Origin of the sequence: Burkholderia sp. AU33803, from assembly GCF_002223095.1 — a bacterium.
Taxonomy (GTDB): domain Bacteria; phylum Pseudomonadota; class Gammaproteobacteria; order Burkholderiales; family Burkholderiaceae; genus Burkholderia.
This window is the reverse complement of the sequence record NZ_NKFJ01000005.1, coordinates 505,966-563,071: the sequence shown is the minus strand read 5'-3', so window position 1 is coordinate 563,071 and position 57,106 is coordinate 505,966. Positions and strand designations below refer to the sequence as shown.

The window sequence follows — 57,106 nt, the reverse complement described above, 5'->3', positions numbered from 1 at the left end:
AAACGCCGATGCTGACGAAGAGCACGCCGGAAGGCGCGCGCGACTACCTCGTGCCGTCGCGAGTGAACGCGGGCCAGTTCTTCGCGCTGCCGCAGTCGCCGCAGCTGTTCAAGCAGCTGCTGATGGTCGCGAACTTCGACCGTTACTACCAGATCACCAAGTGCTTCCGCGACGAAGACCTCCGTGCCGACCGTCAGCCGGAATTCACGCAGATCGACTGCGAAACGTCGTTCCTCGGCGAGCAGGAAATCCGTGACCTGTTCGAAGACATGATCCGTCACATCTTCAAGACGACGATCGACGTCGAGCTCGACGCGAAATTCCCGGTGATGCCGTACTCGGAAGCGATGGCGCGTTTCGGTTCGGACAAGCCGGACCTGCGCGTGCAGCTCGAATTCACCGAGCTGACCGACGCGATGAAGGACGTCGACTTCAAGGTGTTCAGCACGCCGGCCAACGCGAAGGACGGCCGTGTCGCGGCACTGCGCGTGCCGAAGGGCGGCGAGCTGTCGCGTGGCGACATCGACGGCTACACCGAGTTCGTGCGCATCTACGGCGCGAAGGGCCTTGCATGGATCAAGGTCAACGAGAAGGCGAAGGGCCGTGACGGCCTGCAGAGCCCGATCGTCAAGAACCTGCACGACGCATCGATCGCGGCGATCCTCGAGCGCACCGGCGCGCAAGACGGCGACATCATCTTCTTCGCGGCCGACCGCGCGAAGGTCGTCAACGACAGCCTCGGCGCGCTGCGCCTGAAGATCGGCCATTCCGAATTCGGCAAGGCGAACGGTCTCGTCCAGGCCGGCTGGAAGCCGCTGTGGGTCGTCGACTTCCCGATGTTCGAATACGACGACGAAGACGCGCGCTATGTCGCGGCTCACCACCCGTTCACCAGCCCGAAGGACGAGCATCTCGAGTACCTCGAGACGGATCCGGGCCGTTGCCTCGCGAAGGCCTACGACATGGTGCTGAACGGCTGGGAAATCGGCGGCGGCTCGGTGCGTATCCACCGCGAGGAAGTGCAGAGCAAGGTGTTCCGCGCGCTGAAGATCGGTGCGGAAGAAGCCCAGCTCAAGTTCGGCTTCCTGCTGGACGCGCTGCAGTACGGCGCGCCGCCGCACGGCGGTATCGCATTCGGTCTCGACCGCATCGTCACGATGATGGCCGGCGCCGATTCGATCCGCGACGTGATCGCGTTCCCGAAGACGCAGCGTGCGCAGGATCTGCTCACGCAAGCGCCGAGCCCGGTCGACGAGCGCCAGCTGCGCGAACTGCACATCCGTCTGCGTCAGCCGGAACAACCGAAGGCGTAACGCGCTTTCACACCCGGTCGTGTGTGCGGTCACGCGCACACGACACCCATGAAACAGGCGCAGCGATGCGCCTGTTTCGTTTTTTGCGGTACAGTCGCAGCACTTGCCGCCCGTTCGGAGCCTTTGCCCGGCGCGCGGCCCTGCGCTGCATGAAACAACGATGACGAAGCCGCCGAAAATCCCCGAATCCGTTCTTGTCGTGATCTACACGCCCGACCTCGATGTGCTCGTGATCAAGCGTGCCGACCAGCCCGATTTCTGGCAATCGGTGACCGGCTCGAAGGACACGCTCGACGAGCCGCTCGCGCTGACCGCCGCGCGCGAAGTGGCCGAGGAGACCGGCATCGCAGTCGGCACGCCGGACGTGCCGGCCAGCGCGCTCGTCGACTGGCGCCACAAGATCGAATACACGATCTATCCGCAATACCTGCACCGCTATGCCCCGGGCGTCACGCGCAATGTCGAGCACTGGTTCGGCCTGTGCGTGCCGCATCGCGTCGACGTGACGCTGTCGCCGCGCGAGCATGTCGACCATGCATGGTTGCCGTTCCGCGAGGCGGCCGCACGCTGTTTCTCGCCGTCGAACGCCGAGGCGATCCTGCAACTGCCCGCGCGCGTGGCACTGTCGCGCGCGCCGCACGGCTCGTCCGCATGACGGCGGAAGCCCGCAAGCGCTTTGCGCAATTGCGGCAGATGTTCCTGCAGGAACGCGGTTCCGCGTCGCGGCTCGCCTTCACGTCGGGCAATACCGTGCGATTGTGCGAGACCGGCGGCGAGTTCTTCCGGGCGCTGATCGAGCGGATCGATGCCGCCCGCGAGCAGGTGATGCTCGAAACCTACATCTTCTGCGACGACGCGGCCGGCCGGCCGGTGTCGGACGCATTGATCCGCGCGGCGCAGCGCGGCGTGCGGGTGCGCGTGATCACCGACGGCATCGGCACCGCACGCCTGCCGTTGTTCGATACGTGGGCGGCAGCCGGCGTCGAGCACTGCATCTACAACCGTTACCTGTTCGGCCGCTTCGGCTTTTCGCGCACGCATCGCAAGCTCGCGGTGATCGATCACGCGGTCGCGTTCTGCGGCGGCATCAACATCATCGACGACTACGCGCAGGGCGGCACGACGCTGCCGTTTCCGCGCTGGGATTTCGCGGTCGAGATGGCGGGGCCCGCGGTGTCCGACGTGCGCGCCGCGTTCGAACTGCAGTGGCACCGGATCTTGTTCGGCCACAAGCCGTATGCGCAATACGCGACCGGGCTGCATGGCGGCGAAGCATTTCCCGACATGTTCCGCCGCTGGATGCGCAGCCACCGGTGGATCAAGGCCGGCGCGCTGCGGGTCGTGACGGAGCCGAGCGTCGCGTTCGTCGCGCGCGACAACGTCGTGAACCGCCGCGCGATCGAGAAGGCGTATCTCGCTGCGATCGGCCAGGCCCGCCAGCGGATCCTGCTCGCCAATCCGTACTTCATGCCGGGGCGCAAGCTGCGCCGTGCGCTGACGGGCGCCGCGCGACGCGGTGTCGACGTGCGGATCCTGATCGGCCGCAAGGAATTCGCGGCCCTCGATACGGCCGTGCCGTTCCTCTATCACGCGCTGCTGCGCGCCGGCGTGCGCGTGGCCGAATACGACAAGACGATGCTGCACGGCAAGGTGGCCGTGATCGACGACAACTGGGCGACGGTCGGCTCGTCGAACCTGGACGCGCTGAGCCTGATGTTGAACAATGAGGCGAATGTCGTGCTGGTGCGCTACGATGCTGTCACGAACGAACTGCGCGACGCGATCGCGGCCGCGTTTGCCGACGGCCGGGAAATCGACCCCGCCCGGTTCGCCGCGCGCCCGCGCCTCGAGCGCATGCTGAACTGGCTCGCCTATACGGCGTATCGTCTCGTGATGAAGGCGCTGACGGTCGGTGGTTACGACTGACGAAGACTAAGCGTTCGCTTCAAAAAATCTGTCCGCACGTTCGTGCGGAAAAGCCGCTCCGGTCCCGCCGGAATCGCGCAAAATAGCGGCTCGGTTAGACACCGGTTTCTAATAATTTCCTTGTTTCGCGAGCGGCCGCACTCAATAATAGTACGGCCGTTCGATTTTATTCGAACCCCCGAACGGTTACAGAAATTGCTATGCGAAAAGGCGAACAGACGCGTGCCGCGATACTTGAAGCTGCTTTGGACCTCGCCAGCCGTGACGGGCTGGAGGGGCTGACGATCGGCCTGCTGGCCGAGCGCATGCAGATGAGCAAGAGCGGTGTGTTCGCGCACTTCGGATCGCGTGAGGACCTGCAGGTCGAGGTCGTCCGCGAGTATCACCATCGTTTCGAAAACGAGGTGTTCTTTCCGAGCCTGCGCGAGCCGCGAGGCTTGCCGCGCCTTCGGGCGATGCTGGCCCGCTGGACGGAGAAGCGCATCCAGGAGGTGACGACCGGGTGCATCTACATCAGCGGTGCGGTCGAGTACGACGACCGGCCTGACAGCCCCGTGCGCGAGCAGTTGATCGCAAGCGTGACGGCCTGGCGTGCCGCGATGCTGCGTGCCATTTCGCAGGCGAAGGAAGAAGGCCATCTGCGTGCGGATACGGATCCGGACCTGATGCTCTTCGAGTTGTACAGCTTCACGCTCGGCCTGCATCACGACGCACGCTTCCTGCATTCGCCGGACGCCGTGCGCCTCACGTGGGCCGCGCTGGAAAAGACGATTGTTTCGTATCAGAGCGAGAGCCGTTAGCGGCGCGTGATCCGCCCGCCAGGAGCTCGAGCCGTTTTGCCCACCTTTGGAGAGAGTCATGGGACAGTACGCCGCGCCGCTGCGCGACATGCAATTCGTGTTGCACGAGCTTCTGAACGTCGAAGCCGAAGTCAAGCAAATGCCCAAGCATGCGGACCTCGACGCCGACACGATCAACCAGGTCCTCGAGGAAGCGGGCAAGTTCTGCTCCGAGGTACTGTTCCCGCTGAACCAGGTCGGCGATCGCGAAGGCTGCACGTATGAAGGCGACGGCGTCGTGAAGACCCCGACCGGCTTCAAGGAAGCCTACCAGCAGTACGTCGAGGCCGGCTGGCCGGCGCTCGGCTGCGATCCGGACTACGGCGGCCAGGGCCTACCCGCGTTCGTGAACAACGCGCTCTACGAAATGCTGAACTCGGCGAACCAGGCCTGGACGATGTATCCGGGCCTGTCGCACGGCGCCTACGAGTGCCTGCACGCGCACGGCGCACCGGAACTGCAGCAGCGCTACCTGCCGAAGCTCGTGACGGGCGAATGGACGGGCACGATGTGCCTGACCGAGCCGCACTGCGGCACCGACCTCGGCATCCTGCGCACCAAGGCCGAACCCAACGCCGACGGCTCGTACTCGATCAGCGGCACGAAGATCTTCATCTCGAGCGGCGAGCACGACATGTCGAAGAACATCATCCACCTCGTGCTCGCGCGCCTGCCGGACGCGCCGCAGGGCACCAAGGGGATCTCGCTGTTCATCGTGCCGAAGTTCATCCCCGACGCAGCGGGCGAGCCGGGCGAGCGCAACGGCATCAAGTGCGGCTCGATCGAGCACAAGATGGGCATCCACGGCAACTCGACGTGCGTGATGAACCTCGACGGCGCGACGGGCTGGATGGTCGGCGAGCCGAACAAGGGCTTGAACGCGATGTTCGTGATGATGAATGCCGCGCGCCTCGGCGTCGGCATGCAGGGCCTCGGCCTCACGGAAGTCGCGTACCAGAATTCGCTCACGTATGCGAAGGAGCGCCTGCAGATGCGCTCGCTGACGGGCCCGAAGGCACCGGACAAGCCGGCCGACCCGATCATCGTGCACCCGGACGTGCGCCGCATGCTGCTCACGCAGAAGGCCTACGCCGAAGGCGCGCGCGCATTCACGTACTGGTCCGCGCTGCAGATCGACAAGGAGCTGTCGCACGCCGACGAAGCGGTGCGCAAGGAAGCGGCCGACCTCGTCGCGCTGCTCACGCCGATCATCAAGGCGTTCCTGACCGACAACGCGTTCGAGTCGACCAACCACGCGATGCAGATCTACGGCGGCCACGGCTTCATCTCCGAGTGGGGCATGGAGCAGTACGTGCGTGACGCGCGGATCAACATGATCTACGAAGGCACGAACTCGATCCAGTCGCTCGACCTGCTGGGCCGCAAGGTGCTCGGCGACATGGGCGCGAAGCTGAAGAAGTTCGGCAAGCTCGTCACGGAATTCGCGGAAGCCGAAGGCGTGAAGCCGGAAATGGCCGAGTTCATCAACCCGCTCGCCGACATCGGCGACAAGGTCCAGAAGCTGACGATGGAAATCGGCATGAAGGCGATGCAGAACCCGGACGAAGTCGGCGCGGCCGCCGTGCCGTACCTGCGCACCGTCGGCCATCTGGTGTTCTCGTACTTCTGGGCGCGCATGGCGCGTCTCGCACTCGACAAGGAAGCGTCGGGCGATCCGTTCTACAAGTCGAAGCTCGCCACCGCCCGCTTCTACTTCGCGCGCCTGCTGCCCGAGACGGCGTCGACGATCCGCGCGGCGCGCGCTGGTTCGAAGACGCTGATGGAAGTCGACGAATCGCTGTTCTGACGCGAGTCCGGGCGGTGCGCGCCGCGTGCCGTGCCGCCCGAACGCAACGGTTCCTGGTACTCACTTCGCCGTGCAGCCCCCACCTCCCGCGCTGCACGACACTATCCGGAGACATCCCGTGAGCAATTTCCTGATTCGCAAGGTCGCCGTGCTGGGCGCCGGCGTGATGGGCGCGCAGATCGCCGCGCACCTCATCAACGCGCGCGTGCCGGTGCTGCTGTTCGACCTGCCGGCCAAGGAAGGCCCGAAAAACGCGATCGCGCTGAAGGCGATCGAGAACCTGAAGAAGCTGTCGCCCGCGCCGTTCGGCGTGAAGGACGACGCGAAGTACCTCGAGGCAGCGAACTACGAAGACGACATCGCGAAACTCGCCGAGTGCGACGTCGTGATCGAGGCGATCGCCGAGCGGATGGACTGGAAGCACGACCTGTACAAGAAGGTCGCACCGCACATCGCGCCGAACGCGATCTTCGCGACCAACACGTCGGGCCTGTCGATCACGAAGCTGTCCGAAGGTTTCTCGGACGAGCTGAAGTCGCGCTTCTGCGGCGTGCACTTCTTCAACCCGCCGCGCTACATGCACCTGGTCGAACTGATCCCGACCGCGCACACGCGCCCGGAGATCCTCGACCAGCTCGAAACCTTCCTGACGAGCATCGTCGGCAAGGGTGTCGTGCGCGCGAAGGATACGCCGAACTTCATCGCGAACCGCGTCGGCATCTTTTCGATCCTCGCGGTGATCACCGAGGCCGCGAAGTTCGGCCTGCGCTTCGACGAAGTCGACGACCTGACGGGCAGCCGCCTCGGCCGCGCGAAGTCGGCGACGTTCCGCACCGCGGACGTGGTCGGCCTCGACACGATGGCGCACGTGATCAAGACGATGCAGGACAACCTCGCCGACGATCCGTTCTTCCCGGTCTACCAGACGCCTGCCGTGCTCGCCGAACTGGTGAAGCAGGGCGCGCTCGGTCAGAAGACGGGCGGCGGTTTCTACAAGAAGGAAGGCAAGGCGATCAAGGTGCTCGACGCAAAGACGGGCACCTACGTGGATTCGGGCGCGAAGGCGGACGAAACCGTCGGCCGCATCCTGAAGCGCCCGCCGGCGGAACGCCTGAAGCTGCTGCGTGAAACGGACCATCCGCACGCGCAGTTCCTGTGGTCGATCTTCCGCGACGTGTTCCACTACATCGGCGTGCATCTCGAATCGATCGCCGACAACGCGCGCGACGTCGACCTCGCGATCCGCTGGGGCTTCGGCTGGAACGAAGGCCCGTTCGAAGGCTGGCAGGCTGCCGGCTGGAAGCAGGTCGCCGAGTGGGTGCAGGAAGACATCGCGGCCGGCAAGGCGCTCGCGAACGTGCCGCTGCCGTCGTGGGTGCTCGAAGGCGCGGTTGCGGAAAAGGGTGGCGTGCACACGGCCGAAGGCTCGTGGGCGCCGACAGCGAAGCGCTTCGTGCCGCGTTCGGACCTCGCCGTCTACGACAAGCAGGTATTCCGCGCGCCGCTGCTCGGCGAAGCCGGTGCCGATCCGAAGACGTACGGCAAGACGCTGTTCGAGACCGATGCCGTGCGTGCCTGGGTCGACGACCGCGCGGGTGAAGACGACGTCGTGATCGTGTCGTTCAAGTCGAAGATGAACACGATCGGACCGAGCGTGATCGACGGCCTCGTGCAAGCCATCGAACTCGCGGAGAAGGACTACAAGGGCGTGGTGATCTGGCAACCGACGTCGCTGAAGCTCGGCACGCCGGGCGGCCCGTTCTCGGCCGGTGCGAACCTCGAAGAGGCGATGCCCGCGTTCATGATGGGCGGCGCGAAGGGCATCGAGCCGTTCGTGAAGAAGTTCCAGGAAGGCATGCTGCGCGTGAAGTACGCGAACGTGCCGGTCGTCGCAGCCGTGTCGGGCATCGCGCTCGGCGGCGGGTGCGAGCTGATGCTGCACAGCGCGAAGCGCGTCGTGCACGTCGAGAGCTACATCGGTCTCGTCGAAGTGGGCGTCGGCCTCGTGCCGGCGGGCGGCGGCCTGAAGGAAGCCGCGCTGCGCGCAGCGGATGCCGCAACGGCCGCGAACGCGACCACCGACATCCTGAAGTTCGTCACGAAGTCGTTCGAGAACGCGGCGATGGCGAAGGTGTCGGCGTCCGCGCACGATGCCCGTGCGATGGGCTACGTGAAGCCGTCCGACACGATCGTCTTCAACGTGTTCGAACTGCTCGACACCGCGAAGAAGGAAGCGCGTGCACTGGCCGCAACCGGCTACCGCGCACCGCTGCGCGCGAAGGACGTGCCGGTCGCCGGCCGTTCGGCGATCGCGACGATCAAGGCATCGCTCGTCAACATGCGTGACGGCCGCTTCATCAGCGACCACGACTACCTGATCGCGAGCCGCATCGCCGAGGCCGTGTGCGGCGGCGACGTCGAAGCCGGCAGCCTGGTCGACGAGCAGTGGCTGCTCGCGCTGGAGCGCCGTGCGTTCGTCGAGCTGCTCGGCACGCAGAAGACGCAGGAACGGATCATGGGCATGTTGCAGACCGGCAAGCCGGTGCGTAACTGAGCGAGCGGATAAGGCAAGGAGTCTCAAATGAGCAAACAATTGCAAGACGCATACATCGTCGCCGCCAGCCGCACGCCGATCGGCAAGGCCCCGCGCGGTGTCTTCAAGAACACGCGCCCGGACGAGCTGCTGGTCCACGCGCTCAAGTCGGCGGTGGCGCAGGTGCCCGGCTTCGACACGAAGCTGATCGAAGACGCGATCATCGGCTGCGCGATTCCGGAAGCCGAGCAGGGCCTGAACGTCGCGCGGATGGGCGCGCTGCTCGCGGGCCTGCCGCAGACGGTCGGCGGCGTGACGGTCAACCGCTTCTGCGCGTCGGGCATCACGGCGCTGGCGATGGCGGCCGACCGCATCCGCGTCGGCGAATCCGACGCGATCTTCGCGGGTGGCTGCGAATCGATGAGCATGGTGCCGATGATGGGCAACAAGCCGTCGATGTCGCCGCACATCTTCGATCGCAATGAAGACTTCGGCATCGCGTACGGGATGGGCCTGACGGCCGAGCGCGTCGCGGAGCAGTGGAAGGTGAGCCGCGAAGACCAGGACGCGTTCTCGGTCGAGTCGCACCGCAAGGCGCTTGCCGCCCAGCAGGCCGGCGAGTTCAACGACGAGATCGCCGCGTACACGATCACCGAGCGTTTCCCGAACCTCGCGACCGGTGAAGTCGACGTGAAGACGCGCGAGATCAAGCTCGACGAAGGTCCGCGCGCCGATACGTCGATCGAAGGCCTCGCGAAGCTGCGCACGGTGTTCGCGAACAAGGGCTCGGTCACGGCCGGCAACAGCTCGCAGACGTCGGACGGCGCGGGCGCGCTTCTGGTCGTGTCGGAGAAGGTGCTCAAGGAATTCAACCTGACGCCGCTCGCGCGCTTCGTGAGTTTCGCGGTGCGTGGCGTGCCGCCGGAAATCATGGGTATCGGCCCGAAGGAAGCGATTCCGGCCGCGCTGAAGGCCGCCGGCCTGAAGCAGGACGATCTCGACTGGATCGAGCTGAACGAAGCGTTCGCCGCGCAGTCGCTGGCGGTGATGCGCGATCTCGGCCTCGACCCGTCGAAGGTCAACCCGATGGGCGGCGCGATCGCACTCGGCCACCCGCTCGGCGCGACCGGCGCGATCCGCGCGGCGACCGTCGTGCACGGCCTGCGCCGCCGTAACCTGAAGTACGGGATGGTCACGATGTGCGTCGGCACCGGCATGGGTGCGGCGGGCATCATCGAACGCCTGTAAGCGGAGCACGACGACAAGCTGCGACGGTGCGCGGGCCACGAGCTCGCGCACCGTTTTTTCATTCCGATAGAGGAAAGTCAAAGGAGACGGTTGTGGCCGAAATTCAAGTGGAACGCGCCGACGGCGTGATGACGATCACGATCGCGCGCCCGGCGAAGAAGAATGCGCTGACGGCGGCGATGTACCAGACGATGGCCGACGCACTCGCCGAAGCGCAGGAAGACAAGGCGGTTCGCGTGATCCTGCTGCGCGGTGGCGACGGCAACTTCACCTCAGGGAACGATCTCGAGGATTTCCTGAAGTCGCCGCCGAAGGACGACACCGCGCCGGTGTTCCAGTTTCTCGCGCGGATCAGCAGCGCGAGCAAGCCGATCGTGGCCGCGGTGCCGGGCCTGGCGATCGGCGTCGGCGTGACGATGCTGCTGCACTGCGATCTGGTCTACGCGGCCGACACCGCGACGTTCTCGCTGCCGTTCACGCAGCTCGGGCTGTGCCCGGAAGCCGCGTCGAGCGTGCTGCTGCCGCGTCTGGCCGGCCATCAGGTCGCGGCCGAGAAGCTGCTGCTCGGCGAAGCGTTCGACGCGCTGGAAGCGCACCGGATCGGCATCGTCAACCGCGTGCTGCCGGCGGCCGAGCTCGACGCGTTCGCGGCGAAGCAGGCGGCAAAGCTCGCGGCGCTGCCGGCGGCATCGCTGCGTGTGACGAAGGCGCTGCTGAAGGATACGGGCGGCGTGGCGACGCAGGCGCGGATGGCCGAGGAAGCGGGCCACTTCGCCGCGATGCTGCGCGCGCCGGAAGCGCGCGAGGCGATGACGGCGTTCTTCGAGAAGCGCAAGCCGGATTTCCGTCAGTTCGACTGACCGTCTGACGGAGCAGGGCGCGCCGGCGGCGGATTGCCGGCGCGCTCCCGCGATCGCGATCAGGCCGTGCCGTAGTCGACGTGGCCGGTTTCGCGGCAGAAGCTGACGAGCCGCAAGCCGGCCGCTTTCGCGATCTCGATCGCGAGCGACGACGGTGCGGAGATCGTTGCCACCAGCGGGATGCCGACTCGTGCGGCCTTGCGCACGAGCTCGTAGCTCGCGCGGCTCGACAGGAACACGAAGCCGTCGGTCGCGTCGGCGCGCGACAGCACGAGCGAGCCGATCAGCTTGTCGAGTGCGTTGTGGCGGCCGACGTCCTCGAATGCCATCCGGATCGCCCCTGTTGCGTCGCACCACGCGGCCGCGTGCAGGCCGCCCGTGAGCCGCGTGAGCGCCTGGTGAACCGGCAGCGCCTGCGCCGCGCGCGTCAGCGCGTCGGGGGCGAGGCGTGCGAGAAAGCCCGTATCGGGCACGCGTTCGGGCGCGAGGTCGAGCAGGTCGATGCTTTCGATCCCGCAGACGCCGCAGCCGGTACGCCCCGCGAGCGCGCGGCGCCGGTCCTTCAGCGCGGCGAACGCCTGCTGGACGACCTCCAGGTGAACTTCCGCATGCGGCAGCGGCGCGTCGGCGTGCAGGATCACCTCGATGTCCTTGATGTCGCTGCCGCGCGCGACGATCCCCTCCGAGATCGCGAAACCGACCGCGAACGCTTCGAGGTCGCACGGCGTACACATCATCACCGCATGCGAGATGCCGTTGAAGACGAGCGCGACGGGCCATTCCTGGCCCACGTAGTCGTGTGCGGTTTCGACGGCACCGCCGCGCGTGCGGCGCACGGACAGTTCGATCGCGCCGCGCGGTTCGTCGCGCAAGTCGCCGGATTCGGTCGGATTCACGAGCACTCCCGTTGATTCGGCGCGCGGCCGGCGGCAATCGTATCCGCCACCCGCGCGCAGAGGTTCTAAAATACCCCAGGCAAGCCGGCCGCGCCGGTATCCGCCATATCAGGTCACGATCATGGGACTCAGCGACGCTCCACTGCTATTCGCCTTCGAACACGATTCGTCGGAAAACTTCACGTACATCCCGATGATCGTGCGTTTCAATCTCGACCGTTTCGGTCTGCGGATCTCACTGGAGCAGTGGCAGTTGCTGCCGCTCGAGGATCGCAAACTGCTCGCGCGCTTTCCGGCCGACGAGGACACCGCGATCGAGCCCAACTTCGATCACGCGCTGTTCGAAATGCTGCGTACGCACGCGGATCTGGAGCCCTCGTGGTTCCAGCCGGACGAGCAGCCGGCCTGGCGCGCCACCGACAGCGTGCCGGAGTCGCTTGTGCAGCAGAGCGCGCTGGCCGGGCTGATGGCGCCCGAGCTTGCACAGTGGCAGCGGCTCGCGCCGTTCCAGCGCTACGTGCTGGTGAAGCTGTCGCGCAAGCCGAAGCTGAACCACGATTTCCTGCCCGCGATGCGGGAGTTCGGGCTGACGGCCACGCACTGAGGCGGCCGAAGGCAAGGGGAAGCGCCGCCGCGCGGCGCTCGTCCGTCAGAGCGGCGGCAGTTGCCGCGGCTTGCGGTCGGAGCCGGTCGCGACGTAGGTGAGCGTCGCTTCGGTGACCTTCACGACCTCGCCCATCAGGCGCATGCGCTGTGCGTACACCTCGACGTCGACCGTGATCGACGTGTTGCCGGTACGCGTGATGGTCGCGTAGAAGCTCAGCAGATCGCCGACGAACACCGGCTGCTTGAACACGAACGAATTGACCGCGACCGTCGCGACGCGACCGTTCGCGCGCTGGCTCGCGGGGATCGAGCCGGCGATGTCGACCTGCGACATGATCCAGCCGCCGAATACGTCGCCGTGGACGTTCGCGTCGTGCGGTTGCGGGACGACGCGCAGCGCGGGCTGCTTTTGCGGGAGTTCGAGGGTCGAATCGGTCATGGCGGGGGCTTTCATCCTGTAATAAATACGCCGCCACGCGCAGGCCGGCCGGCGAGGGCGCCGGCAGCGGCGCGAAGCGGCTTCTGCGACAATACAACGTTCGCAAATTGTACGAGAAAGTGAGCGAGCCGGCCGCCGATGCGCGCGTCCGGCACCGCCGCCGATCCTTCCCCCATGCGCCGATTTCCTGCTTCCGGCGAGCCCGCGCCGGCTTCGACCGGGCCCCGCAACGACTGGCAAACCATCCGGTCGCTGCTGCCGTACCTGACCACCTACAAATGGCGCGTCGCGCTCGCGCTCGGCTGCCTGATCGGCGCGAAAGTCGCGAACCTCGGCGTGCCGGTCGTGATGAAGCGCATCGTCGACCACCTGTCCTACGTCCAGCAGATCACCGCGATCGGCCGCGCCGAACAGTCGGCCGGCATCGTGCTCGCGGGCGGGGTGGGGCTGCTGGTCGTCGCGTATGCGCTCGTGCGGCTGTCCACGTCGTTGTTTACCGAGCTGCGCGAGATCCTGTTCTCGAAGGTCACCGAGAGCGCGGTGCGCCAGGTCGCGCTGCAGGTGTTCCGGCACCTGCACGGGCTGTCGCTGCGGTTTCACCTGGAGCGCCAGACCGGCGGCATGTCGCGCGACATCGAGCGCGGCACGCGCGGCATCCAGCAGCTGATTTCGTATTCGCTGTACAGCATCCTGCCGACGCTCGTCGAGGTCGGGCTCGTGCTCGGCTTCTTCGTGGTCAAGTACGAGGCCTATTACGCGTACGTGACGTTCGCGGCGCTGGTCACGTACATCGTGTTCACGGTGAAGGTCACCAACTGGCGCACGCATTTCCGCCGCACGATGAACGAACTCGATTCGCGTGCGAACTCGCGGGCGATCGATTCGCTGATCAACTACGAGACGGTCAAGTATTTCGGCAACGAGGAGTGGGAAGCGCAGCGTTACGACGAGAACCTGAAGCGCTACCGGAAGGCCGCGATCCGTTCGCAGAATTCGCTGTCGGTGCTGAACTTCGGCCAGCAGGCGATCATCGGCACGGGGCTCGTGTTCATCCTGTGGCGCGCGACGCAGGGCGTGCTCGCGGGCAAGCTGACACTCGGCGACCTGGTCCTGATCAACACGTTCATGCTGCAGCTGTACATCCCGCTGAATTTTCTCGGCGTCGTCTATCGCGAGCTGAAGCAGAGCCTCACCGACATGGATCGCATGTTCGGGCTGCTGTCGGCCGCGAAGGAAGTGGCCGATTTGCCCGATGCTCGGCCGCTCGCGGTCGCCGGCGCGCAGGTGCGCTTCGAGCACGTGAATTTCGCGTACGAGCCGGCGCGGCAGATCCTGCACGACGTGTCGTTCACGATCGAAGCAGGGACGACGACCGCGGTGGTCGGCCATAGCGGCTCCGGGAAGTCGACGCTGTCGCGGCTGCTGTTCCGCTTCTACGATCTCGACCGGCAGGCGGGCGGGGCGATCCGGATCGACGGCCAGGACATCCGCGACGTCACGCAGGACTCGCTGCGCGCGTCGATCGGGATCGTGCCGCAGGACACCGTGCTGTTCAACGACTCGATCTACTACAACATCGCGTACGGCCGGCCCATCGCGACCCGCGACGAAGTGATCGCGGCCGCGCGTGCCGCGCACATCCACGATTTCATCGAAAGCCTGCCGAAGGGTTACGACACGCCGGTCGGCGAGCGCGGGCTGAAGCTGTCGGGCGGCGAGAAGCAGCGCGTCGCGATCGCGCGCACGCTGTTGAAGAACCCGCCGGTGCTGTTGTTCGACGAAGCGACGTCGGCGCTCGATTCGCGCTCGGAGCGCGCGATCCAGCACGAACTCGACCAGATCGCGCGGCATCGCACGACGCTCGTGATCGCGCACCGTCTGTCGACGGTCGTGCACGCGCAACAGATCCTCGTGATGGACCACGGGCGGATCGTCGAGCGCGGCACGCACGACGAACTCGTGCGCGCCGACGGGTTGTATGCGCAGATGTGGGCGCTGCAGCAGCAGCGCGCGGCGGCGGGCGGGGAAGAGGCGGAAGCCGCGTGAGCGGCGGGGCTGCGCGCGGGGTGGGCGCAGCAGGACGGGGCACGTTTGATGGGCGGGAGCCGGGCCGGCATGGCGGTCCGACACGCGCGGACCCTTTGATCGGCCAGGCCAACGCCGCCAGTTCGCCGGTCAGCCAGCTAGCCAACAAGTCAGTCAGCTGACCGGTCAGTTCGTCGATCAGCCCGACGACCCGTCAGCCGGTCACTCCGCGGCGCGCAGCCGCGCATCCAGCTCGCCGAGCTGCGCGGGAGTGCCGACGTTCTCCCAGATACCTTCATACAGTTCGCCGCTCGCGCGGCCGGCCTCGATCGCCGCGCGATAGTACGGCGTCAGCGCGCGCCGCGTGCCGGGCGCGAGATCGCGGAACATCCGCGTGTCGTATAGGCCGATGTTGCCGAACGTGAAGCGCGCGGCGCCGTCGAGCGCAAGGCGGCCATCGTCGCCGAGCGCGAAGTCGCCGGCCGGGTGGAACGGCGGGTTCGGCACCATCACGAGGTGCATCGCCGGCGCGTCGAGCGCGGCCATCCGGGCGGCGCGCGGCGCGAGCGACCGGTAGTCGAACGCGCAGTAGACATCGCCGCTGACCGCCGCGAACACGGCCGGCTGCCCGTCGCGTTCGAGCAGCGGCAACGCCTGCGCGATGCCGCCCGCGGTTTCCAGCGCTTCGCGTTCGGCCGAATACACGAGCCGCACGCCCCAGCGCGAACCGTCGCCGAGCGCAGCCTCGATTTGCTCGCCGAGCCACGCGTGGTTGATCACGATCGTCTCGATGCCTGCGCGGGCGAGCGCTTCGATCTGCCACACGATCAGCGGCTTGCCGCCCGCTTCGAGCAGCGGCTTCGGGCGGGTGTCGGTGAGCGGGCGCATCCGTTCGCCGCGCCCGGCGGCGAAGATCATCGCCGTGGTCAGGGTGTTGCTCATGTTCGGCCGGGTGTCAGGAGAGTCGGAACGGATCAGAACGTATAGCCGACGTCGGCCGGTGCGTTGCCCTCGAGCTCGTCGAGCAGCTTCGCGAACGGCACGAGCGGGCGATAGCGCAGCGCGACCTTGCGCGCGTACGCGATGAAGCGCGGCAGGTCGTTCAGGTAGTGCGGCTTGCCGTCACGGTAATTGATACGCGCGAACAGGCCGAGCACCTTGATGTGGCGCTGTAGCCCCATCCATTCGAGCTGGCGGTAGAACTCGCCGAAATCGGGGTCGACCGGCAGGCCGGCCTTTTTCGCCTTTTCCCAGTAGTACGCGAAGCAGTCGAGCTCGAACTCCTCGTCCCAGCTGATGAACGCGTCGCGCAGCAGCGACACGACGTCGTACGTCAGCGGCCCGTAGACGGCGTCCTGGAAATCGAGGATGCCCGGGTTGGGCTCGCACACCATCAGGTTGCGCGGCATGAAATCGCGCAGCATGAAACCCTGCGGCTGCGCGTGCGCGCTGGCGACCAGCAGCGCGAAGGTGCGGTCGAGCGTGCCGCGCATCGCGTCGGTGACCGGCTTGCCGAGGTGGCGGCCGACGAACCATTCGGGCATCAGCTCCATCTCGCGGCGCAGGAATGCCTCGTCGAACGGCGGCAGCACGTCGGGCTTCGACGTGAGCTGGAAGCGGATCAGCGCGTCGAGCGCCGCGCGCATCAGCGGTTTCGCGGCGGCCGGGTCGGCCGGATCGAGCACCGAGATGTACGACGTGCGGCCGAGATCGGTCACGAGCATGAAGCCCGCGTCGAAATCGTGGGCCAGCACGTCCGGCACGTGGTCGCCGGCCGCGGCGAGCAGTTGCGCGACCTGGACGAATTCACGGCACTTCTCGGGCGGCGGCGCGTCGACGGCGATCAGCGTGCCGCCGGCGCTCGTGGCCGACGCGACACGGAAATAGCGGCGGAAACTGGCGTCCGACGAGGCGGGCGCGAGGGTCGACAGGTCGAGCGCATAGCGTTCGGCGAGCGGGTGCAGCCACGCGGTGAGCGCTTCGAGGCGGGCGTCGGGCTGGGATGCGGCGGATGGGGGCGTCATGAAACTCGGCGGAGGGGGGAACGTCTTGCCATATAATATGGACAAACAATCTGGCAAGGTTGTCCTTAAAAATCAATCACTTAGGTGGATTTCCTCAGTGCTCAAAAAGGGTCATTTACCCACTTTTTACACACTGCTGTATCCTCCCAGTCTATCACCTATGGGGTAGCACATGGCATCTATATCAATCAAAACATCAAGTGTTGGTACAAAGTTTATCTATGTGCAAATCAGAATAAAAGGTGCTAGACCTCTTAATCAATCATTCAAGATTGATGAAAAAGAGATGAAATATGCAATCAATAAAAATAAAGCATATTTTGAAAAAAGAAGTGATATTGCTCAATGGATTAAAGACCATGAGGCAAGAATAAGAAATGATGAACCAGTTCTTAGAAAAAAAGTAGCTGGCACATTAATTATTGATGTTTTGCAGTCTTTCATTGTCTATAATGACAATGCACCTGAAAAAGAAAAAATCAATGATAGAGATATTAAAAGGTGCAATCAATTAGTTGGTGACTTTGAAGAAGAAGGGGTCACTATTGAAAGTTTGAATCCTAGACTTCTAAGAAGTTATCTTGAACAAAAGCAAGAGGCTGATTTAGCTAGTAACACAATTTACTTGTTATATCTTGCATTGAAAAAAGCAATGCTATGGCATAGTAGAAAAAATGACTATCCACAACATCTGTTTGAAGAAGTAAAGTGGAGTGGGTCATCAAATGAAAGAACTAGAAGATTGCAAGAAGGTGAGTATGAGCTACTTATGAATGGTTTTTCAAAAGCATTTAAAACTAAAAAGAAAAACCTTGAACTAAAAAGAGCAATTGATTTTGCACTTGAAACCTGTATGAGAGCAGGTGAAATGTTAAAGTTTGATTTTGCTGATGTGAACTTTGAAAAAAAGATGGTTCACATGAGGGCTGGTATTGTAAAGAATAATTCTGCTAGAACTATTCCACTCACACCACTAGCTTATAAAATTTTAAAAGATATTTTTGAAGAAGTTGGGCAAGATAGAAAAATCAAGCCATTTGGTAAAGATTGGTCTAGCAGTCAAATACTAGGTAACAAATTTAGAGTATTGACTGATGCAATTAAGCTTGAAGATTTTCACTATCATGATTTAAGACATGAAGCAATATCAAAACTCTATGAGAGAAATTTGAATTGGACTGATATTCAAATAGCAAGTGTAACAGGTCATAAAAATCTACAAATGCTCAAAAGATATGCTCATCTTAGAGGTGAGCTACTGGTTGAAGATTTGTGGAAAAATGAAGTAAAAGAAGAATCAAAAGAAGAAGTGAAGTAAATAAAAAGGCTACTGTAAATAGTAGCCTTTACTTTTTGTAACAAACTGTCAATTGACAATGAATTAATTATTCATATATTCCACTCAATAATATGAGAGAAATATATGAAAACTATAATAATATCGGCTTTTGCTTTGTTGTGGATTGTGCTTTATTTCATAACACCAAATGATATGAGAGACACAATATCATTTGTTATAAATACAATTGAAAGTGCATTTTTTTCTTTTGGTTGTTATTGCATCATACAAAGTAGAGCATCACAAATAAAAAAGCCAGTCAAATGACTGGCAAAAAATTAAAATCTATTTTTTGGTGAGGTCTTAACATTGGTGCTGATGATGGAATCAATGTAATCATGCTCATGAAGAATGCTCAATCTTTCTTGTAATTGAGCCATGAACATATTTGACCAACCTCTTTTTAACTTGCCTTTTTCATTTTTCTTTGCTAGCCTATTCAGTTGATTTTTCTTCACTCCAATTGGCATGGGTTGATTGAAAATAGGCTTCAATTCTTCTTTCACATATTCTTCTTGTTCACCAGCTATCCATTTAGCTAGTGCAACAATGCTGATTCCAATTTTTCCACCACTTTTCAAGTAACTAAAAGGAAGTCTATTTTGACTTCTAAGGTTAGCTTGTTGTCCTACACTTATACCAGTAATCAATTTTGCTTCATCTGGTGTAAGAATCATTCTTCCATTCAGATTGACACCTGCACTTTCAAGTGAGGTCACAATCATTTCAATTATTTCTTTCATAATGAAAAAAGGGACTACAAGAGTCCCTTAATGTGAATGTGTGGTGTTGCTTATGCAGTAGTGGCAGCAACAGGAGTTGCTTTTGCCTTGGGTGCTTTGGTGTTCTGGAAAATGTTATCAATCCATTGAACAAACTTGGGGTCATCTTTCAAGAGCTTTTGACCATCTTCATTCAAAGCTTTGATAAACTCATCTTTACCCAACTTCCACACATTCAGCCAATATTCTTTGGTGGGGCCTTGTGCTTTAACCAAGTCCCTGAATGCCCAAATTTCAAACTCAGAGTCATTGCCAGTCTTGGTCTTGCAAGGTGACACATGAACAATGGTTTTTTCTTCCAGCTTGGGAAGAACAATCAAACCTTCACTAGCAAGAAGATTGGTGAGAATTTGAGGGGCAATCTTTGCCTTTTTGATGGTGTCCACAATGGACTTAGCAGAGCTTTCAACCTTCTTGGTTTCTTCTGCTTGCTTTTGGGCAATGGCTGAAAGCTGTGCCAGTTCTTCACTGGTAGCAGTTCCATTGAGGAACTTCATTTTCAAGTCATTGATTTGCTCAACAGTCAATTCAGCCATTTCTAACCCCATAGAGTGATTGATAAGTGTGGTTGTTCATCAACCAACAAGACTAGTATAGCACAACAACAAAAGTGTGTGATTGAAAGATCGTATCATAGAAAAATACATCATTGATTTATCGTTCAATCTCCATATCTACATTTTTAGTTTGCTTCATATTTTGTTCAATTTCCTTAGCTTCTTCTTTGGCTAGTTGCTCCATCTGGCTAGTAAGCTGTCTATTGAGTTCAGCTATTTGGCATAGAACAGATAATTTTTCAGATTCACCCAATGAGTGAAGTTGAGCTAGTAAGTCAGTGAGTGAATTTCTAATCTGAGCAAGAGACACCCTAATTTGTTGAACACCACCACCACTAGAACTAGGCACATTGGCTGATGGTTTTTTACTGCTAGACTGCTTTTTCTTGAAGTTCTTGTAAGCATCATCAAATTTAGCAGACTTATCAAAGCTACCTAACTTATATGAGGCTACTGCTAAGTTAGCTTTGTTGAGTATGTTTTTATTGAGTTTATGCTCTTGTTTAAGCTGTGGTGTCACATAAGCCTTATTCTCAAAAACTTGATTTCCATATTTTTTGCCATTGGTTTTCTCAATAGTTTCACTAGTAAATAATTCTTTTCTAAGTGAGATTCTATCAATTTTAGAGTCAAAACCTTCTAATATATTAAGAGTGTTGTCAATATCTTTTGAAGTGAATAAATGTTTATCCTTCTTCTTTCTATCAGCAGTGATTCTTAGAACATCTTCAATTGAATATTGTTGAGAATTATCTTTGTAAGTTCTCATCTTCTTAATGCTAGATTGAGACAAGCCATGTTTATCAAGTAAATCTTTTTTCCAATTTTTCACATTTTCTTCAACTGAAATTTCGCTTTTAGCATTTCTAGTTTTTGTCTTAGCATCTTCAATTGAGGCATTAGGGTTATCAGCTAGATACTTTTCAATCTGAGCACTTCTAGTTGAAAAATCTTTTCTAACAGATTCATCAATTCCTTTAATATTAATGGCATAACCTTTACCATGCTCTAACTCATAACCTAATGACTTCATGCCTTGTGCAAGAGATTTCAAAAATGCTGATTCAGGTGCATTGTAGTCCTGTCTTACTTGGCTATCTTCCATTGAATAAAATTTACCATCTTTACCTTGCACATATTGTTGAGTGACTTCATGTGCATGAAGATTCATTTCATTGTTTCTGTTTGAATGATGAGTAAATTCAATGTATGAAATTGCTCTTGCTCTTTCAAAAGATTTCTTTTTTCCTTTTTGATTTCTATACTGCATTTTAGAGGCTACTACTTCCATGCCTGATGCAGTAGCCTTGTGAAACACATCTAGGATTTCCTTTTGATGTTGCTCATCAGCTAGGGCAAAAATGATTGAAACATCTTTTGGTGCTGTAAAAGTGTAGTCCACTCCATGCCTACAATTTCCAGCATTTTTAAGCATCTTTGAACCATCATTAGGATTGAAGCCATTCATCATTCTATTGTACTGTTTCATGGTGACTTCTTTTTCTTGAAGCTTTAATTTTTTATTGATTCCACCTTTTAAGATACCTATTGATTCAATATCTGAGTCACTAGACTTATAGTAGTCTTTTGTTTTTTCATCTTCAAGTGTGTTGTTTTTGAAGTAGTTTTCACTTTTAATATTGGTTGAGTTCATAAGTCTAAGTCATCAAAATCCTGATAAAGTTGTTGCTCTGTTTTTGTATTAACTGATTCAGTGGTTGATTTGGATTCTTCAATTGAATGAAAATCAACATTTCTATTGTCATCTTTTAAAACTGCCTGAGCCACTTCAACACCTTGATTGATGGTTGAAAGTGTGTGAGTTGAGTCGATGGCATCTAGGGCTAAATCTTTAACTATTGCTTCTTTGATTTCATCTTTCTCTTTTGGCGTTTCATGAGTAGTGGTTTGCTCTTTTGTTTGTGATTCAGGCTGTTGATTCATGCCAATCAATTGAGCCATGTTTGAATACTGAGTTTCAAGTTCAATAGATTTCTTTTCAGCCAGTTTTGCTTGTTCTTCTTTTGACATAGTTTCGTTTTTGAAAATGTCTTCAAGTTCTAATTGAAGTTTAGATAATGCTTTATAGGCATCATTGAATTTAGTATTAACAACAACTTCATTAAATTTCACATTCCATGTTTTATATTTCTTCTCATTTTTTAGTCTTTCAATTCTTTTCTTGCAAAATTGTTTGAATGGAATTAACACTCTTGCTGCAACTGGATTGGATACAGTTTTTAACATGATATATACACCTTTGCCATTTGCAGGAATTGGGCCAAGGTCATTTTGTAGAACATGAGGCTCAAAGGGAACAGACTTAGGAACTTTTTTGTAAGTAATGTTATGACCTTGTGAATTATCTGAGCGAGATACTTCACTATGTATTTCATTGTGTGGGCCAATATTATTCTTTATAACATCAAAGTCTTTGTCTGATGGTCTGCATAGTGGCTTATTTTGAAATGCACCTACAAAGTCTCTTTGTAGCTCAGTGTCCCCTGGTATTGATTCACTCATTTTGACCTGCCCCCGGTTTTAGTCCGGACTGCAGTTAGAGTCCGAGGTTAAAAACTGTTGCTTTGCATCGTGCGCCCGGGCGAACTGCACGGGTGTCAGATAACCGAGCGAACTATGAGGCCGCTCGGTGTTGTACTCGATACGCCATTCCTCAATCAGCCGCTTGGCGTGGCGCATTGACACGAACCAGTGCTCGTTCAGGCATTCATCTCGGAACCGCCCGTTGAAGCTCTCGATATAGGCATTTTCCACCGGCTTGCCAGGCCGAATGAACGACAGCGTGACACCGGCTTCGTAGGCCCATGCATCCAGCACCTTACCAGCGAACTCCGGCCCGTTGTCGACCGTGATGGATGCGGGTAAGCCTCGCATCTCCTTGAGCCGCTCGAGCACTTGCTGCACTCGTAAGCCCGGCAGCGAAGTATCGACCTCGATGGCCAAGCACTCGCGCGTGTAGTCGTCGACCACGTTCAGGCATCGAAACCGCCGACCATAGGCCAGCCCGTCAGAAACGAAGTCCATCGACCAGCTCTGATTCGGGCCTGTTGGTAACGGCAGCGGCGTGCGCTCGACAGCCGCAATACGCTTGCGTCGCCGCTTGCGCACGCTCAGTCCCGCCTTGCTGTACAGGCGCCAGATGCGCTTGTGGTTGGCGAAGCAACCATCCCGCTGCAACAGCACGTGAATCCGGCGATAACCGTAGCGGCGCTTCTGCGCGGCGATGGCCATCATCCGGCCAGTCAGCGCTTCGTCGTCAACTCGGCGGCGTGATTCGTAGTGGAACAGCGAGCGCGAAATCCCTACCAGCCCGCAGGCCCGGGTAACCCCCATGGCGCGTTCGGTCATCAATATCCGGACCGCTTCGCGCTTGGCCTGCGGGCTTGCTACTTTCGAGCCAGCAGGTCCTTCAGCGCGGCGTTGTCGAGCATTGATTCGGCCAACAGGCGCTTGAGCTTGTTGTTCTCCTGCTCCAGTTCCTTCAGGCGCTGCGCATCGGAGACCGTCATCCCGCCGAACTTCGCTTTCCAGTTGTAGTAGGTCGCTTCCGAGATGCCGTACTTGCGGCACAACTCCGCCGGCTTCAAGCCAGCTTCGGCTTCCTTCAAGATGCCGATGATTTGTTCTTCAGTGAATCGCTTTTTCATTGCCGTTCCTCTCTGGAACGGACTCTACACCGTCACCGTACTAAACGCGGGGGGCAGGTCAATTTGACCATATCTTTGTTGAAACAATTCAGTTCTAATGCCTGCACTTCTGCCTAAGTCTGGAAGATTCTTAAAATTCACTACATCTATGTATCTACCAAATGAATTAAACTCATCAAGTGTGTAATGGATTCCTGATAATTTATCAGTTTCATAGGCTTTCTTATATTCAGGGTCTAGAACTAGTTTGGAAGTGATGTTCACAAAACTAGCAATAACTGAACTAGCAATATCACCATAGGTCTGATGATTAGCCAGTGCTACAAATTGATACTTTGGTTTCTTGGCATATATCCATTCTTTAATGTCAAAATATTTAGTATTGTATTGCCATAAGTCTGCTAGCATTTTAAGTTTCACAACTGTTGAAACTGTTGATGCTAAAATAGACATTGTTGTTTTTGGGTTTGTCTCATCAATCAAGTAAGAAATTTGAGGGTAAAACTCATCAACTAACTTCTTTAATTTTGCTACTTGTTGATTTTCTAAAAATGTATCCATCCAATCTGAAATTGACCATTTGTCTTTAAATTTATCGACTACTTTTCTAGTGATTGCAATTAAGACATTCACTGCACCATCTTTGAAAAAGTCAGGTTTCTTTGGATTTGGAAAACCAGCAAATGAATACACAAAAAGATTGATTAGTAAATCTCTTTTTGCATCATTATCTGTCCAGATTAATTTTGCATAGTCAATAACTTTTGACTGACCAATCCAAGGGGCAATCAAAACAACTGGTACATTTGCATTTAGCAAGTCCTCAATAAATTCTAGTTTTGGGTCATGCAAGATACATTTTTCTAACATATTTACCCAATGCTCTAAGAATCTTTTGATGAAGACTGTTTTACCTGAGCCAGCTTCACCAACAACAAAAAAGCCAAGTTCTGCTGTTTTGTTATCAAGAACTAAATCAACTCCATCAGTATCTTTTTCTAAAATGACAATACCTTTGCTAGTGTCACCTTGATACTTTTTATATTCTTCTAGTCCATCATTTCTAACATAATAATTTGAGCCATCTTTTTTTATTTCAACAAGATTGCTTGGTTTGTTTATCTTATCAGCTACAAACCATGACAAAGAAGCTATGGCACTTATGTAAGTTCCAATCGCAGTTGTGACAGATTTATACTCACCACTAGCCTTTAAAATTTGTGGTTTTGTGAGTAAAGTTTTGACAGATTCTAGTAGTGGATAGTGCATAATATCTTGCAAAACATAGCCACTAGTTAATAGTAAAATCATTGATGAAACAGAAAAATAAATTAAAAAATCATCAAGATAAGTTCTATATTGTTCTGGTGAAAGTTGATTGTCTGTCTTTCTGGACCTCAGTTTATAAACTCGTTCTTTTTCCATAAAATCACCTCACAAAAATTAATTTTTTTGTTGTGGTGAGATTGACTTTACTGCATCAATTACTGCTCTCATGTTTGAATTTAATGTGTAAAGTGCTTCCTTATATTTTGCCAAATCATCTTTCATTTGATTAATATCTTGGTTGCCAAGTGATAGCAAATTGATACTTTCCTCAATGTTTTTTATTGGGTCTTTTTTGCCACTGAGGTTTAAATATTGGTCTAATGCTTCTTCAACTAATGCTCTTTTTGACTGTCCATCTTTGAGCATTTTTTGCTCGATGGCTTTCATCATATAGGGTAAAACATCAACACTTAATCTTTGAGTATTCATAAATTTCTCCTCTTGTTTTTATTGTTATTGTGAGATAGATTTGTGTACAAATACATTTACTATTTGCTTGTATAAAAATAAGACTTGGTAATAAATGTACTTGTACATTAACTAATATATTGATTTTGTTTGGTTTGTCAATGTACAAAAATTTATTTTGTACATAAGTTTGTACACTCAATGTACAAACATAAAAACCTTGCCCTAGCAAGGTTCCCCAACTTTGCTGATACTGAAAGTATCAGCGTCTTGTCTGCTAAAAAATAGCCTTTGTTGATGTACACTTTTTATTTGGGTGTGAAGGACATAAAAAGAGCCACTAGTTTTTTGCTAGTGGCTTGTATTTTTTACTCTGCTTTTGATTGGCTAAGTGTTTCATCTATTGAATTATTTAGATGGGTTTGCATGGGTGTTGATGAATCAATCTGATGTGCTTGTAGTGCATTAGAATTAATTTGTTTTAGAGTGTCTTTTATCTCACTCTTACTCATGTTTTGCTTACCAAGTTGGCTAGAAACTGATTGATAAATTTCACCAGTTTTGCCTAAACTTGTTCTTGAAATTGAGCCATTTTCTTTGGTTGCTATGCTTTTAGCAATTGCACTTGCACCAGAAGAATAGGCTGTATCAAATGAAGAAATTGTTGCAGAGTTTGAAGCTTTTACCATGTCAGATTTAGACATGAAGGGGTCATTTCTGATAGCAGAAGCTAGGGTAGTTGAGTATTCTTTTCCTGCTTCTGTATGTGAGCCTCCTAGTGCATTGTGTGATTCATTTACAAGTGCCTCAAAGCCTTGAACATCATTTTTTTTCTCCTCATTATTTGGCTGACTGGCAACTAACGATGAGTCTTTAAATGCCTCACCTAGTTCACTAGAAGCATCAGAAATATTGGCTAGTGAATCATCAATTTTTCTCTCTGAAAATTTATTTTGTGCTTCACTCATTGCAGAACTTTCACCACCTGAGCCTTTCTTTTCGCTTGAAGTTGTGAATGAATCTTCCATTGAATCAGCAAAATCATTTACACCTTTTGAACCAGTTTTTGAGCGATTAGCAATGTTACTTGCTGTGTTGGCTGCATTGGTTGTTTGTGATGTAGCAATCACACCAGCAGCAGCAATTTTTTCACTTGATTCACCATAGCCACCACTAGAACCACCAATCCAACTGAGTAATTCATCTGCAAACTTATGCATGTATGACAATGTATGTTTAATAAGAACAAACATTGTTAGCATGTATAAAAGTGGTTCAGCTAATATTCCAATGACTGCACTTATTGATGTTCCTCCTGCTTGTGACATTGAAAAAATATTAGTGTAAATAGTATTTAAAAATTGACTCATCACATTTAAAATTACAATTGATGTAGCCAAGCCAAATATCATAAGAACTGGTCTTAATGTAAGACTGAGTAGCATTTTTGCACCATTGCTTGTGCTTCCTAAAAGTGCATTTCCATGAGGAATTAAGAGTGTAACTATCCATAATGGGCCTACAATTACAGCACCTACAATTGTTCCTATTAAAGCTAAATCCATACCAAACCACATCAAAAATGGTGTGTATGGCAACACATAAGATAATGTAAATCCTAATATAAATAACATTATTACTATTGGTGACATAAGTATCATTTTTAGTGCTGCAAATTTGCCTACCCATATAGCACCAGCAGTTACAGCTATCATGGTAGTGAAAATCCAATCTCCTAATCTTCTCATTTGCATGATTGGATTCTCATTATCTTGAATAGCAAAATTAGTGAGTGAGCTTCCAATTGCTTGAATTGGTTTTTGTAAATCAAAGCCACTTTTTACCCAACCCATAAAGCCACCAATTTCAGTTTGCTTTTCAACTCCATAGTCACCATTTGCAAGTGAACCACCTGTTAAATCTTGAAAGGCAGTCATGTATTTATCAGATAGTTCATCTGATAGACTGGAAGGTAATTTATCAATAGATGATGATTCAGGTGTTGATGATATAGCTGCTTGTGCTCTATCTTGCATGAGAGACAATTGAAGAAACCATGCACCAGCTAGTGCAAAGCCATCTTGTGAGGCTGATTTTGAAACATCTGCAAATGGGTGAGCATTGTTATAGGTAGATGAAGCTGCTTTTCTAACTGTGTCATTGTAGCTATTAATCATTGAATTAACTTGTGACTGAATTTGGTCTCTATTTGCTTGTGTCAATCCTCCACTACCATCAATCATTTGCACTGCATTACTAGCAATTGATTGAGAAGTAGATATCATTTGGTCAACTGCTTGTTGTTGAGCTTGATTGATTGAATCAACTGCACTAGCTGTAAATTGTCCAGTGATTCCTAAGTTATCACCTAGACTTTGACTCACTGAGGCTGAGTTTGTAGTGTCATAAGGCTTTATTACAACTGAGCCACAATAATCAGGTGAAATACCATTACTATTATTGGCATTGCCAAATCTATAAGTTGTAACAGGTGTCACACCATTTAAGCCTATTGTTGTTGACATATTAAAATAGCTAGTGTCTTTGGATACTCCAAAATTCACTGCTCCATCTCCTCCAACTAATGAGGGATTTTTTGAGTAGATGGTATTAAGTGCAACATTGCACATTTGTGCTTTTAATATGTCCTTAGCTAGCTTAGTCACATCTGGATTATTAAAGCTAACTGTTGAAATTTGTGAAAGTGCTGGAACTGATACAAATTTACTCCAAACAGCATCAGCTAAACCAACACCTTGCATTGCACACCAAATAATGACATATTGAATTGGTGAGTAGCCATTGATAACTGGAAGTATCAAAGCACCACCTAATGCACTTCTAACTGGAACCCAGAAAGAGTGAAATTCTTTTCCTAGTGCTTCACCATCATGTGCTGTCATGGTTACACTAGTGAATATTGTGTATGTGAGGTAGATTCCTCCTAATGTGGCTACTGCACCATTCCACATTTCCATAATGCTTGAAAAAACATCACTAGAAGAATCACCATTAATCAAGCCACCGAATAATGATTTAAGAATCACCATAAACTTATCACCATCAACTGGTGTGAAGATATTTGGTAGGGCTGATTGTGCATTTGCACTAAATGAGGCTAGAAAGACTAGCAATAAGATGAGTATTGGGAATTGCCTTTTTATTATTGTTATCATATTTATACCTATATTATTATTTTACTTGATAAATCTTTTCTTGTTCTTTTGCTGCTCTACTGTACAACCAGTTAAATAATCCAATGCTTAAAATGATGGCAACTGCTGATTGCATTACTTCATGGTTGTGAAAAAAGATAGTTGAAATTGTAATGATTGGAATTGCTAGACATTCTAACTGCATAACTTTTCTAACATATTCAGGTTTTGCGATTACAAAAAGCGAATATGTTAGACAAGTGAAATAGAAAAATGTTGAGAAGAACCATGCATAATCACCTAAATACTTGTGGTTGCTAAATGTGTAAGTGCAGGTAGCAGCAAGCAACATAATGAGTGAAAGTCTGTAAGTCCACTTAGAGTCAAACCCATTGACTGCTTTGAATGTGGTTGCATTACTTGGTCTATCTGATAAGTAGATGGTTATTAGTTGACTTTGCTCAGGTGAAATATCTTGTATTTCAATGGATTCACTTTTGTAATTGTTCTTCATATTTTTCCTTTTGTTGTTGTAGTTTTTGGAGTTTGTTTTTGTAGTGAAGTCTTAGAGCTTTCCTTGACAATAATTCACCAATTATGAGAACCAAGGTAAATGGTGCTGTTAGCAAAGTGACAAATACGACATAGAGATAGCTCATTAATTTATCAAAGCATTCACTAGTAAAATCAATGAACATTCTAAGAAGGAAATGGAATGTATCATTGTTTAATTTATATTCTGGATTGTCATTTAATTTTTTATTGCAAAGTGCAATTTCAGAATCAACTCTTTTGATGCAATGTAGAATACTTGTTTCAACAGATTCAGAGTAGTGACCAAATGTAGATTCAAGCTCATCATCTTCATCATAATCATCATTTTCATCAATAAGTCCTTGATGTGAAATATTGTGATTCACTTCAACTGATGGTTGAGTTGTGGTTTTGAATAATTGCTCCATTGATGAGCTTTCTTCGCTGAGTTTGTTCTTTTTAAGTTTGAATTGCATAAAGTCTCCTTTGTTATTTTAATTAATTGATTTTGCATACTGGATAGTAATTAGTTGTCTGGTTTGAACCTCTGGCAACAAAAGTTAAACTTGGTGTTGTAGCTCCATAATCAAAACCTAAACCTTGCACAATACCTTGTGAGCCTTGGAATGATGAAGTGGGAACTAAACCCATTTCAACTGGTGGGTACTGTGTACCATTCCACATAAGAGAGACATATTTTCTTGGGTCATTGTTATCAGTGACATAAGAGATATAGCTTTGATTTCCATTGTTAACACCTGTTTGATAGTTTGGCTGATACTGACAAACCCTTGTAGGTGCTTGACATTGCAAACCTGTCCATTGGTTAGTATTCCAATCCCATGATGGGGTGGCTATTTGAGTTTGACCAGTTGGACAATGTGGGGGCACTGGTATAGCAGTGCATAAAAAATTAACCTCAGTCCAGCCACTATAAGTAGTAGTGCCAAATCTATCTGTTGTGACTGTTTGGTCATACACCACACCACCATTGATTTGCTGAGTGGTATCACTGCCATCAGTAGGAACTGAACCATTTGGATAGTAGCCATAGCCATTACCACCAGTGCTAGGGCAAGCTTGAACTTGGGTTTCTGTATAGACAGTGTTTGGGTCTAATGCTGCTATGTCTGGAAGTGGGCCAGCTTCTGCACCTGTTTGTAATGCCACTGATACACCCAAGCCAGGTAGATTTGTGCTATCTGCTTGTGCAAATGCAGTTGAACTAACTGCTAGTAAAAGTATTGTTATTATTGTTTTCATATTTATTCTCATATTTTTGTTTTTATTGTGCTTGTTGCTTTAATGCATGTGCTGATTGATAATTCAAGATTTAGTTTTTCAAGAACTGGTTCTATTTCAGATTTGCTATAAAATATAATGTTGTGTAGTGTATTTTGAAGCTCATAATTTGGAATAAGTACCTCTGTTCCATCAACCTTAATGATTTTGAATGTTGCATCTTTATCAATATCCTCAACATAAAAGTCACCCTGTACCAATTGATAGCCAAGCATAGAGTAGATTAAATTGATGGAATCAAGATATGTTGTTGTTGATTGACCTAATATTTTGAGTCTGTATTTTGAGCAAACATGCAACACATAAGTTGCAAATTGAAGTCTGTAAAGATGGTATTGTTTGTAATCATTTGACTCAAAAAATCTATTCAATAGCTTATAGCTTGCAATTCTGAATCTTGGTAATCTTCCTTCCATATCTATCCTTATATTTGTATTTAAAATCTGTTGTTGCTTCTATTGCTGTAATGTGGATTACCACAAACATGCTCAAATAATAAATTTTGGGCATAGGTTTGAAGTGAAACTGAGTGAGTTTCAACAAATGAATCTAGGCTTTTATAGACTTGCTGACTATTAGTATTGATGTTCTTTATAAGCTGTGAATATTCTCTTGAAGTGGTTGACTTTGGGCAGTCCATCAAAACATAGACTTCACTTGTAGTTGTTCCAATTTCAACTAACATCAATTCATTTGCTTGTAGAAAATAGTTAATTACTGATTGCTCATCATCAACATCACCAGTTAGCTTTGTGTATATTTGATTTAAAATTTTCATTGCGCTGTGATTCATTTGTATGTCTCCATTAGTTATTTAAGGTCTGATAAATCATATCTAGTGTCATTTATACAAACAGTTACTAAGCCTGAAAGTGGGCTAGCAACAGTGCTTGTGTAATCTGCTTCTAATTTAATCTTTTCAATCAATGAGTCTCTAATAGACTGATAGTAGTTATATTGTCTGGATTCAATTTTTGAGCTAACAGGGGTATCAAGCTCATAGAGGTAATAACCTTGAAACTTGGTAAGCTCAATGATGATTGTTGGCTCGATTAATTTTAATTCTTTATAGAGCATTTGAAGTGGCATTGATGAATCAACTTCTAGTGCTATGTAGAAGTGAAGCATTTGATTAAGCTCTACATATTTATAATGAAGTGCTTGCCACTTGTCTTTTAGTGATAATTCATTTTTGTTGATGCCACACTTAACTAATTCAGTTTGATGTTTAGAAAATCTACTGATTACTTTGTTTGTGATAATATTTTGTGTTTCAAGTTTTTCCATAGGTTTATACCTTTATCTATTGTTTGTTTCATAGAGTCATTTAGCAAAAATTCCTCACTTTTGAAAATGAACGCATTGTGTGTATGTGTGAATGATTTGCAAAGATTGATAAAAGAGTGATTTTTTGGATAACCAGAAATTTCTTTTTTATCAATCTTTGCAAACTCAATCATATCTTTTTCATCTTTGAACATTTATTCCTCTTAGACATGATGGGTTAGAATGTAAAACAGGGCTACTACTATACCGATGAATAAGCTAGCTAGTAAGATTCTAGTGTTTCTTATGTAGCTGGTTAGCATTTCACCAGTGTTGATTTGTTTTTGCTTAAATTGCTTGGTGTCATTGTTCATTTTTTCCCTCTTAGTATATCTTTTAGTGATACCTCAGTTTTTGAGAAACTAAATCCAAGCTTCTTGTCCAATAGAAGTTGAATAACTGCATGGGTGGAAGCAGCAATTGTTGCTTCAATAAATTGCTTTTCAGTGACCTCTGTGTTTAGCTTCTGAGAGACATAATCAAAATAAGTATCGTCTAATAATTCAAATATGTGGTTAGCAAGGAATCGAGAAAAGGCTTTTACTGCTTCATCATCACCTGTTTCTTTTGCTATGTTTGATAGCATTGTGATGTTTGACATAAATATTTTTGTATCCATATTAAGCCTCACTAGTGGTTGATTCAGTTGTTGAAGTTGGTTTAGCTTTTGCATTCTTTCTTTGTTCTGCTTTGAATGTAAGCTCAGTATTTTTGGCATTATCACAATCACTATAAAAAGAAGGTAAATCAATTGTGATTTCATTTTCTTGCTTGAAAGTGGGAATAATCTTTTCCTCTAAGAACCACTTGTTGATGTACTGACCATCAAACACAAGTGACTTTGGTATGAAAAGGTAGAGACTTTCATCACCACCATCATCACTTGGGAATGTAAAAATAATCCCATGACTAGCATTGGTTTCTTTGTCAAAAGCATTGTTAAACTTGACAAACTTTTGAGTAAATGATTTTTTCTTAAATGTCATTTTTTGTTTTCTCCATGTTATATGTTAATTGTTCTGATGAATCTGAAATGAGTTGTGCTACTTCTGGAATATCCTTTCTTTTATAGAGAATCATTTCTAGATATTTATTAAGTGGCATTTGAGCCATAGCTGATTCAATATCAAGTGCAATCTTTAATGTTGAATCAATTGTTGTGTGCAAGTGTTTTGTATTTGTCATTGATATATCCTATATATACACTATTAAATATAATAAAATAAAGTGATATGTCAATACATTTGTACAAATATATTTATGTTGCTGTGGGTTGCTGTTGACTTTTTATAAATAATACCTATTATAAAAATGTAGGCGAAAAAAAAGCCACTTGTTTAAGGTGGCTTCAAATATGAGTAAAACAATGTTTTCAAAAGAACAAGCACTAAATTGGTCAGATTTAATGCTCAACTACATAATAACCATATAAGGAATATATGTGCAAATTATCTGAAAGATGTGGAATAATAATTTACAAGAGGTTAGTATGAATATAAGTTTAAACAAAGACTTAGATAAAGTCAATAGTGATATTATATTAAATGATGTAATTGAATATCAAGTGAGTCTTGTTGAGAAACAAAAGATTGAAGATATTAAGTGGCTTAGAAAAATTTCAGTCAATCAAGAGTATATGGCTGCTAGCCAGCACTTTTATTTAGGTGGCTATGATTTTCAAGTGGCTTCTATCGAGAGGGAATACAATGAAAAGATAGCTATATTTAGGTCAACACTATATTATAGAAGTGTTGATGAAATAAAAGATGATATTCACAAGAAGTATAGATTAGGCAAACATAAAAAGAGCAGCATCAACTATGATGATGAGTCAATATTTGCTGAGTTATGCAAAAAAGGCTTACATCAGTTCACACCATCAGTATTTCATGCTGAGATTGATAGGACTGTGGCTCGCTACTATGGTGGTGATTATTCTAGGTATCGAGTAGCTGTAAAGCTTTATTTTGAAAAGATTACTAAGTTTGACTTGTGGCTGATGGAATGCAGTAGAAAGCAACTCAAAGAGTATTCTTTTCAAAAAGAAGGTTATGAGCTACAAGCTAACAAAAGCAATAATAGTGATGTGGTTGATTGGCATACTACTTATAGAGTGCTAAACAAAAAAAGAAAAAAGCTCATGGCTCATGCTCAATCACTTCTTCTATTGGCTGGAAAGAATGGAAGGATGTATTGTTGTGATACTGTATTGCATGAATACATCAACAATATGAAAGCTCAGATTAAATTCATTGAGTCTAATTTTGTATTGGGTCAAAGTGGTGAAATGATTGAGCTTAAAAATTGTGTTAAGACTCATGAAATGGATTTAGCTGAAAAAGTCAACTTATCTAGAACTATGGATAAATTAGCTCAGAAAAATGGCATGATGTGGAGTTTTGTAACTCTCACTGTTTTACCTCAGTATCACCCAAATCCAATCAAAGGCAGTAACTCTTATGATGGTACTGCAATAGATGAGAGTGCAAGAGATGTCAACAAAAGATTCAACAATGTAAGAGCGATATTGAGTAAGTCTGGAATTAATATTATGTATGTGAAAGTTTCAGAAGTGCATCAAGATGGCTGCTTTCATTTTCATATCTTGGTGTATCACAAACAAAATCATCTAGATAAATTAAAAAGTGCCTTTGTGTTGCATTTTCCTAATTTATTAGATGATAAAGGCAACATGAAAAAAGGTGCTTTTACCACTCAAAATAAAGAGTTGGCTAATGCTACTAGTGGGGCTAATTATATCTTTAAGTACATAACAAAGGCTGTAACATACTATAATCCAGATATTGATTTTTCAAATCTTGGCAAGTCTGAATTGAATACACTAAAAAATTGTGCAATGAGAAGTTTCAATGCAATTAGAGGGATTCAATTTGGTGGGATAAGTAGCTGTCTTACTAAGTTTAGGTTCTTGGCTAGAAACATCAGTAAATTTGATTTACCTATCTGGCTTCAAGTGTGTTTAGAAGAAAATAATTTATTTGCTTTTATTGATGATGGTTGGTGTGATGAAGTTGAAGCCATCTATGCAGAAGTGGAAAACTACAAGAAGGAAAAAAGCAAAAGATTTGTTGGTGTTAGAATAAAATGTAGTTCTGCAACTTTAATCAAATCATTTTTCAAGATGTTTAAGAATGATATGATTAAAGATGTAGATGAAAACAAAGAAGAATTGATTGCACTCATTGAAAAGAAGAAAAAGCGAGTGCTTCAAGGTGTCAAGGTTTTAGTTAATCATAATTATTCAAGTGGAAGTCAAAAGCAACTTCAAAAGCAAAATCAAATGCTACTGGAATAGAAAAAGGCTAGATGTTTAGTCTAGCCTTGATAAGAGTTACAGATATTTTCTTGCCTTTGGTTTGTTTTGTATCTCATTCAATAATTTTTCAAACACTTGCTTTTCAGCCAGAATGGATTGCTTTTCTCTACATTGATGTAGGAATGCCTTTATAAATGTTGATTTTCCTAAATATTTAAAAAGGCACTCATCATTCAAAAGTGATGCAGATGAATAATATATGATAGTTCCATATCCTTCATGGTCAAATCCTTCAGTTCCATTGTGGAAGTTAAATTCTATGCAAATATCAGTTGGTGGGTCATTTTCATCAACATAAGTCCACTTATCAATGAATCCAATCGTTTGAAGTGAATTTAAGTAAGATGTTTCAATTGATAATTTTTCATGAAAGTTCATAAACTCTCCTTTTAAGCTGCTTTTTTGTAATAACGTTCATGTATTGCATCTAGGAATTTGAAAAGGTTATTGATTGGCTTTTCTATTTTTCTATCAAAAACAAAAATACTTGTGTTGTCTTTAACTCCATATTCGGTGATTGCATGGCAGTGATGTACTTCAATATTGAATATATCAATATTGTGAATAATGCAGTTAAAGGCTAGTTGTGAGGCTGTGAGCTTACACATGGTTTCATCTAAATCAACACCTGTCACACTAATGCAGCTTAGAAGTTCAGGTGAGTGATTATAGATAGTGCCTAGTGTAGCCATTAAGAGTGAGCCAGCACCACAACCACAAATATCACCAATTCTGTATGGTTGCTTTTTGCTGTGAGATTCTTTGATGGAATTTAAGTAACTAATGATTTGGAACTCTGACAGACTTTTTGCTAAGTCTGTTGGGGTTAGGTATTGTCCCCATGAGCCAGATAGATGTGATGCTAGTGCATCACTTAGAACATCTTCAAATGGTTTTTTTGATTTTACTGTTTGAAGATATGATGAAACCATTTGATTGATGGTTTCTAGTTCTGTGGCTGAGTATTTCTTTTCATCTTTGAAGTTAACCATGTAACCATCTTTAAATAAAGTATGGTTTGATAGTGGTTGACAGTTCAGAAGATTGAAAAGCATTGATGATAGAGTAGTTATAGCTTGCTCAACATTTCTATCATTAGTGCTTTTTGCTAGATGATTCTTGATTGCATCTGCTAGTGATAAGCTTTTCGTCATAATATCTCCTGTTGTTATGATGTTGAGCATATTATCATAAGTAATATGTGTTTGTCGAGCATTATTTTCATGTTTTGTCAAACCCTTTGTTTTTGTAGTGAGTGATGTTTACTCACTACAAAGGCAAAGGCTTATACAGACTGGCTTTGCTGGCTGTTCTTGATGGTGCTGAGACTGGTTAAATGGCTGCTGGTGGGGTTCTTGGCTGGTTGCCTATGGGAGACACTGACCAAAGCTGGACGGCGTGCTAGAAAGTCCTGCTTTGCCTTGTGGGGCAAGGGTTTGAGGTTGTGTACAATGCTGGCTCTGTGCTGCTGTGTTTTACCCACTTTTTACACAAATGAACTGTGTAAAAGCCTGATTTGGAGTGATTTTGAGTGAGGCTGTGTAAAATGGGGTGCAGATGAAAAGCTTTAAGAATCAATGGCTTGGTTTGGTTTTTGTGGGGTGTTGACTAGCCATTGATTGCCATATAATACCCCACGACTTTTTTGACGCGCCCCGCGTCAGCTTTCCGCCGTGCAGGCCCGCCGCCTGTCGCGCGGTCGCCCGAACGCCTCCCCGGTTTGCGCTCAGCCGCAGTCGCGGTGCGACGGTGCGGCCTGCCGCGCGCGCATGTGCCGCGACGGCGCGGTTGACAAGGGGCGATTCGCCAAACGATAGATGCCGCCCAAACCGCTATTCCCGAATGTTTTCCCCGGTGACGGGGCGCCGCGCAAACGGCGGCTCGCGCTCGCACTCCTGGCCGTGCCCGGCCTCGTGCCGGCCGTGTCGTACGCGCAGCTGTCGGGCGCGGCCGCGCAGCCGCAGCCGCTCGACTCGCCGTGGGATCTGCGTCTCGCGCCCCAGCTCGAGGATCATCCGCTGAAGGACGGCGCGAAGCCGGCCGCGTTCGTGATCGCCGACCACACGAGCGGCACGGCCGAGCAGGATCTCGCCGCGAAGGGTTCGGCCGAGCTGCGGCGCGGTGACGCCGTCGTGAAGGCCAACGCGATCCACTACGATCAGGATACCGACATGGCCGATGCGTACGGCCAGGTCAGGATCAACAATGCCGGCACGTCGTTCGCGGGCCCCGAGGCGCACCTGAAGATCGAGGCGAACCAGGGCTTCATGACGGCGCCGAAGTATCACTTCAACGTGACGGGCGGCTCGGGCAGCGCGGAACGCGTCGACATGGTCGACAACGAGCGCTCGGTGTTCGTCAACGGCACCTACACCGCGTGCCAGTGCTCGACGAACCCCGCGTGGTACATCAAGGGCAGCCGCTTCGACTTCGATACGGGTGCCGACGAAGGCACCGCGCGCAACGGCGTGCTGTTCTTCCAGGGCGTGCCGATCTTCGCGAGCCCGTGGATGACGTTCCCGCTTTCGGGCGAGCGGCGCAGCGGCCTGCTGCCGCCGACGTTCGCGGTGAACTCGAACAACGGCTTCGAGCTGACGCTGCCGTACTACTTCAACATCGCGCCGAACCGCGACCTGACGCTCACGCCGCGCATCATCTCGCGGCGCGGCGTGATGATGGAGGGGACGTTCCGCTACCTGTCGCCGACGTACTCGGGCACGTTTACGGCGAATTACCTGCCGAGTGACCGGCTCGAGCACCGCAACCGCTACGCGATCTACTGGCAGCACCAGCAGAACTTCGGCGGCGGCTTCGGCGGCTACGTCTATTACAACAAGGTCTCGGACAACCTGTATCCCGAGCAACTGGGTTCGATGAACCAGTTCATCAACGGGACCCAGACGTTGTACCAGCAGGAGGCCGGTCTCACGTACAACAACGGCCCGTGGTCGGTGCTCGCGCGCTACCAGCACTGGCAGACGCTGCCGCCGTCGATCGCGCCTTACAGCCGCGAGCCGCAGTTGAACGTGAAGTACACGAAGTACAACGTCGGCGGCTTCGACTTCGGCGCGGAAGCCGACTATTCGCGATTCCGCATCACGACGGCCGATGCGACCCAGGGCGACCGGATCGTCTTCAACCCGTACATCGCGTACGGCGTATACGGCCCCGGCTACTTCGCCGTGCCGAAGGTCCAGTACCATCTTGCGTCGTACGACCTGAACTACCTGTCGTCGAGCACGCCGAACAATCCGAAGCGCTTCACCGAGTCGATCCCGACCGTGAGCTTCGATTCGGGCCTGATCTTCGACCGCTCGGTACGCCTGTTCGGCCAGGACTTCATCCAGACCCTCGAGCCGCGCCTGTACTATGTGTACACGCCGTATCGCGACCAGTCGAACGCGCCGCTGTTCGACACCGCGGAGTCGGACTTCGGCCTCGCGGAGATCTACCAGCCGAACACGTTCGTCGGCAACGACCGGATCGCCGACGCGAACCGGATCACGGCCGGCCTCACGTCGCGCTTCATCGACCCGCGCACCGGCGACGAGCGCGCGCGTTTCGTGATCGCGCAGCAGTACTACTTCGCCGATCAGCGCGTCACGCTGACGCCTGGGCAGAGCGCCGTGCTGGCGCGCCACTCTGACCTGATCGTCGGCGCCGCGCTGAAGCTCGGCTCGGGCTTCATGTCGGAGACGGCGTTCCAGTACAACCAGAACAACAACCAGCTCGTGAAATCGAGCGTCGGTTTCGGCTACAGCCCGGGCGAGCGCCGCGTGATCAACGTCGGCTACCGCTACACGCGATCGAACACCACGCTCGACAACCAGCCGATCAACCAGTTCCTGGTGTCCGCGCAATGGCCGCTCACGCGCCGCCTGTATGCGATCGGCCGCTTCAACTACGACCTCGCCGGCGATCGCGTGGTCGACGGTCTGGTCGGCTTACAATACGACGCGGACTGCTGGGCGCTCGGGGTCGGGGTGCAACGGGTTGCGAACGGTATCAATTCGTCGGGACAGCAGAACTCGGCGACGCGAGTCATGATGCAGCTGACGCTCAAGGGCCTGTCGACCGTCGACAACGGCCTCGTGTCGGCGTTCCGCGCCGGGGTGCCGGGCTACACGCCGCTGCCGCCGCCGCCGCCGCCGATGTCCCGCTTCAGCAACTACGAGTAACGCCGGCTTGTCTGCACCGGTCAGCACGATTTCAATGGAGTTCCAGTGGCAATGAAGAAAACCCTTCGTTTCGCGGCAGTCGTGTCCAGCCTCGCTGCGGCCTCCGCGCTGCTCGCCGCCGCGCCGGCCGCGGCGCAGGCGCTCGGTTCGCAAGGTGCGCAGCTCGCCGACGAAGTCGTCGCGGTCGTCAACAACGACGTGATCACGGGCCGCGAACTCGACCAGCGTGCCGCCCTGATCGCGCGCCGGCTGCAGCAGCAGAACGCACCCGTGCCGCCGACCGACCAGTTGCGCGCGCAGGTGCTGAACCAGATGGTGCTCGAGCGTATCCAGGTGCAGAAGGCCAAGGACGACGGGATCCGCATCGACGACGCGACCGTGCAGGCCACGCTGCAGCGTCTCGCGCAGGCGAACGGCATGACGCTCGAGCAGTACCGCGCGCGTCTCGAGGCGCAAGGCGTGCCCTGGAGCATCTTCACGAGCGACGCGCGTACCGAACTGATGCTGTCGAAGCTGCGCGAGCGTGAGGTCGACGGCAAGATCACCGTGTCGGACGCCGAGGTCGCGAACTACATCGCGAGCCAGCGCGGCCCGAGCGCGTCGCAGCAGCAGGACCTGCGCTTCCAGCACATCTTCATCAAGGCGCCGACCAACGCGCCGCAGGCCGACATCGAAGCCGCGCAGAAGAAGGCCGACGCGTTGCTGCAGCAGGCGAAGTCGGGCGCCGATTTCGAGAAGCTCGCGAAGAACAATTCGGAAGCGAACGACGCGAAGAAGGGCGGCGACCTCGGCTTCAAGGCACCGAGCGCGCTGCCGGCCGACGTCGTCGACGCCGCATCGAAGCTGCGCCCGGGTCAGGTCAACCCGACGCTGATCCGCGTGCCGGACGGCTTCGAGATCGTGCGCCTCGTCGATCGCCGCCAGAGCCAGGGCGCGTCCGCGGCCGCACCGAAGATCGTCCAGACGCACGTGCGCCACATCCTGCTGCGCGTGGGCGAAGGCAAGTCGGAAGGCCAGGCGCGCCAGCAACTGGCCGACATCCGCAACCAGGTCGAGGCCGGCGGCGATTTCGCGAAGTTCGCGCGCACCTACTCGCAGGACGGTTCGGCGTCGCAAGGCGGCGATCTTGGCTGGATCAGCCCGGGCGAGACCGTGCCGGAATTCGAACGCGCGATGAACAACCTGCAGGACGGCCAGGTCAGCCAGCCGATCCGTACCGAGTACGGCTATCACCTGATCCAGGTGCTGAGCCGCCGCGAAGCGGAAGGCTCGGTGCAGCAGCAGATGGATATCGCGCGTCAGGCGATCGGCCAGCGCAAGGCCGAGCAGGCCTATGCCGACTGGCTGCGCGAGCTGCGCGATTCGTCGTACGTGCAGTACAAGATCGGCGGCGTCGGCCCGGCGAACTGAGCGAGCTTCGGATGACCACACCCGCGCTGCAGATCGCGATCACGACTGGCGAACCCGCGGGGGTCGGCCCGGAGCTGACCGTGCAGGCGCTGCGTGATGCCGCGCAGCGCTGGCCCGACGCACATTTCACCGTGCTCGGCGATGCGGCGCTGCTCGACGCGCGTGCGGCGGCCGTCGGCGCCGACCGGGCCACGCTGGCCGGCAGCGGGCCGGTGTCGGTCGCGCATCACGCGCTCGCCGTGCCCGTGCAGGCGGGCAAGCTGGACGCCGCGAACGGCCCGTACGTGCTCGGGTTGCTCGACGCGGCGATCGACGGTGCGCTGGCAGGCCGGTACGATGCGATCGTCACCGCGCCGCTGCAGAAGAGCACCATCAACGATGCGGGCGTGCCGTTCACCGGCCATACCGAATACCTGGCGGAGCGCACGCATACGCCGCGGGTCGTGATGATGCTGGCCGGTACCGGCCACCAGCCGCTGCGCGTCGCGCTCGCGACCACGCACCTGCCGCTGAAGGACGTGTCCGCCGCACTCACGGTCGACGGGCTCGTCGAGACACTCGCGATCATCGATCGCGACCTGCGGCGTGACTTCGGTCTCGCCGCACCGCGCATCCTCGTGACGGGCCTGAACCCGCACGCGGGCGAGAACGGTTATCTCGGCCGCGAGGAGATCGACGTGATCTCGCCGGCGCTGGCCCGCGCGAACGCGCAGGGCATCGACGCGCGCGGCCCGTATCCGGCCGACACGCTGTTCCAGCCGCGCCATCTCGCGGACGCCGATTGCGTGCTCGCGATGTTCCATGACCAGGGCCTGCCCGTGCTGAAGTATGCGACGTTCGGCGAGGGCATCAACGTGACGCTCGGGCTGCCGATCATCCGGACGTCGGTCGATCACGGCACGGCACTCGATTTGGCCGGCACCGGCCGCGCGGATCCGGGCAGCATGATCGCCGCGCTCGACACGGCCGTCACGATGGCGCGCCATCGCCGCACGGCCTGACGCGGCCCGGCTTCACCTCTTTCGTCGTATTTTTCGTTTTACTCAGTCGATGTCGAACAGCAGACAGCACCAAGGCCATTTCGCGCGCAAGCGCTTCGGGCAGAACTTCCTCGTCGATCACGGCGTGATCGACTCGATCGTCTCGACGATCGGCCCCGCGCGCGGCCAGCGCATGGTCGAGATCGGCCCCGGGCTCGGCGCGCTGACCGAGCCGCTGATCGAGCGCCTCGCGACGCCCGAGTCGCCGCTGCATGCAGTGGAGCTCGACCGCGACCTGATCGGGCGCCTGCAGCAACGTTTCGGCGCGATGCTCGAACTGCACGCCGGCGACGCGCTCGCGTTCGACTTCCGGTCGCTCGCGGCGCCCGGCGACAAGCCGTCGCTGCGGATCGTCGGCAACCTGCCGTACAACATTTCCAGCCCGCTGCTGTTTCACCTGATGACGTTCGCCGATGCGGTCATCGACCAGCATTTCATGCTGCAGAACGAAGTCGTCGAGCGGATGGTCGCGGAGCCGGGCACGAAGGCGTTTTCGCGTCTGTCGGTGATGCTGCAGTACCGCTACGTGATGGAGAAGATGCTCGACGTGCCGCCGGAATCGTTCCAGCCGCCGCCGAAGGTCGATTCCGCGATCGTCCGGATGATTCCGTACGAACCGCATGAACTGCCGGACGTCGATCCCGTGCTGCTCGGCGAAATCGTCACCGCCGCGTTCTCGCAGCGCCGCAAGATGCTGCGCAATACGCTCGGCGACTATCGCGAGACGATCGACTTCGACGCGCTCGGCTTCGATCTCGCACGTCGTGCGGAGGACGTGAGCGTGGCCGAATACGTCGGCGTCGCGCAGGCGCTCGCGGCGGTGCGCAAGGCCGGTTGAGGCCGGTTACGCGAGCCGGACCGGATGGGAACAAGAGGCTGCCTTGCGAGGCAGCCTTTTTATTGCATGGGCGCGCGCGTGCTGCGTCGGGTCGTCATGCCCGTCGGCGCGGCGGCGCGTTGACGAGCGCGATGCCGGTCAGCACGAGTGCAGCCGCGGACATGAAGCGCCAGCCGACCGATTCGCCGAGCAGCAGCACACCGAACGCGACGCCGAACAGCGGCGACAGGAACGTGAAGACCGACAGCCGCGACGCGCTGTAGCGTGTCAGCAGCCAGAACCACGACAGGTAGCTGACGAACGCGACGATCACCGACTGGTACGCGAGGCTCGCCACCGCGACCGGCGTGACGTGCGCGAACGACACCTGGCCGAACAGGGCAGCGAGCGCGACCAGCACGACCGCCGACACCGCGAGCTGGTAGAACAGCGTCTTGCTTGCGCTCGCCCGCGCGAGCGCCGTCGAGCGCACGACGACCGTCGTCGCGGCCCACATCGCGCCGCCCAGGATCCCGAGCGCGTCGCCGGCGAGTCCGGCCAGTACCGATGCGCCGGGTGCGCGCGGTTTCAGGAAGCCGTCCGCGAAGGCGAGCGCGATGCCGGCGAACGCCAGGCCGACGCCCGCCCACTGCGTGCGCTGCAGCCGCTCGCCCGGTGCGAACAGATGCAGGCCGAGCGCGGTGAAGCAGGGCGCCGTGTACAGGAAGATCGCCATGTGCGACGCACTCGTCAGCGTCAGCCCGAAGAACACGCAGATGAATTCGCCGGCGAACAGCGCCCCGGCCGCGAGGCCCGCGCCGAACGTGCCGTCCGCCTGGAACAGCGGCGTACCGCGCGAGCGGGCCCAGCCCCACAGCAGCACCGCCGCGATCACCGAGCGCAGCCCGGCCTGGAACATCGGCGCGATCGCGGCGTTCGTGCTCTTGATCGCGACTTGCTGGAAGCCCCAGATCGCGCATAGCAGCAGCATCAGGCCGACGGCGCGCGTGTCGAGCGCGCGGCGCACGGGGGCGGCGGCGAGCGTGGTCATCGGCGAACCTCGCCGGTTCGGCGCGGCGGCTGCAAGATCGGGAGGGCGGCGCATCCGGCGCGCTCGAATCGGCGGTTTCGCACGGTAGTGTGGCTGTCTCGGCGGAGGGGTGGTCGCGTTCGGGCAGTCGGTCGCATGCCCGTTTTTGGTGCGAGGTGGAAGGATGTTACCCGATCGGCGCAGTCGCCGGGCGAGCCGGATCGTGCCGTTTTCCGCCGTTGCGCTCGCGCCGGTTAGTGTCGACGGTTCGTATCGCCGCACGCGGGCGAGACGCATCCGGCTGGACGCTCGTGGACAGTCGCGGCCAGGCGGCCCCGGCTGAGCGCCCCCGGCTAGGCGCCCCCGGCTAGGCGCCCCCGGCGAAATTCACCCGACTCTGGTAGAGTTCCCCGTTCTGGAAAGTCCCCACAGGAGTACAACACATGCGATTTCTGCATACGATGCTGCGAGTCGGCGATCTCGACCGCTCGATCAAGTTCTACACCGAATTGCTCGGCATGAAGGTGCTGCGCCGCGACGACTATCCGGAAGGCAAGTTCACGCTCGCATTCGTCGGCTACGGCGATGAAAGCGACAACACGGTGATCGAGCTGACCCATAACTGGGATACGCCGGCCTACGATCTCGGCAACGGCTTTGGCCACCTCGCGCTGGAAGTCGACGATGCATACAAGGCATGCGAGCAGATCAAGGCGCAAGGCGGCAAGGTCACGCGCGAAGCGGGCCCGATGAAGCACGGCACGACCGTGATCGCGTTCGTCGAGGATCCGGACGGCTACAAGATCGAGTTCATCCAGAAAAAGGCGCACTGAGCGCCGGATGAGCCAGGCTGCGGCGTGCGATGTGCACCGCGGCAGCAAAAAAGGGCGATGCGGAGTGATCCGCATCGCCCTTTTTCGTTGGCGGCGAAGCCGTGCGCGTCACAGCGACGGCAGCAACTCGGGCGGGTGATGCTTGAGCGTGTGCCGCGCTTCGCGGAACTCGGGGAAGATCGATTCGACGGTTTGCCAGAAGGCCGGGCTGTGGTTCATTTCGCGCAGGTGCGACAGCTCGTGCGCGACGACGTAGTCGATGATCGACATCGGGAAATGGATCAGCCGCCAGTTCAGCCGGATCTTGCCGTCGCTCGAGCAGCTGCCCCAGCGCGTCGCGGCCGACGACAGCGCGTACATCGAATACGTGACGCCGAGTTTCTCCGCATAGACGGCGAGGCGTTCGCCGAAGATCCGCTTGGCTTCGCCCTGCAGCCAGCCCTGCACGCGATCCTTGATCTGCTGCATGTCGGCCTGCACGGGCAGCGGCAGCGAGAGCCGCAGCGCATCGGCATCGAACGCGACGGCGCTCGCGCCGAGCGCGATCGTCACCGTCTTGCCGAGATAGGGAAGCGCTGCGCCGTCGCGCCAGTCGATCTGCGGCAGCGCGCGCTGTTCGGTGCGCGTCTTCCACTCCGCGAGCTTCGCGAAGATCCAGCGCTGTTTCTCGGCGATCGCGGCTTCGATGTCGGCGAGCGTGACCCAGCGCGGTGCGGTGATCGACAGCCCGCTGCCGTCGATCGTGAAGCCGATCGTGCGGCGCGCGGAGCGCTTCAGGCGGTATTCGAGCACGCGGCTGTCGAGCGCGAACGTGCGCACGCGCGAGCGGTCGGGCGCGCGGCCCGGATCGAGGGGCGCCGCGGGTGGCGCTTCGGGCGGCGCTGGCGGCGTGGCGGGCGCCGACGGTGCGGCGGCCGGCCCGTCGAAGAGCGGCAGATCCATCTGGCGATGATCGAGAGCCACGACGGCAGGCCGTGGCCGCGGACGCTGTTTCATCAGTTCGCTTCTTTTTGTCGTACGCAACGGCTGCAACCTGGGGGCGTCAGACACGCGCGGCATCGCGCGTGCCCGCATTGCCCGCCTGGCGATACGAATCGGGATCGATCCGGCGCATTTCCGCTTCGATCCATGCTTCGACCTGCGAGTTCAATGCATCGGGCGTCAGCCCCTCACTGGGAATCGGCTTGCCGATCGACACGGTGACGATACCGGGGAATTTCGTGAACGAGTTGCGCGGCCACACCCGACCTGCATTGTGCGCGATCGGCACGACGGGTGCACCGGTTTCGATCGCGAAGCGCGCGCCGCCCGTCTTGTACTTGCCCTGCTTGCCGACCGGCGTACGCGTGCCTTCCGGGAACATGATCATCCATGCGCCTTCCGACAGGCGCTTCTTGCCCTGGCGGATCACCGACGTGAACGCGTTCTTGCCTTCCTTGCGGTTGATGTTGACCATGTGCAGCATCCCGAGCGCCCAGCCGAAGAACGGCACGTACAGCAGCTCGCGCTTGAACACGTAGCAAAGTGGCCGCGGCATCAGCGCCGGAAACGCGAGCGTTTCCCACGCGGACTGGTGCTTCGACAGCAGCACCGCCGGGCCGTCGGGCAGGTTCTCGTACCCTTCGATCCGGTAGCGGATGCCGTTCAGCCAGCGCACGACCCATAGCGTCGACTTGCACCAGCCGGCGGCCATCCAGTAGCGCGCGTCGGAACGCATGAACGGAAAGGCGATGAAGCACGCGGTGGCGTACGGCACCGTGTACAGGACGAAGTAGATCAGCAGCAGCAGGGAGCGGACGAAGCGCATCGGCGTAAGTCTGGCGTTAGGGAGGATGCGCGCGGCGGCTGCATCACTCGTGTTCGTGTGAAAGGAAATCGAGCGCGAACGCGCGCAGGTCGTCGTGGACCTTCGTGCCGGGCGGCAGGTTGCCGGCGGCGAGCGTCTTCTTGCCCTTGCCGGTGAGCACGAGGTGCGGCCGGAAGCCGACCGCGACGCCGGCCTGCAGGTCGCGCAGCGAATCGCCGACGACCGGCGTGTGATCGGGATCGATCTCGAAGCGCTCGGCGATCATCTGCATCATGCCGGGTTTCGGCTTGCGGCAGTCGCAGTGATCCTCGGCCGTGTGCGGGCAGAAGAACACCGCGTCGATACGTGCGCCGACCGCGGCCGCCGCGCGATGCATCTTCAGATGCATCTCGTTGAGGGCGGCCATGTCGAACAGCCCGCGACCGATGCCGGACTGGTTGGTCGCGACGACCACGCGATAACCCGCGTGGTTGAGCCGGGCGATCGCCTCGAGGGCGCCGGGCAGCGCGATCCATTCGTCGGGCGTCTTGATGAACGCATCCGAATCGACGTTGATCACGCCGTCCCGGTCGAGGACGACGAGCTTTCGGTTGGGGCTGGTCGGCATCGTGCGGCCCTTATGCAGCGAGCTTCGAGATGTCGGCGACGCAGTTCATCTGCTGGTGCAGCGCGGACAGCAGCGCGAGACGGTTCGCGCGCAGGGCCGGATCTTCCGCGTTGACCATCACGTCGTTGAAGAACGTGTCGACCGGTACGCGCAGCGCGGCGAGCGCCGACAGCGCACCCGTGTACGCACGCGCCTCGAGTTGCGACTGCACGTGCGGCGTCACGGCCGCGAGCTGTTCGTGCAGCGCCTTCTCGGCCGCCTCGACGAGCAGCGTCGGCTGCACCGTGCCGTTCGCGCCGCCTTCCGACTTCTTCAGGATGTTCGAGATCCGCTTGTTCGCGGCCGCGAGCGCTTCGGCTTCCGCGAGGCGCGTGAACTCGCGCACCGCGTCGAGGCGCGCGACGAGATCGTCGACGCGCGTCGGGTTCAGGCTCAGCACCGCGTCGATTTCGCCGGCCGAATAGCCGCGCTCGCGCAGCAGGCCGCGCAGGCGGTCCATGAAGAACGCGAGGATCGCATCGGTCGATTCGGCCACGCCCGGCACGCCTTCGAAGCGTGCATGGGCCGTGCGCAGCAGCGACACGAGATCGAGCGGCAGCTGCTTCTCGAGCAGCAGGCGCAGCACGCCGAGCGCGTGGCGGCGCAGCGCGAACGGATCCTTCTCGCCGGTCGGCGCGAGGCCGATGCCCCAGATGCCGACGATCGTCTCGAGCTTGTCGGCCAGCGCGACGGCGGTCGACACCGGCGTGGTCGGCAGGGCGTCGCCGGAGAAGCGCGGCTGGTAGTGCTCGGCGCAGGCGAGCGCGACGTCGTCGGCTTCGCCGTCGTGGCGCGCGTAGTACGTGCCCATCGTGCCCTGCAGTTCCGGGAACTCGCCGACCATGTCGGTCAGCAGGTCGGCCTTCGCGAGACGCGCGGCGCGCTTCGCATGCGTGGCGTCGGCGCCGATCGCGGGGGCGATCTCGCCGGCCAGCGCCTCGAGGCGCTCGACGCGTGCGAGCGCCGAACCGAGCTTGTTGTGATACACGACGTTGGCGAGCTGCGGCACGCGGTCGGCGAGCGGCTTCTTCTTGTCCTGCTCGAAGAAGAACTTCGCATCGGCGAGGCGCGGGCGCACGACGCGCTCGTTGCCTTCGATGATCTCGCCCGGCGTCTTCGTCTCGATGTTCGACACGATCAGGAAGCGCGAGCGCAGCTTGCCGGCGACGTCGGTCAGCGCGAAATATTTCTGGTTCGTCTGCATCGTGAGGATCAGGCATTCCTGCGGGACCTGCAGGAATTCGTCCTCGAAGCGGCACGGATAGACGACCGGCCATTCGACCAGCGACGTCACTTCGTCGAGCAGCGACTCGGGCATCACGACGGTATCGCCGTTCGCGTGTTCGTTCAGCTGCGTGCGGATCGTTTCGCGGCGATCGGCGAAGTGCGCGATCACGCGGCCCTTGTCGCGCAGCGTGTCGGCGTAGCTGCGCGCATGCTGGATCGCGACGAGGCCGTCGGACAGGAAGCGGTGGCCGAGCGTGGTGTCGCCGGCGTCGACGCCGAATGCGGTGACGGGCACGATGCGATCGTCGTGCAGCACCGTCAGGCGATGCACCGGGCGCACGAACTTCACGTCGGAGCCGTCCGGGCGCTGGTAGGTCATCACCTTCGGGATCGGCAGCTTCTCGAGCGTTTCGTCGAGCGCGGCCTGCAGGCCGTCGGCGAGCGTCGCGCCGGCTGCCGAATAGTTGATGAAGAACGCTTCGGCCTTGCCGTCCTGCGCGCGCTCGAGATCGGCGATCGACAGGTTCGGGTGGCCGAGCGCCGCGAGCTTCTTCGCGAGCGGCGCGGTCGGCTTGCCTTCGGCGTCGAGCGCGACCGACACGGGCAGGACCTTTTCGCGGACCTGCTTTTCAGGGGCGACGGCGCGCACGTTCTGCACGACGACGGCGAGGCGGCGCGGCGTGGCGTAGCGTTCGAACACGAGTTCGCCTTCGATGAGGTCGCGCGCCGCGAGGCGTTGCGCGAGACCTTCGGCGAATGCGTCGCCGAGGCGCGCGAGGGCCTTCGGCGGCAGCTCTTCGGTCAGCAGTTCGACGAGCAGGGGGGCGGGATGATTGTGCGTCATGATTGGAATGAATCTCGTCTCGTCAGTCCTGATCGATCTTGCGTTCGACCTTGAGCGGCGGCGCCCACGCCGGCTGTGCGGCGTCCTGGGCGTCGGTGGTGAGGCCCGGCACGCCCGGCGGGTTGCCGAGCATCGGGAAGCCGAGCTTCTCGCGCGAGTCGTAGTAAGCCTGAGCGACGAGACGCGACAGCGCGCGGATGCGGCCGATGTACGCCGCGCGCTCGGTGACCGAGATCGCGCCGCGCGCATCGAGCAGGTTGAACGTGTGGCCGGCCTTCAGCACGAGCTCGTACGCGGGCAGCGCGAGCTGCGCGTCGATCATCTTCTTCGCTTCCGCTTCGTAGCTGTTGAAGAACGTGAACAGCAGGTCGACGTTCGCGTGCTCGAAGTTGTAGGTCGATTGCTCGACCTCGTTCTGGTGGTAGACGTCGCCGTACGACAGGCGGCGCAGCTCGGGGCCGTTCGGGCCTTGCTCTTCCCACTCGGTCCACACGAGGTCGTACACGTTCTCGACCTTCTGCAGGTACATCGCGAGGCGCTCGAGGCCGTACGTGATCTCGCCGAGCACCGGCTTGCAGTCGAGGCCGCCGACCTGCTGGAAATACGTGAACTGCGTGACTTCCATCCCGTTCAGCCACACTTCCCAGCCGAGGCCCCACGCGCCGAGCGTCGGGTTTTCCCAGTCGTCCTCGACGAAACGCACGTCGTTCTGCTGCAGGTCGAAGCCGAGCGCCTCGAGCGAGCCGAGGTACAGGTCGAGGATGTTTTCCGGCGCCGGCTTGAGCACGACCTGGTACTGGTAGTAGTGCTGCAGGCGGTTCGGGTTCTCGCCGTAACGCCCGTCCTTCGGGCGGCGCGACGGCTGCACGTACGCGGCGCGCCACGGCTCGGGGCCGACCGCGCGCAGGAACGTGTGGACGTGCGAGGTGCCCGCGCCGACTTCCATGTCGATGGGCTGGAGCAGGGCGCAACCCTGCTTGTCCCAGTAGGACTGCAGCGTCAGGATGATTTGCTGAAACGTAAGCATGAAGAGCCTTCGTGGCGCTGGCGCTCCGTTGCGGGCGGCGCTCCGGGCGGGGCCCGGAGGGTCGGCTCGCGCGGCGGCGCGGCTTGTTAGTGTGCTGAAACGCGTAATTTTACCGGATCGGCGAGCGGATGCGGCCGGAACGCGGGCGGGCACGCCGTCGGCCCCGTTCCGGCGGCCCGCGCGGGCGTGACCGATGGCCGCCGGACGGCCGCGTGCGGCCTGTCGTGACGCGCGTGCCGCGCGGCTTCGCGCGGGCGTTAAGATGCGCGTATTGCGGTGCGCGCGACGCGTGCCGCGCCACCGCTAGCCGACTCCGACTGCATGGACGATCCGACCGATATCCTCATTTCGCTGCTGCCGCCTTTCCTCGCGCTGCTCGGGCAGGCCGCCGACGCGCAGGCGCGCGGCGAGCATGCCGCGTACGATCTGTGGCTCGCCGCCGCCGCGCATCTGCATGCGGTCGACGCCGATGCGCTCGCGCAACTCACCGGCGCGCTCGTCTCGCGGCAGCGTACGGCCGATGCGCTCGCGCTCGCCGAATGCGCGGCGCGCGTGCAACCGGGCGCGACCGCGTACTTCAATCATGGCTACGCACTGCAGATGGCGGGCCGCCACGCGGACGCCGTGGCGCCGTATCGCGCGGCGCTGGCGCTCGATGCCGACCGGCCATCGCTGCGCAACAACCTCGCGATCGCGCTGCGGCTGTCGGGTAGCGGCCGCGCGGAGGAGATCGCGCTGCTCGAAGCGGCGGTGCGCTTCGACCCGCGCGACGTGCAGGCGTGGATCAATCTCGTCGTCGCGCGTCTCGCGACGCACGACCTGGACGCCGCGCTCGCGTGCGCGGCGCGGCTCGTCGAGCTCGCGCCCGACAACGCGCTCGCGATGAACAACGTCGCGCTGGCGATGAAGGAGGCGCAGCGCTGGGACGACGCCGAGCGCTACGCGGCGCGCGCGTGCGAGCTTGCGCCCGACGACGCGTCGTTCCGCTTCAACCTGGCGATCATCCAGCTCGTGCGCGGCAACTGCGCGGCCGGCTGGCGCGGCCACGAGGCGCGCTGGGACGGCGCGGGCGAATTGCGCGGCCGCCGGCCGGCGCTGCCGGGCCCGCGCTGGCAGGGCGAGCCGCTCGCCGGCAAGACACTGCTCGTGTGGGGCGAGCAGGGGCTCGGCGACGTGCTGCAGTTCTGCCGCTTCGTCGCGCCGCTCGCCGAGCGCGTGCATCGCGAGGGCGGCCGGCTCATCTGGAATACGTTCCCGCTGGTCGGCACGCTGATGCAGCGCAGCCTCGGCGCGCATGCGGACGCGTTCAGCGCGGGCGGCGGCATCGAATCGCTGCCGGCCTTCGATTACGAAGTACCGCTGATCGGCCTGCCGCTGATGCTCGGCATGGAAGCATCGACGCTCGCGTCGTCGGTGCCGTATCTGCGCGCCGATCCGCATGCGCGCGATGCGTGGCGCGCGCGGCTCGCGGGCGACCGCCGGTTGAAGGTCGGGCTCGTGTGGACGGGCAGCGCGGGGCACCAGCGCAACCCGTTCCGGCGGGTCGGGCTCGAGCGCTATGCGGACGCGTTCCGCAGGATCGACGGCGTCGCGTTTTATTCGCTGCAGCCGGGCGCGAACGCGGATGTCGAGGCGGCGCGCGCGGCGGGCTTCGCGATCGAGGACGTCACGGCGGAACTGACGAGCTTCGACGATACGGCCGCGTTCATCGGTGCGCTGGATCTGGTGATCACCGTGTGCACGTCGGTCGCGCATCTGGCGGGTGCGCTCGGCGCGCGCACCTGGGTGCTGCTCGACGTGAATCCGCACTGGCCGTGGCTGCTCGAACGCAAGGACAGCCCGTGGTACCCGACCGCGACGTTGTACCGGCAACCGGTGTTCGGCGCGTGGGCGCCGGTGATGGAGGAGGTGAGCCGCGACCTGCGGCGTCTCGCCGCGCAGCCGGTTCAATCGGAGGAGTCGACCCGGCAGGCCTGAGCGGCTGCGGGCCGATGCTGCAAGTTGGATTCGGCGGCGGCCGCCACGCACTGCGCAGCGGCCGCCCGTTGCGTCATTCCGGCTGGTCGTCGTCGTTCTTCTTGCCGTTGCGCCGGCGCAGCCCCGGGCCGAACGTGAAGCCGAACGCGAGCAGCACGAGCGACACCGCGAGCACGATGTTGTTGCCGCTCGTCACGTAGGGCGTGAAGCCGCTCGTGCCTTCGATCCGCACGTCGAGCGAGCCGATCGTGAACGGCTTCAACTGCCCGAGCACGCGGCCGCGCGCATCGATCGCGGCCGTCATCCCCGTGTTGGTCGAGCGCAGCATCGGCCGGCCCGTCTCGAGCGAGCGCATCCGCGCGATCTGCAGGTGCTGGTCGAGCGCGATCGTGTCGCCGAACCACGCGAGGTTCGTCACGTTGACGAGCACGCCCGGCGGCTGCGGGTTGTCGCGGATCGTCGCGGCGATTTCCTCGCCGAACAAGTCCTCGTAGCAGATGTCGGCCATCACGGGCTGGTTGTGCACGAGGAACGGCTTCTGCACGGGCGCGCCGCGTGCGAAGTCGCCGAGCGGCATCTTCATCAGGTCGACGAACCACCGGAAGCCCCACGGGATGAATTCGCCGAAGGGCACGAGGTGGTGCTTGTCGTAGTGATAGATGTCGCGCGAATTCGGCGTCACGCCGTACAGGCTGTTCGTGTAGTCGACATAGTGGCCGTCCTCGGTCACCGATGCGCCGACCGCGCCGAACAGCACGGCCGAGCCCGTCGTGTCGCTGAACTTGCGGATCGCGACGGCGAACGGCTCGGGCAGCTCCTGGATCATCACCGCGATCGCGGTTTCGGGCGTGACGATCAGGTCGGCCGGCTTCTCGATGATCATCTGCGTGTACATCTTGATCGCCGCGTCGATGCCCGCTTCCTCGAACTTGATGTCCTGCTTCACGTTGCCCTGCAGCAGCCGCACCGTGAGCGGCTTGTTCGCGGGCACGGTCCACGTGACCTGCGACAGGCCGATACCGGCCGCGATCAGCGCGAGCGCGATGCCGGCCGGCACGGCGACGCGCACGCGCGCATCGCCGGCGCGGGGCTCGGCGAGCGGCGACGGCCGGGCGGCGGCGAGCGCCTGCACGACGAGCGCGGCGAACAGCGCGAGCACCCACGCGATCCCGTACACGCCGGCGACCGGTGCGAAGCCCGCGAACGGGCCGTCGACCTGCGGATAGCCGCTGGCGAGCCACGGGAAGCCGGTGAGGACGGTGCCGCGCAGCCATTCGCCGAGCGCCCAGGCGCTCGCGAACGCGAATGCGCCGTGCCAGGTCGGCGAGAACGGCCGCGGGTCGGGCGTGCGGCGATGCCATGCATGGCCCGCGCAGAACGACCACAGCCCGGCGGAGAACGCCGGGTACAGCGACAGGTACAGCGAGAACAGCACGAGCGCGCCGCCCGCGAGCGGCGCGGCCATCTCGCCGTACACGTGCATGCTGATGTAGAGCCACCAGATGCCGGTGATGAAGTTGCCGAAGCCGAACGCGCCGCCGGTGAGCGCGGCGCTGCGCCAGCTTGCGGTGCGCGTGAGCTGCGCGAAAAACCAGACGAATACGACGAGTTGCAGCCAGCCGCCATGCGGCGTCGGTGCGAAGCTGAGCGTATTGGCTGCGCCGGCGAGCAGCGCGGCCGGGTAGTGCCAGCGCGGCAGCGCGCGGCCGGGAGTCGGCGCGAGCAGGCCGCCAGCCGGGCGGGACAGGATCGGATCGTCCATGTGAAGCGGAAGTGGGCGAGCGGTTGTGGAACGCGCGGCTGGCGCGCGACGGTCAGTCCTCGTGCGAGGCTTCGGCGCGACGGCTGGCGAGTGGGTTGCGGCGCACCAGCAGTACGTGGACCTGGCGCGCATCGCCGCGCTGGATCTCGAACACGAGGTTGCCGAGCTGCAGCTTTTCGCCGCGGTGCGGGACGCGGCCGAAATGATGCGTGATCAGCCCGCCGATCGTGTCGACTTCGTCGTCGGGGAAATCGGTGCCGAACGTCTCGTTGAACTGCTCGATCTCGGTGAGCGCGCGTACGCGGTAGCGGCCGTCGGGCCCCGAGATGATGTTGCCGGCTTCCTCGTCGAAGTCGTATTCGTCCTCGATGTCGCCGACGATCTGCTCGAGCACGTCCTCGATCGTGATCAGGCCCGCGACGCCGCCGTATTCGTCGACGACGATCGCGAGGTGGTTGCGGTTCACGCGGAAGTCGTGCAGCAGCACGTTCAGGCGCTTCGATTCGGGAATGAACACGGCCGGGCGCAGCATCCCGCGCACGTCGAATTCCTCTTCGGCATAGAAACGCAGCAGATCCTTCGCGAGCAGCACGCCGATGACGTTGTCGCGGTTCTCCTCGTACACGGGGTAGCGCGAGTGCGCCTTCTCGAGGACGAACGGGATGAAATCTTCGGGTTTGTCGGCGATGTTGATCGCGTCCATCTGGGCGCGCGGCACCATGATGTCGCGCGCGCACAGGTCGGATACCTGGAACACGCCTTCGATCATCGACAGCGAATCGGCGTCGATCAGGTTGCGCTCGTGGGCGTCCTGGAGGATTTCCAGCAGCTCGCCGCGGGATTCGGGCTCGGGCGAGATGAAGTCGGTCAGGCGCTCGAGCAGCGAGCGCTTTTCTTGCGGTTTGTCGGTTAGCTTACGACTGGGATACGAATCGTTCATGGTGGTGCGCCCGGGTCATGCCGGAGCGCGCGGTCACGGAGTAGGCAAGGATACACCAAGGGCACGACGCGACCGTGTCACACCGGCCGCCCGGCCAGGGTGGGCAGCTCGCGCGGGCCCCGCTCGCGGACGGCCGCGCCGGGCGCGGCATCGTCCTCGGTTCCATCCTATCTCAGAACGGCGCGGCGGGGCAGCGGCGGCAAAAAACGGGTGGGGAAGGGGTGGGGCGCCGCCACCGGGGAAAATGCTCGGCGGCGGCCCGAAGCGGCATTCTGACGCACGCGGGTTGGGTCGCAGCGCCTCGGTTCAGAACCGCATGCCGGCCGAGCAGCCGCCGGCGGCCGCGCCGTTGGTCGCGGCACCGCCGCAGCCCAGGATGCCGCAGCCGGACAGCGCGACGCTCGCGGCGACGATCAGCGCGGCAATCCTGCAATGCGACCAGCGTGACGGTTTCATCATCGGGCGTGCCCTCGTACGAATGCGCATGCGGCGCGGCAGCGCGTGGCGGCAAGCCGGGCGCCGGGCCGCGTCACCGGCATCGCGCGAGCAGCCCTTCGAGTGCGCGATCGGGGATGCCGCTCGCGCGCAGCGCGTCGACCGTGCGGCTCACGTAGTCGAGCGTCGTGCCGTAGCGGCCGGCCGCGCAGCCGAACACTTCCTTCACGACGGGATCGGTCAGCTTGCCCGTGTAGGTCGGCGCGTCGCGGCGCATCACGAACGCGAGCGCGTTCACGCGTTCGCCGCTTTCCAGCGAGCACGGCAACCACGCGGGCCGGTATGAGCCCATCGGCATTTCGCGCTTCCACAACGTTTCGAGGTGCGGTTGCGCAGTCGGGCCGGCGAGCCGGAACGCGATGCCCGAGCAGGAGCCGCCGCGATCGAGCGCGAGCACGAGGCCCGGGCGTTCGGGCGTGCCGCGGTTCACGCGCGACCACAGGTAGAGCCCGCGGTGATAGCCGTGCACCTTGCCGCGCACCGCGGCGACGGTCGGCAACCCCGGGTTCCAGATCAGCGAGCCATAGCCGAACAGCCAGAGATCCTGCTGGCCGTCCCAGTCGCGCATCGTGTGCGCGAGCGAAGCCGCCAGCTCGTCTTCCGTCAGCAGGCGCCCTTCACCGATCGACGGCGGGTAGGCGGGCGGGAGCATCGCGGCGTTGCGCATCGTGCGAAGGGCTTACTGGTATGGGTTCGGAAAGCCCAGCTTCGCGAGGATGTCGACTTCGAGCGCTTCCATTTCGGCCGCGTCCTCGTCGCTCGTCTCGTGGTCGTAGCCCTGCGCGTGCAGCGCGCCGTGCACCAGCAGGTGCGCGTAATGGGCCGTGAGCGGCTTGCCCTGGTCGTGCGCTTCCTTCTCGACGACCGGGCAGCACAGCACGAGGTCGCCGATCACGGTGCCGTCGGGCGCCGCGTCGTACGCGAAGGTCAGCACGTTGGTCGGGTAGTCCTTGTGGCGGTAGCCGGCGTTCAGCGTGCGGCCTTCTTCTTCGCCGACGAAGCGCACCGTGAGCTGCGCACTGGCGAACAGCGCGGGCTCGATCCATTCGGCGATCAGCTTGCGCTTGGGCAGCGTCTTGCGCACGTCGCTCGTGATTTCGTCACCGTATTGCACGGACAGGTCGAGTTCCGGCTCGCGCGGTGCGTCTTCGGCGTCGTCTTCGCGCGGGGCGGGCTCGGCACCCACGTGCAGCGTCACGCTGTCGTAGTGCTCGGGCTGCAGCGCGAGCTTCGCGCGCATGGCCGGATCGTTGTGCTGCGCGACGATCGCGACGGCGGCTTCTCCCGAACTGCCCGACAGGTCGAACATCAGGCTGCGGCCATCCGGGAAGTCGATTCGCAGCCCTTGCGCGTTGACGGTCCGGGCCTTGCCCTTCGCATCGAACAGCGAAAGGCGGGGGGAGGCGGGCGCGGCCGACTGGGCGCGCCCGGACTTGCGGGAACGGGAGGATTTCATGACGCGTACGGCGATTAGGACGCGTTGAGGATACACCAAACGGCCGATCGCACCCGAATTCGCGCAGGCGAAAAAAAGCCCGGCGCGCCGTCTGGCGGGCCGGGCCGGGCTGTCGGGCCGGGGCGGCGTACGGGCGCCGCCGGCCGGTCAGCCGTCCTGGTGCTGCGCGTGGAATTCGTCGTACGCCTCGACGATGCGCGCGACGAGCGGATGGCGCACGACGTCCGCGCTGGTGAAGCGCGTGAGCGCGATGCCGCGCACGCCGCCGAGCACCTGCTGCGCCTCGACGAGGCCGCTCTTGTGGCCGCGCGGCAGGTCGACCTGGCTCGTGTCGCCGGTCACGACCGCCTTCGAGCCGAAGCCGATCCGCGTGAGGAACATCTTCATCTGCTCGGGCGTCGTGTTCTGCGCCTCGTCGAGGATGATGAACGCGTGGTTCAGCGTGCGGCCGCGCATGTACGCGAGCGGCGCGATCTCGATCATCTGGCGCTCGAACATCTTCGCCGTCTTGTCGAAGCCGAGCAGGTCGTACAGCGCGTCGTACAGCGGACGCAGGTACGGGTCGACCTTCTGCGCAAGATCGCCCGGCAGGAAGCCGAGCCGCTCGCCGGCCTCGACGGCCGGGCGCGTCAGCACGATCCGCTTGACCTGGTCGCGCTCGAGCGCGTCGACCGCGCACGCGACCGCGAGGTAGGTCTTGCCGGTGCCGGCCGGCCCGATGCCGAACGTCACGTCGTGCGACAGGATCTGCTTCAGGTACTCGCGCTGCGCCGGCGTGCGGCCGCGCAGGTCGGCGCGCCGCGTGTAGAGCTTCGGCGCGGGCTCCTCGTCCGGCTCGCTGGCGTCGAGCTGTACGACGGGCTCGTCGAACGGATGGTCGGGGTCGCCGCGAAAGCGCACGTCGAGCGTGTCCTGACGGCCGTTGCCGGACGTGTGGCGCACTTCGACCAGCGCGAGCTGGATGTCGTCGACCGACAGCGCATCGCGCGCGCGGTTGTAGAAGTTCTCGAGCGCGGCGAGCGCGAGCTTGGCGCCGCGCCCGCGGATCGCGATCCGGTGGCCGCGTCGCGACAGCGTGACGTCGAGCGCCTGTTCGATCTGCCGCAGGTTCTCGTCGAGCGGGCCGCAGAGGTTGGCGAGGCGCGCGTTGTCGTCGCGCGGCGCGACGAATTCCAGTGCTTGGGTCGGCTTCAAAGTGGCGTCGGGCTCCTGTTGAGCATCAGTGCGTGGCCGCGCTCGCGTCGTCGCTGACGAGCACGAGCTCGCCGCGCAGCGAATGCGGGTACGCGTGGTTGATTTTCACGTCGATCATCTGGCCGATCAGGCGCGGGTGCGACGCGAGCGGCGCCGGGAAATTCACGACC

Annotated in this window: 55 protein-coding genes (2 of these 55 running past the window's edge); 18 read left to right on the top strand and 37 right to left on the bottom strand. The window is 56.8% G+C overall.

Annotation, left to right across the window (positions count from 1 at the left end; translation table 11 throughout):
* From aspS to CFB41_RS14395, 8 genes are all read left to right on the top strand, one after another.
* Positions 1-1,313, top strand: the 3' portion of a protein-coding gene (aspS, locus tag CFB41_RS14430) for an aspartate--tRNA ligase (RefSeq protein WP_089440992.1). Its footprint begins 490 nt before the window's first position; 1,313 of the gene's 1,803 nt are visible here — the last part of the coding sequence; its start codon lies beyond the left edge, outside the window; it ends in the stop codon at positions 1,311-1,313.
* Between the two features lie 160 nt (positions 1,314-1,473).
* Positions 1,474-1,968: a dihydroneopterin triphosphate diphosphatase gene (nudB, locus tag CFB41_RS14425; protein WP_089440991.1), complete on the top strand. Its 495-nt coding sequence runs from the start codon at positions 1,474-1,476 to the stop codon at positions 1,966-1,968.
* Positions 1,965-3,239 (top strand): cardiolipin synthase ClsB, encoded by a 1,275-nt coding sequence (gene clsB, locus CFB41_RS14420; protein ID WP_089440990.1) that lies wholly within the window; start codon positions 1,965-1,967, stop codon positions 3,237-3,239. The genes nudB and clsB overlap by 4 nt, the downstream gene beginning before the upstream one ends.
* A gap of 200 nt (positions 3,240-3,439) precedes the next feature.
* Complete coding sequence (locus tag CFB41_RS14415; RefSeq protein ID WP_006751498.1) at positions 3,440-4,039, top strand: TetR/AcrR family transcriptional regulator; 600 nt, start codon at positions 3,440-3,442, stop codon at positions 4,037-4,039.
* 58 nt (positions 4,040-4,097) lie between these two features.
* Entirely contained in the window at positions 4,098-5,885 is a 1,788-nt protein-coding gene (locus CFB41_RS14410) for an acyl-CoA dehydrogenase C-terminal domain-containing protein (protein ID WP_089456902.1), read from the top strand.
* Positions 5,886-6,003: 118 nt separating this feature from the next.
* Positions 6,004-8,439 carry a 3-hydroxyacyl-CoA dehydrogenase/enoyl-CoA hydratase family protein gene (locus CFB41_RS14405; RefSeq protein ID WP_089456901.1) on the top strand — a complete coding sequence of 812 codons (2,436 nt, stop codon included), beginning with the start codon at positions 6,004-6,006 and terminating at the stop codon, positions 8,437-8,439.
* Positions 8,440-8,466: 27 nt separating this feature from the next.
* A complete protein-coding gene (locus tag CFB41_RS14400) occupies positions 8,467-9,666 on the top strand; it encodes an acetyl-CoA C-acyltransferase (RefSeq protein ID WP_039360089.1) in 1,200 nt (399 codons plus the stop codon).
* A 92-nt stretch (positions 9,667-9,758) separates the two neighbouring features.
* On the top strand, positions 9,759-10,526 hold the full coding sequence (locus CFB41_RS14395; RefSeq protein WP_089456900.1) for an enoyl-CoA hydratase: 768 nt from the start codon (positions 9,759-9,761) through the stop codon (positions 10,524-10,526).
* Positions 10,527-10,585: 59 nt separating this feature from the next.
* Here the strand turns inward: CFB41_RS14395 and fdhD are convergent, their stop codons facing one another.
* Entirely contained in the window at positions 10,586-11,428 is an 843-nt protein-coding gene (fdhD, locus tag CFB41_RS14390) for a formate dehydrogenase accessory sulfurtransferase FdhD (protein ID WP_373452550.1), read from the bottom strand.
* 115 nt (positions 11,429-11,543) lie between these two features.
* On the opposite strand from fdhD, the gene CFB41_RS14385 reads away from it, so the two are divergent.
* Positions 11,544-12,026 (top strand): nitrate reductase associated protein, encoded by a 483-nt coding sequence (locus CFB41_RS14385; RefSeq protein ID WP_089456899.1) that lies wholly within the window; start codon positions 11,544-11,546, stop codon positions 12,024-12,026.
* Between the two features lie 45 nt (positions 12,027-12,071).
* Here the strand turns inward: CFB41_RS14385 and CFB41_RS14380 are convergent, their stop codons facing one another.
* Complete coding sequence (locus CFB41_RS14380) at positions 12,072-12,467, bottom strand: acyl-CoA thioesterase (RefSeq protein WP_089440986.1); 396 nt, start codon at positions 12,465-12,467, stop codon at positions 12,072-12,074.
* A 174-nt stretch (positions 12,468-12,641) separates the two neighbouring features.
* On the opposite strand from CFB41_RS14380, the gene CFB41_RS14370 reads away from it, so the two are divergent.
* Entirely contained in the window at positions 12,642-14,513 is a 1,872-nt protein-coding gene (locus CFB41_RS14370) for an ABC transporter ATP-binding protein/permease (protein WP_089456897.1), read from the top strand.
* 201 nt (positions 14,514-14,714) lie between these two features.
* On the opposite strand, the gene murU is transcribed toward CFB41_RS14370, so the two are convergent.
* A complete protein-coding gene (gene murU, locus CFB41_RS14365; RefSeq protein ID WP_089456896.1) occupies positions 14,715-15,434 on the bottom strand; it encodes an N-acetylmuramate alpha-1-phosphate uridylyltransferase MurU in 720 nt (239 codons plus the stop codon).
* A gap of 32 nt (positions 15,435-15,466) precedes the next feature.
* Positions 15,467-16,516: an aminoglycoside phosphotransferase family protein gene (locus tag CFB41_RS14360; protein WP_089446375.1), complete on the bottom strand. Its 1,050-nt coding sequence runs from the start codon at positions 16,514-16,516 to the stop codon at positions 15,467-15,469.
* A 172-nt stretch (positions 16,517-16,688) separates the two neighbouring features.
* On the opposite strand from CFB41_RS14360, the gene CFB41_RS14355 reads away from it, so the two are divergent.
* Complete coding sequence (locus CFB41_RS14355) at positions 16,689-17,834, top strand: site-specific integrase (RefSeq protein ID WP_089456895.1); 1,146 nt, start codon at positions 16,689-16,691, stop codon at positions 17,832-17,834.
* Positions 17,835-18,133: 299 nt separating this feature from the next.
* Here CFB41_RS14355 and CFB41_RS37450 read toward each other — a convergent pair whose 3' ends face one another.
* The 18 genes from CFB41_RS37450 to CFB41_RS37390 form a co-directional block, all read right to left on the bottom strand.
* Complete coding sequence (locus tag CFB41_RS37450; protein WP_144029932.1) at positions 18,134-18,580, bottom strand: hypothetical protein; 447 nt, start codon at positions 18,578-18,580, stop codon at positions 18,134-18,136.
* Positions 18,581-18,648: 68 nt separating this feature from the next.
* On the bottom strand, positions 18,649-19,173 hold the full coding sequence (locus CFB41_RS37445) for a hypothetical protein (RefSeq protein WP_144029931.1): 525 nt from the start codon (positions 19,171-19,173) through the stop codon (positions 18,649-18,651).
* A gap of 118 nt (positions 19,174-19,291) precedes the next feature.
* Positions 19,292-20,848: a MobF family relaxase gene (mobF, locus tag CFB41_RS14350; RefSeq protein ID WP_089457202.1), complete on the bottom strand. Its 1,557-nt coding sequence runs from the start codon at positions 20,846-20,848 to the stop codon at positions 19,292-19,294.
* Positions 20,845-21,717, bottom strand: a complete 873-nt coding sequence (locus tag CFB41_RS37440; protein ID WP_144029930.1) for a hypothetical protein — start codon at positions 21,715-21,717, stop codon at positions 20,845-20,847. Before CFB41_RS37440 ends, mobF begins: the two co-directional genes overlap by 4 nt.
* A gap of 18 nt (positions 21,718-21,735) precedes the next feature.
* Positions 21,736-22,862 (bottom strand): IS3 family transposase gene (locus tag CFB41_RS14345; protein WP_089456894.1). Its coding sequence is split into 2 segments (ribosomal slippage): positions 21,736-22,622 and positions 22,622-22,862, totalling 1,128 coding nucleotides; the frame shifts between segments, so codons are not numbered across the junction.
* Positions 22,863-22,886: 24 nt separating this feature from the next.
* Entirely contained in the window at positions 22,887-24,287 is a 1,401-nt protein-coding gene (locus CFB41_RS14340; RefSeq protein ID WP_089457201.1) for a type IV secretion system DNA-binding domain-containing protein, read from the bottom strand.
* Positions 24,288-24,305: 18 nt separating this feature from the next.
* Complete coding sequence (locus tag CFB41_RS37435; RefSeq protein WP_144029929.1) at positions 24,306-24,620, bottom strand: hypothetical protein; 315 nt, start codon at positions 24,618-24,620, stop codon at positions 24,306-24,308.
* Positions 24,621-24,967: 347 nt separating this feature from the next.
* Positions 24,968-27,649 carry a DotA/TraY family protein gene (locus tag CFB41_RS14335; RefSeq protein ID WP_179250045.1) on the bottom strand — a complete coding sequence of 894 codons (2,682 nt, stop codon included), beginning with the start codon at positions 27,647-27,649 and terminating at the stop codon, positions 24,968-24,970.
* 142 nt (positions 27,650-27,791) lie between these two features.
* Entirely contained in the window at positions 27,792-28,268 is a 477-nt protein-coding gene (locus tag CFB41_RS37430) for a hypothetical protein (protein ID WP_144029928.1), read from the bottom strand.
* The gene (locus tag CFB41_RS37425) at positions 28,246-28,764 is read right to left on the bottom strand and encodes a hypothetical protein (RefSeq protein WP_144029927.1); all 519 of its coding nucleotides are present in this window, start codon (positions 28,762-28,764) and stop codon (positions 28,246-28,248) included. The genes CFB41_RS37430 and CFB41_RS37425 overlap by 23 nt, the downstream gene beginning before the upstream one ends.
* A gap of 22 nt (positions 28,765-28,786) precedes the next feature.
* Positions 28,787-29,551, bottom strand: a complete 765-nt coding sequence (locus CFB41_RS37420) for a hypothetical protein (protein WP_144029926.1) — start codon at positions 29,549-29,551, stop codon at positions 28,787-28,789.
* Between the two features lie 8 nt (positions 29,552-29,559).
* Positions 29,560-30,006: a hypothetical protein gene (locus CFB41_RS37415; RefSeq protein WP_144029925.1), complete on the bottom strand. Its 447-nt coding sequence runs from the start codon at positions 30,004-30,006 to the stop codon at positions 29,560-29,562.
* A gap of 20 nt (positions 30,007-30,026) precedes the next feature.
* Positions 30,027-30,383 carry a hypothetical protein gene (locus CFB41_RS37410; protein ID WP_144029924.1) on the bottom strand — a complete coding sequence of 119 codons (357 nt, stop codon included), beginning with the start codon at positions 30,381-30,383 and terminating at the stop codon, positions 30,027-30,029.
* 17 nt (positions 30,384-30,400) lie between these two features.
* Positions 30,401-30,877, bottom strand: a complete 477-nt coding sequence (locus CFB41_RS14330; protein ID WP_089456893.1) for a replication initiation protein — start codon at positions 30,875-30,877, stop codon at positions 30,401-30,403.
* Complete coding sequence (locus CFB41_RS37405; RefSeq protein ID WP_144029923.1) at positions 30,835-31,071, bottom strand: hypothetical protein; 237 nt, start codon at positions 31,069-31,071, stop codon at positions 30,835-30,837. Before CFB41_RS37405 ends, CFB41_RS14330 begins: the two co-directional genes overlap by 43 nt.
* A 155-nt stretch (positions 31,072-31,226) precedes the next feature.
* Positions 31,227-31,517: a hypothetical protein gene (locus CFB41_RS37400; RefSeq protein WP_144029922.1), complete on the bottom strand. Its 291-nt coding sequence runs from the start codon at positions 31,515-31,517 to the stop codon at positions 31,227-31,229.
* A gap of 19 nt (positions 31,518-31,536) precedes the next feature.
* Entirely contained in the window at positions 31,537-31,902 is a 366-nt protein-coding gene (locus CFB41_RS37395; protein ID WP_144029921.1) for a hypothetical protein, read from the bottom strand.
* Positions 31,892-32,101, bottom strand: a complete 210-nt coding sequence (locus CFB41_RS37390; protein ID WP_144029920.1) for a hypothetical protein — start codon at positions 32,099-32,101, stop codon at positions 31,892-31,894. The genes CFB41_RS37395 and CFB41_RS37390 overlap by 11 nt, the downstream gene beginning before the upstream one ends.
* A gap of 274 nt (positions 32,102-32,375) precedes the next feature.
* On the opposite strand from CFB41_RS37390, the gene CFB41_RS14325 reads away from it, so the two are divergent.
* A complete protein-coding gene (locus tag CFB41_RS14325) occupies positions 32,376-34,232 on the top strand; it encodes a replication endonuclease (protein ID WP_089457199.1) in 1,857 nt (618 codons plus the stop codon).
* Positions 34,233-34,268: 36 nt separating this feature from the next.
* Here the strand turns inward: CFB41_RS14325 and CFB41_RS37385 are convergent, their stop codons facing one another.
* Together CFB41_RS37385 and CFB41_RS37380 are read right to left on the bottom strand one after the other, a co-directional pair.
* Positions 34,269-34,631 carry a hypothetical protein gene (locus CFB41_RS37385; protein ID WP_144029919.1) on the bottom strand — a complete coding sequence of 121 codons (363 nt, stop codon included), beginning with the start codon at positions 34,629-34,631 and terminating at the stop codon, positions 34,269-34,271.
* Between the two features lie 11 nt (positions 34,632-34,642).
* Positions 34,643-35,488 carry an N-6 DNA methylase gene (locus tag CFB41_RS37380; protein WP_144029918.1) on the bottom strand — a complete coding sequence of 282 codons (846 nt, stop codon included), beginning with the start codon at positions 35,486-35,488 and terminating at the stop codon, positions 34,643-34,645.
* Positions 35,489-36,070: 582 nt separating this feature from the next.
* Between CFB41_RS37380 and CFB41_RS14320 the strand changes: the two genes are divergently transcribed.
* Genes CFB41_RS14320 through rsmA form a run of 4 tightly spaced genes read left to right on the top strand, consistent with a single transcriptional unit; the run spans position 36,071 to position 41,719 of the window.
* Positions 36,071-38,431: an LPS-assembly protein LptD gene (locus tag CFB41_RS14320; protein ID WP_089456892.1), complete on the top strand. Its 2,361-nt coding sequence runs from the start codon at positions 36,071-36,073 to the stop codon at positions 38,429-38,431.
* A 51-nt stretch (positions 38,432-38,482) separates the two neighbouring features.
* Positions 38,483-39,841 (top strand): peptidylprolyl isomerase, encoded by a 1,359-nt coding sequence (locus tag CFB41_RS14315; protein WP_089456891.1) that lies wholly within the window; start codon positions 38,483-38,485, stop codon positions 39,839-39,841.
* A gap of 11 nt (positions 39,842-39,852) precedes the next feature.
* Positions 39,853-40,842, top strand: coding sequence for a 4-hydroxythreonine-4-phosphate dehydrogenase PdxA (gene pdxA, locus CFB41_RS14310; RefSeq protein ID WP_089456890.1), 990 nt, complete (start codon positions 39,853-39,855; stop codon positions 40,840-40,842).
* A 49-nt stretch (positions 40,843-40,891) separates the two neighbouring features.
* Positions 40,892-41,719, top strand: a complete 828-nt coding sequence (gene rsmA / locus CFB41_RS14305) for a 16S rRNA (adenine(1518)-N(6)/adenine(1519)-N(6))-dimethyltransferase RsmA (protein ID WP_089456889.1) — start codon at positions 40,892-40,894, stop codon at positions 41,717-41,719.
* 94 nt (positions 41,720-41,813) lie between these two features.
* On the opposite strand, the gene CFB41_RS14300 is transcribed toward rsmA, so the two are convergent.
* Positions 41,814-42,749 carry a DMT family transporter gene (locus CFB41_RS14300; protein ID WP_089456888.1) on the bottom strand — a complete coding sequence of 312 codons (936 nt, stop codon included), beginning with the start codon at positions 42,747-42,749 and terminating at the stop codon, positions 41,814-41,816.
* Between the two features lie 422 nt (positions 42,750-43,171).
* Between CFB41_RS14300 and gloA the strand changes: the two genes are divergently transcribed.
* Positions 43,172-43,561 carry a lactoylglutathione lyase gene (gloA, locus tag CFB41_RS14295; protein WP_085042359.1) on the top strand — a complete coding sequence of 130 codons (390 nt, stop codon included), beginning with the start codon at positions 43,172-43,174 and terminating at the stop codon, positions 43,559-43,561.
* A gap of 108 nt (positions 43,562-43,669) precedes the next feature.
* On the opposite strand, the gene CFB41_RS14290 is transcribed toward gloA, so the two are convergent.
* From CFB41_RS14290 to glyQ, 5 genes are read right to left on the bottom strand one after another with little or no spacing between them, the layout of a single operon-like run.
* On the bottom strand, positions 43,670-44,557 hold the full coding sequence (locus CFB41_RS14290; RefSeq protein WP_089456887.1) for a M48 family metallopeptidase: 888 nt from the start codon (positions 44,555-44,557) through the stop codon (positions 43,670-43,672).
* A 46-nt stretch (positions 44,558-44,603) separates the two neighbouring features.
* The gene (locus CFB41_RS14285; protein ID WP_089440974.1) at positions 44,604-45,368 is read right to left on the bottom strand and encodes a 1-acyl-sn-glycerol-3-phosphate acyltransferase; all 765 of its coding nucleotides are present in this window, start codon (positions 45,366-45,368) and stop codon (positions 44,604-44,606) included.
* Positions 45,369-45,411: 43 nt separating this feature from the next.
* On the bottom strand, positions 45,412-45,975 hold the full coding sequence (gene gmhB / locus CFB41_RS14280; RefSeq protein WP_089456886.1) for a D-glycero-beta-D-manno-heptose 1,7-bisphosphate 7-phosphatase: 564 nt from the start codon (positions 45,973-45,975) through the stop codon (positions 45,412-45,414).
* Between the two features lie 10 nt (positions 45,976-45,985).
* Positions 45,986-48,085, bottom strand: a complete 2,100-nt coding sequence (gene glyS, locus CFB41_RS14275) for a glycine--tRNA ligase subunit beta (protein ID WP_089456885.1) — start codon at positions 48,083-48,085, stop codon at positions 45,986-45,988.
* 22 nt (positions 48,086-48,107) lie between these two features.
* Positions 48,108-49,112 carry a glycine--tRNA ligase subunit alpha gene (gene glyQ, locus CFB41_RS14270; protein ID WP_011885965.1) on the bottom strand — a complete coding sequence of 335 codons (1,005 nt, stop codon included), beginning with the start codon at positions 49,110-49,112 and terminating at the stop codon, positions 48,108-48,110.
* Positions 49,113-49,433: 321 nt separating this feature from the next.
* On the opposite strand from glyQ, the gene CFB41_RS14265 reads away from it, so the two are divergent.
* The gene (locus CFB41_RS14265) at positions 49,434-51,089 is read left to right on the top strand and encodes a hypothetical protein (protein ID WP_089456884.1); all 1,656 of its coding nucleotides are present in this window, start codon (positions 49,434-49,436) and stop codon (positions 51,087-51,089) included.
* Between the two features lie 73 nt (positions 51,090-51,162).
* Here CFB41_RS14265 and lnt read toward each other — a convergent pair whose 3' ends face one another.
* The 7 genes from lnt to miaB form a co-directional block, all read right to left on the bottom strand.
* Positions 51,163-52,851, bottom strand: a complete 1,689-nt coding sequence (gene lnt / locus CFB41_RS14260) for an apolipoprotein N-acyltransferase (RefSeq protein ID WP_089456883.1) — start codon at positions 52,849-52,851, stop codon at positions 51,163-51,165.
* A gap of 52 nt (positions 52,852-52,903) precedes the next feature.
* A complete protein-coding gene (locus CFB41_RS14255; RefSeq protein ID WP_039360042.1) occupies positions 52,904-53,791 on the bottom strand; it encodes an HlyC/CorC family transporter in 888 nt (295 codons plus the stop codon).
* A gap of 306 nt (positions 53,792-54,097) precedes the next feature.
* Positions 54,098-54,250 (bottom strand): hypothetical protein, encoded by a 153-nt coding sequence (locus tag CFB41_RS38120; RefSeq protein ID WP_179250021.1) that lies wholly within the window; start codon positions 54,248-54,250, stop codon positions 54,098-54,100.
* A 70-nt stretch (positions 54,251-54,320) separates the two neighbouring features.
* Positions 54,321-54,953, bottom strand: a complete 633-nt coding sequence (locus CFB41_RS14250; protein WP_089440970.1) for a gamma-glutamylcyclotransferase — start codon at positions 54,951-54,953, stop codon at positions 54,321-54,323.
* A gap of 12 nt (positions 54,954-54,965) precedes the next feature.
* A complete protein-coding gene (gene ybeY, locus CFB41_RS14245) occupies positions 54,966-55,742 on the bottom strand; it encodes an rRNA maturation RNase YbeY (protein ID WP_089456882.1) in 777 nt (258 codons plus the stop codon).
* 147 nt (positions 55,743-55,889) lie between these two features.
* Positions 55,890-56,936 carry a PhoH family protein gene (locus CFB41_RS14240; RefSeq protein ID WP_089426281.1) on the bottom strand — a complete coding sequence of 349 codons (1,047 nt, stop codon included), beginning with the start codon at positions 56,934-56,936 and terminating at the stop codon, positions 55,890-55,892.
* Positions 56,937-56,961: 25 nt separating this feature from the next.
* Positions 56,962-57,106: the 3' end of a tRNA (N6-isopentenyl adenosine(37)-C2)-methylthiotransferase MiaB gene (gene miaB / locus CFB41_RS14235; RefSeq protein ID WP_089440968.1), read on the bottom strand. The gene runs 1,229 nt beyond the window's last position; only the last 145 of its 1,374 coding nucleotides appear in the window; its start codon lies beyond the right edge, outside the window; its stop codon occupies positions 56,962-56,964.

Excerpts from the sequence above, each read along its gene's own strand:
- CFB41_RS37390 (WP_144029920.1), bottom strand. The coding sequence starts at position 32,101 with ATGACAAATACAAAACACTTGCACACAACAATTGATTCAACATTAAAG.
- gloA (WP_085042359.1), top strand. The coding sequence starts at position 43,172 with ATGCGATTTCTGCATACGATGCTGCGAGTCGGCGATCTCGACCGCTCG.
- gmhB (WP_089456886.1), bottom strand. The coding sequence starts at position 45,975 with ATGCCGACCAGCCCCAACCGAAAGCTCGTCGTCCTCGACCGGGACGGC.
- CFB41_RS14370 (WP_089456897.1), top strand. The coding sequence starts at position 12,642 with ATGCGCCGATTTCCTGCTTCCGGCGAGCCCGCGCCGGCTTCGACCGGG.
- CFB41_RS14325 (WP_089457199.1), top strand. The coding sequence starts at position 32,376 with ATGTGGAATAATAATTTACAAGAGGTTAGTATGAATATAAGTTTAAAC.
- CFB41_RS14290 (WP_089456887.1), bottom strand. The coding sequence starts at position 44,557 with ATGAAACAGCGTCCGCGGCCACGGCCTGCCGTCGTGGCTCTCGATCAT.
- CFB41_RS37445 (WP_144029931.1), bottom strand. The coding sequence starts at position 19,173 with ATGGCTGAATTGACTGTTGAGCAAATCAATGACTTGAAAATGAAGTTC.
- CFB41_RS14340 (WP_089457201.1), bottom strand. The coding sequence starts at position 24,287 with ATGGAAAAAGAACGAGTTTATAAACTGAGGTCCAGAAAGACAGACAAT.
- CFB41_RS14385 (WP_089456899.1), top strand. The coding sequence starts at position 11,544 with ATGGGACTCAGCGACGCTCCACTGCTATTCGCCTTCGAACACGATTCG.
- CFB41_RS38120 (WP_179250021.1), bottom strand. The coding sequence starts at position 54,250 with ATGATGAAACCGTCACGCTGGTCGCATTGCAGGATTGCCGCGCTGATC.
- CFB41_RS37435 (WP_144029929.1), bottom strand. The coding sequence starts at position 24,620 with ATGAATACTCAAAGATTAAGTGTTGATGTTTTACCCTATATGATGAAA.
- murU (WP_089456896.1), bottom strand. The coding sequence starts at position 15,434 with ATGAGCAACACCCTGACCACGGCGATGATCTTCGCCGCCGGGCGCGGC.
- glyQ (WP_011885965.1), bottom strand. The coding sequence starts at position 49,112 with ATGCTTACGTTTCAGCAAATCATCCTGACGCTGCAGTCCTACTGGGAC.
- rsmA (WP_089456889.1), top strand. The coding sequence starts at position 40,892 with ATGTCGAACAGCAGACAGCACCAAGGCCATTTCGCGCGCAAGCGCTTC.
- CFB41_RS14285 (WP_089440974.1), bottom strand. The coding sequence starts at position 45,368 with ATGCGCTTCGTCCGCTCCCTGCTGCTGCTGATCTACTTCGTCCTGTAC.
- CFB41_RS37425 (WP_144029927.1), bottom strand. The coding sequence starts at position 28,764 with ATGCAATTCAAACTTAAAAAGAACAAACTCAGCGAAGAAAGCTCATCA.
- CFB41_RS14410 (WP_089456902.1), top strand. The coding sequence starts at position 4,098 with ATGGGACAGTACGCCGCGCCGCTGCGCGACATGCAATTCGTGTTGCAC.
- CFB41_RS37395 (WP_144029921.1), bottom strand. The coding sequence starts at position 31,902 with ATGACATTTAAGAAAAAATCATTTACTCAAAAGTTTGTCAAGTTTAAC.
- mobF (WP_089457202.1), bottom strand. The coding sequence starts at position 20,848 with ATGAACTCAACCAATATTAAAAGTGAAAACTACTTCAAAAACAACACA.
- CFB41_RS37440 (WP_144029930.1), bottom strand. The coding sequence starts at position 21,717 with ATGAGTGAATCAATACCAGGGGACACTGAGCTACAAAGAGACTTTGTA.
- CFB41_RS37450 (WP_144029932.1), bottom strand. The coding sequence starts at position 18,580 with ATGATTGTGACCTCACTTGAAAGTGCAGGTGTCAATCTGAATGGAAGA.
- lnt (WP_089456883.1), bottom strand. The coding sequence starts at position 52,851 with ATGGACGATCCGATCCTGTCCCGCCCGGCTGGCGGCCTGCTCGCGCCG.
- CFB41_RS37400 (WP_144029922.1), bottom strand. The coding sequence starts at position 31,517 with ATGTCAAACATCACAATGCTATCAAACATAGCAAAAGAAACAGGTGAT.
- CFB41_RS37405 (WP_144029923.1), bottom strand. The coding sequence starts at position 31,071 with ATGTTCAAAGATGAAAAAGATATGATTGAGTTTGCAAAGATTGATAAA.
- CFB41_RS14400 (WP_039360089.1), top strand. The coding sequence starts at position 8,467 with ATGAGCAAACAATTGCAAGACGCATACATCGTCGCCGCCAGCCGCACG.
- CFB41_RS14415 (WP_006751498.1), top strand. The coding sequence starts at position 3,440 with ATGCGAAAAGGCGAACAGACGCGTGCCGCGATACTTGAAGCTGCTTTG.
- CFB41_RS37420 (WP_144029926.1), bottom strand. The coding sequence starts at position 29,551 with ATGAAAACAATAATAACAATACTTTTACTAGCAGTTAGTTCAACTGCA.
- glyS (WP_089456885.1), bottom strand. The coding sequence starts at position 48,085 with ATGACGCACAATCATCCCGCCCCCCTGCTCGTCGAACTGCTGACCGAA.
- CFB41_RS14250 (WP_089440970.1), bottom strand. The coding sequence starts at position 54,953 with ATGCGCAACGCCGCGATGCTCCCGCCCGCCTACCCGCCGTCGATCGGT.
- CFB41_RS14355 (WP_089456895.1), top strand. The coding sequence starts at position 16,689 with ATGGCATCTATATCAATCAAAACATCAAGTGTTGGTACAAAGTTTATC.
- CFB41_RS14300 (WP_089456888.1), bottom strand. The coding sequence starts at position 42,749 with ATGACCACGCTCGCCGCCGCCCCCGTGCGCCGCGCGCTCGACACGCGC.
- CFB41_RS37410 (WP_144029924.1), bottom strand. The coding sequence starts at position 30,383 with ATGAATCACAGCGCAATGAAAATTTTAAATCAAATATACACAAAGCTA.
- CFB41_RS37385 (WP_144029919.1), bottom strand. The coding sequence starts at position 34,631 with ATGAACTTTCATGAAAAATTATCAATTGAAACATCTTACTTAAATTCA.
- nudB (WP_089440991.1), top strand. The coding sequence starts at position 1,474 with ATGACGAAGCCGCCGAAAATCCCCGAATCCGTTCTTGTCGTGATCTAC.
- CFB41_RS14320 (WP_089456892.1), top strand. The coding sequence starts at position 36,071 with ATGCCGCCCAAACCGCTATTCCCGAATGTTTTCCCCGGTGACGGGGCG.
- CFB41_RS37430 (WP_144029928.1), bottom strand. The coding sequence starts at position 28,268 with ATGAAGAACAATTACAAAAGTGAATCCATTGAAATACAAGATATTTCA.
- CFB41_RS14315 (WP_089456891.1), top strand. The coding sequence starts at position 38,483 with ATGAAGAAAACCCTTCGTTTCGCGGCAGTCGTGTCCAGCCTCGCTGCG.
- CFB41_RS14335 (WP_179250045.1), bottom strand. The coding sequence starts at position 27,649 with ATGGTGATTCTTAAATCATTATTCGGTGGCTTGATTAATGGTGATTCT.
- CFB41_RS14380 (WP_089440986.1), bottom strand. The coding sequence starts at position 12,467 with ATGACCGATTCGACCCTCGAACTCCCGCAAAAGCAGCCCGCGCTGCGC.
- CFB41_RS14360 (WP_089446375.1), bottom strand. The coding sequence starts at position 16,516 with ATGACGCCCCCATCCGCCGCATCCCAGCCCGACGCCCGCCTCGAAGCG.
- pdxA (WP_089456890.1), top strand. The coding sequence starts at position 39,853 with ATGACCACACCCGCGCTGCAGATCGCGATCACGACTGGCGAACCCGCG.
- CFB41_RS14265 (WP_089456884.1), top strand. The coding sequence starts at position 49,434 with ATGGACGATCCGACCGATATCCTCATTTCGCTGCTGCCGCCTTTCCTC.
- ybeY (WP_089456882.1), bottom strand. The coding sequence starts at position 55,742 with ATGAAATCCTCCCGTTCCCGCAAGTCCGGGCGCGCCCAGTCGGCCGCG.
- CFB41_RS14330 (WP_089456893.1), bottom strand. The coding sequence starts at position 30,877 with ATGGAAAAACTTGAAACACAAAATATTATCACAAACAAAGTAATCAGT.
- CFB41_RS14255 (WP_039360042.1), bottom strand. The coding sequence starts at position 53,791 with ATGAACGATTCGTATCCCAGTCGTAAGCTAACCGACAAACCGCAAGAA.
- CFB41_RS37415 (WP_144029925.1), bottom strand. The coding sequence starts at position 30,006 with ATGGAAGGAAGATTACCAAGATTCAGAATTGCAAGCTATAAGCTATTG.
- clsB (WP_089440990.1), top strand. The coding sequence starts at position 1,965 with ATGACGGCGGAAGCCCGCAAGCGCTTTGCGCAATTGCGGCAGATGTTC.